Genomic DNA, 57,671 nt, shown 5'->3' with positions numbered 1-57,671 from the left:
AAAGAAAATAATACCTTCGGAATCAAGCTTTAAATTAATATTAGCTAGTATTTTTTTATTCTTATATCGCTTTTCTAAATTGATAATTTCTAGCATTTTATCACCCCACTAATCAATTTTTTTTAAAAGTAATGCAGTTGCAAATTTAGGAATACACATTGCAAGTGCATTACATAATCGAGTCCTAACATCTCTATTTCAGATAACCAGAACCGTTAGATTTCACTCTATATTGATCTGTTTTATCAAATGCGCTGAAGGCAACGTCTCCCCATGGGCTTGGTGTTCCAATTTTATATGTTTTTGTACCTCTATAATCTCTGTATCCTGTACCAGTGGCAATGAGTTTGATTCCTTTTTTTGAAATAATATTGGGAAAAAGATAGCCAGTTTCTTGCCACTTACTATTTTCCGCCACTGTAGTTCCATTATATCTATAACTTATATTATCTCTACACCACGCTGCAAAGCCACCTCGCTTATAAGAATAGGTCTTATTTTTATAAGCTGCTGCTTTAAGCAATCGAATATTTGAGGTGCTTGGCGCATCTTCACTTACAACTTTTTCTACTCCTACACTATCAATTTCAGAAATTGCTTGGGAAGCATCCACATCAAATTGATTTGTTTCTACTGATGACGTTACATCTTCTAAACTTTCTTCTGCATAGACATTTAAAGCTGGTGATGCTACTGTAAATGCAAAAGAACATGACATTGCTACTGCTAACATTCTTACCTTCTTTTTGCTCAATGCTTTCAACATAACATATTCTCCTTTTGTTCTATATTTCATATTTTTGAGTATATAACGATTTTAGTTATATGTCAAATGTTATATAAAGCTGGTAAATAGATCTTTTTGGACATTACAGGTGGGGCGCCCCTTGCCTTCATCACTTCCACATCTCGGTTGTACCTCCACGAGTTAATCCCTGAGAGTCGCACGCGATCCGCTTTTGTTTGTAAAATTGTGTATTGTCTACCATTAGTAAAAGCTAAAATAGCATGTCCAATAGCGCACGTTTTAGCACTTGGCAAGACCTTTACTTTTGCACTACTTGGCACATTTGGTTTTGGTGTTTCTGTCACTGGAGGACATTTTTGGTATAATAAACAGCCGCATCCAACCAATTTCCATACGCTTTTGTAACCCCCCATTTAAGGACGCGTGGCAAATATTTTTCATTTCGTTCATTTTCTGCCTATTTTAGCGTAAAAAACAAGTTTCATTTCAATTTGATGTTCAAAACTCGATTAAAGTACAAAAAAAACGCTTGAAGCACATTGTATATCAATGCTTCAAGCGTTTCTCCATGTAATGGAGACGGTGGGAGTCGAACCCACGTCCAGAAATAACGGCACTTAGACTTCTACGAGCGTAGTCATCGTATTGGGGTTTCGCATATGCAGCGGCCCGACAACAGGCTTTCGCAAAGCTAGTCTGATTATGCTCTTCTTCTAAGCCCCAGACGGAGACTTAAAATCGTATCCCACTTCATTTGAGACCCTTACCGTAGCACATGGGCGATGCACGGAGGATCAGCTATCGACTGTTCTTAGGCAGCGAAAGCTAGGTTGTTATTAGTTTTGCCAGTTATTATTGGCTTTGACGTTTGTAACGAGGCCGATCCCCCCGACTCGCAATCCAAGCTCGAACTATCCCTGTCGAATCCGTAACGTCCCCTCGAGGCTCGTGTACAGCAAATTATATTATACACGAACTGCTCTCAAATGGCAAGTTAAAGCCAATTATCGGGTGGTTTCAATATTACAATGAGTCTTCCCAATCTAAATCACTCAGTATTTCTTCGTATCTTGCTTGATCCTCGTCATCCTCACTCCAATCCGCGCCATACATGTAGACCAAATTTTTATCTTCAAATTGCGCGATGAGTGGCTCTCCGTCATTGTCATCAGTCATTTTGAGGTACTGGTAGTCGCTATCGTCTATGAAAACGAAATTCGTGCTGGCGATAAATTGGTTTTTCACTGCATCGTCATTCATCATATCTGTGAAGGTATCTTGGAAATCCTCGCCAACCATTGTAAGTGCTACCTTATGATCGCTATCGTTTGACGCAAAACTGGCTTGGATAAGCTTCATATGCGCTTCTTCTAAAACGCCGTCGCTTATACCTTGCTCTTCATCAAATGCTTGTAATAACTCGGTATAGCGGGCTTTCCCAGCTTCTGTGTCATCCCAGCCAGTGCCGTAGATGTCGTGCAGTTTATAGTCTTTAAATTCGGTTAGGAATTGTAAATCTCCAGAATCATCCTCGATTTTAAGATATTGCAACTCGCCATCATCAAGATATTCTCCTGTTGTGTAGGAACCGCGGAACTGTTCTTTCAATTTAGGCTGACTCATTAGTTTTTTGAAAGCTGGATAGAAGCTTTCGTCAATGACATCACCTTGCGCGATGTCTTCTTCGTTTTCGAGACTATTTCGGATCGTAAAAAAGTTATCTGCTTCTTCGGAACCGCCTGCCATGTCATCGTACGAATACGAATCGTAGTCATCGGCAGAATTGTCTTCCATTAAGCCAAAACCAATGACTGCCAAAATAATCGCTGGAACAATAAAGATTTTAAGATTGATTTTAGCTGGTTGCATTGCTTTCTTACCTAGCGGCGGGTTTATTTCCCGATTTTGTTCCCGCTTTATTGGTTTTGACGGCTGAATTTCTGCTACTTTTTTAGCTGGTGGCGCTTTTATTACTGGCTTTGCGACTTGCTTTACTTGCGCTTTCGGAGATTCTACGTCTAGTGTTAGTTTTGCGCGTATGGCCTTGCTGATTAGGCTCGTCACCACACCTAGAGCTAACACGGTCGTAACGCCAATCATTCCCACTAAATTGTTGATGAAAAATAGCGGTATGCACAGAATCCAGAGGCCTAAAACGAAGCCCAGCATCATTTTTGCAGTTGTTTTGCGTCCTTTGAATGGAGCTATAAAAATAAGACCGATTCGCAGAACCGTTGCCACAAGCCAATTACTAGTTGGAACGGCTTGGTGAACTAATCGTGCCGACTCTGTATCATGCTTCGTTTGTAACGCCCGTTCGGATAAATCTCGTGCTATTTTAAAATGACCATCTTCAAAGCTCCATTGTGCAAAATTCTGCACATTCTCCGCGTGAGTCGGTTCTAAATTAAGCGCACGCTGCATGTAGTCACGCGCTACTTTCTTCTTGCCGAGCTGATACATCACATTGCTGTACTTCCCAGCATACAACGCATTGCGCGCATCCAACCCAGCTGCTTTTTCAAAATAAGGGGCGGCTTCTTTCAAATTTCGAGATTCCAGCAAAGTCCCCATTCGATACGGATAAAACGCCTCCCGCGATGCGTAGCGCAGGCCCTGTTCAATATAATATTTCTCTTTAGCGGCGTTGTCACTACCCATCCAAATCATCACGCCAAGTCGCATCGCTTCTTCACAGCGTGGATCATGTCGCAACGTTTCTTCCACATAAGCCTCTGCGGCAACTTTATCTTCATCTCCCGCAAACGCCACATACGCCAAACACAAATACCCTACAAAATTTCGTGGTTGCGCTTCCACATAACTTTGCGCGATTTCCCTTGCCTGTTCCAACTCCCCATTGTCCACAAGTTTCATCAACGCTTCAAACTTCATCACCCTCGTTGAAATCATTACCTACACTCCCATTTTCTGTTGCTAGAAAAAGCCAAATAAATATGCACTTCCCACACATACCTATTTGGCCTTCCCGCTCTTAACGCTGTCTTTCTTTAAACGCTCGCTCCACATCACGCTTCGCTTCTTTGCGTTTCAAATCTTCACGTTTGTCATATTTCTTTTTACCTTTTGCCACACCGATTAGCACCTTTGCATAGCCGTCTTTAATGTACATTTTCAGCGGTACAATGGAGTACCCTGCCTCTTTTGTCTCGCCGATAAGCTTGCTGATCTGTTTCTTGTGTAACAATAACTTGCGTGTTCTAAGCGGATCATGATTGTAGCGGTTGCCCTGCTCATATGGACTAATGTGCATATTATGCAGAAAAACTTCGCCACGATCCACTCTGGCATATGCATCTTTCAAGTTTACGCGCGCATTACGAACCGATTTAATCTCCGTTCCTTGGAGCACAATTCCTGCTTCAAACGTTTCTTCAATCGCATAGTCATGACGCGCTTTCTTATTTTGTGCTACTAAACGTCCTTCACCTTTAGGCATCGTACATCCTCCCTTCTAACGGCGCGGCTTCTTCGATTTCGTACCTTTTGCCACACCTTGGTAAAATGGTTTTTTCTTTTTCTTCTTCGGTTTTGCGTACCATTCGCCTTCGTCTTTTTCTTTCTTGCGCGACGGTCCGTCATTTCGTTTCTTATCGCCGCCACCCGGACGACCTTTATTTTTCTTAAATGATTTGGAGACTTCCACGGTTTTCTTGTTCCGTTTAAAGCCTGGCGATTCTTTCCCAAGACTGCGCAAAGCAAAATCAATTTCGCGATGGTCCACATCGACCTTCGTTACTTCGACTTCGACTTCATCACCAATCCGGTAAACCTGCCCTGTTCGCTCCCCAATCATCGCTAACTGGTTCTGATGGAACTGGAAGTAGTCACCTTTCATTGTGCTCACGTGTACAAGCCCTTCGATTGTATTTGGCAGTTCAATAAACAAACCAAAATTCGTCACCGAACTAATAATACCTTTGAAAATTTCACCCACATGTTGCACCATGTATTCCGTTTTCTTCAGTTCATCCGTTTCACGTTCTGCCTCCACAGCTCGACGCTCCATTTTTGATGTATGCTCGGCGATTTCAGGAAGACGTTCGCCCCATTTCGCAAGCGTCGCATCATCAATGTTGCCATGTATCAAATATTCACGAATTAAACGATGCACAATCAAATCCGGATAGCGACGAATCGGAGACGTGAAATGTGTATAATACTCCGTTGACAAGCCAAAGTGACCCATGTTCGCCGTATCATATTTCGCTTGCTGCATCGAACGCAACATAATCGTTGACACAACCATCTCTTCCGGTTTACCTTTTACCTCATCCAAAACTTGCTGCAAAGCCCGCGGATGCACATCATTCGCCGTCCCCTTCACAATTAAACCGAAATTCGTAATAAACTCAAAGAAACGCTGCAACTTCTCTTCACGCGGATTTTCATGGATACGGTAAATAAACGGCACTTGCATCCAATAAAAATGCTCCGCAACGCTCTCATTGGCCGCCAACATGAACTCTTCAATCAAGCGCTCACCAGCAGACCGTTCCCGCGTCACAACGCCCGTCGGATGCCCATCATCATCAACCACAATACGCGCTTCTTTAAAATCAAAATCAATAGCCCCACGCGCGTCCCGTTTCTTATGCAAAATCCGCGACAACGCATGCATTTCCTCTAGCATCGGTACAATGGTCGCATATTTCTCACGCAATTCCGCATCTTCATGCACTAAAATATCATTAACATCCGAATACGTCATACGCTCCGTTGTTTTAATCACACTTTCAAAAATCTCATGCGAAACAACTGTACCCGTCTCATCAATTTCCATTTCACAAGACATCGTAAAGCGGTCCACATGCGGATTTAACGAACAAATCCCGTTCGACAAACGATGCGGAATCATCGGAATAACCCGATCCACTAAATACACACTCGTGCCACGCTCAAATGCCTCACGATCCAGCGCCGAGCCCTCCGTCACATACGAACTTACATCCGCAATATGCACGCCAAGCTTATAATTACCATTGGGCAATTTCGTCACCGTTACCGCATCATCCAAATCTTTCGCATCCGCGCCATCAATCGTAATGATCACTTCATCACGCAGGTCGCGGCGCTCACCTATTTCGCTTTCCGCAATCTCCGCTGGAACCGCATTCGCCTGCTCCATCACATCGTCTGGAAAAGCAATCGGAATCCCATGTTTATGAATAATAGATAAAATATCAACACCCGGATCATTCCGATGCCCAATAATCATTTTCACAATACCACGCGCACGGCTATGATTCTTCGGATAGTCCGTCAATTCAACGATAACCTTATGACCATCCACCGGTTTCAAACCATTATCAAGATCAATTTCCACCTCACCAAATGTCCGTTTATCATCAGGAATCACAATCGGTTCCCCAATCAGATCCTCCATATACGTACCAACAATTTGCGACGTTTTGCGTTCCACAATTTTGTGAATCGTTCCTTCTGCTAAATTATCACCCTTCATCTTCGTGATATTCGCAAAAACAACGTCCCCGTTCATCGCATTATTCACTTGCGTCGGCGGAATGAAAATATCATCCATCTCCTGCTCTTCCGGAAGAACAAATCCAAATCCCTTCTCATGCGCCCGGAAAGTCCCCTTCACAAAATCTAGTTCCTTCGGTAACGCATAGCGATTCTTCTTCGTCCGAATCACATCCCCACGATCCTCCATCGCAACAAGCGACTTCACCATCGCCTTAAAATCGTCCGCATCTTGCAGCGCCATTTCCGTTTCTAAATCATCTAATGAAAATGTCGTTTTCGGCGATTCCTTCATAAAATCTAATAATCTCTCTTCAATTTTTTTCATTGTTTCCCTCCTCTCTCTTTCAAAAACTTAAACATGCCAATCGAGCGTATTTAAAAAGGCTAAAATATCATCTTGCAACTGCGCCTTTTCCTTATCAATCGTAATTACATGTCCAGAATTCTCGTACCAATTCAGTTCCTTTTGTTCTGACTCTACCTTATTATAAATCAATTCCGCACCATTTACATCTACCATCTGATCTTTTTTTCCTTGAGCAACCATAATCGGCGCATAAATCAGATCAATTTGCGGAATAACCTCATTAATCTCATCTTTTAGCTTCGCAATCGTGTCCATCGGTGCATCCGCATAAGCAAGCATTTCCGCATCAATCTGCTCTGGCGTTTTGCCTTCATACTTCTTATAATTCCGCACATAGTCCAAGAATCCTTGAATAATCGGCGAAGAACTATCCATCCGCGTCGGCGTACTCATCGCCACAATCCCTTTGAGCGGCCGATTATATCCCAGTTTCAGCGAGAACAACCCACCAAGCGAAAGCCCAGCCACCGCAATCTCCTCATAACCAAGCGATTTCAAATGGTCGTACGCATCAAGCACATCCTGCCACCAATCAGCCGGCCCCGTCGTCAACAAAACATCAGGCGAAACACCATGACCCTTATACTGCGGCGCGTAGCACGTATAATGATTATCCTGCAAAAACCGTCCTAACATCCGCACATCCGCCGAACTTCCCGTAAACCCGTGCAGTAGCAATACCGCCCGTTTCCCTGTCTCAAATAAAAATGGCTGTGGCGCCTTCATCTTCATATCAAAAATCCCCTTCGTTCTATAAAATATCATTGTTACTAGTGTACCTTCTATATACCCAAATTTCAAAAAGAAGGGATTGAAGTTCACCTGACCATACTAGAATAAGCGCTTATTTCCAAATAAAAACTCCACCTAAAAAATCAGGTGGAGTCATCACGTTTATAATTACAAGAAAAATCCTAAAGCAATTAAGATTGCAAAGAATATTACTGCTAAAACAATCGTTGTGCGATGCAAGATACGTTCTAAACCTCTTGCTTTTTGTTTACCAAATAGCTCTTCTGCTCCACCAGAGATTGCTCCGGATAACCCGTTACTCTTACCTGGCTGAAGAACAACTACGATGATTAACAATATAGATACAATAACAAGTAAAACTGTTAACGCTGTATTCATGCTCTTTCCTCCTAAAACCGTCCTCTTTTTGACTACCTTTTATGATAGCATATTTCCTAGTAAAGGTAAAGAGTAAAAAAGCGACTTTTAGTAGGCTGTCGATGCTTTCGGCCATTCTTCTGGCACTGGAACAACGACTGATGGGACAGAGACGTCTCCAGAAATTCGACGCAAAAATTGGCGTGTTCGTTCTTGCTTCGGTGCACCAAATAGCTCAATCGGGCTTCCTTCTTCTACCACAACACCATCCGCCATAAACAACACATGATCCGACACTTCTTTTGCAAATTGCATTTCATGTGTCACAACAACCATCGTCATTCCTTCCTCCGCAATCGCTTTAATAACCGCCAAAACCTCACCGACAAGCTCCGGATCAAGCGCCGAAGTAGGCTCATCAAAAAGAATAACCTCTGGATTCAAAACTAACGCACGAGCAATACCAACACGTTGCTGCTGCCCACCAGAGAGCTGACTCGGATAAAAACCTAATTTATCACCAAGTCCGACTTTTGTCAAAATGGCTTCACTTCTAGCTCTAGCCTCTGCTTTTTTCACTTTTTGAGCGACGATTAAGCCCTCCATCACGTTTTGGATGACCGTTTTATGGGCGAATAAATTATAATGTTGGAATACCATCGCTGTTTGTTTCCGTAGCGCAATAATGTCTTTTTTAGTCGCTTTTTCGGTGGCTACCGTCACATGACCGATTTCGATTGTGCCGCCGTTTGGTTTTTCTAAGTAGTTGAGGCAGCGAAGTAAGGTCGTTTTGCCGGAGCCACTAGGGCCTAGAATTGTGATTACCTCGCCTTTGTTTATCGTTAAATCAATGCCTTTTAGCACTTCTTGTTTTCCGAACTGTTTTTTTATTCCTTGTAAGCGGATCATCCAATCCCTCCTCGATTATAGGCCGTGGCTTTACGGTCAATCAATGACGCGACGAGCTCGATGATGATGGTGACGCCCCAATAAAGCAAGCCTGCCGCGATAAATGCTTCGAGAAACTTCAGATTGCTAGAAGCCACGATTTGCGCCGTTCCCGTAATTTCTTTGACCGAAACGAGAAAAGCAATCGACGAAGCTTGCAAAAAGCCAACCACGATATTCGTCAAATTCGGAATCGACTGCGCTAGCGCCTGCGGTAAAATAATTCGCGTCATCACTTGGAATTTCGTCATCCCGACGGAATAACCCGCCTCCATTTGACCACTCGGTACCGCAACAATGCCCGAACGGATAATTTCAGAAAGATAAGCTCCTGCGCTAAGCGACAACGCAATCAGTACAAAAATAGTGATTGGCACACTGTTAATATTGAATGTCCAGTCGTACCGTTTTGAAAGCGTATCAAGCAAAAGCGGCAAGCCAAAATATATCAGCATAATATGCATTACAATCGGCGTCCCCCGAACAAAGGACACATAGCCATTCGCCACATGATACACGCCCGGCGTACGGTAAATTCGCGCCAAAGCGACGCCAAGCCCAATGAGAAAACCGACAACTAACGGCACAAATGTGAGTAATAACGTGAGCGGTAACGCCGCCAAAATCTCTTTAAAAGCCTCCCAAATAAACGGAAAATCCAGTTGCATCGCGTACTTCGCCTCCTTTTCTCTTAATCTAGCGCAACAACTGGCGCCTTATGACGGTTGGCACGTTTTTCAAATACTTTTGCCAGTTGTTCCAGGATGAGAACAACCGCGTAGTAAATAATCGACATCGCGATATAAACTTCCAGCGCATGAGCTGTAGCCGCAATCAGCGCTTCCCCGCGCCCCATCATATCCATAATCCCAATCGTAAACGCAAGCGACGTGTCTTTCAATGAACTAATGATCGAGTTCGCCACATTCGGAAAAGCAATACTCGCACTTTGCGGCAACACAATCCGGAAAAAGCCCTGCGCCTGACTCATGCCAACCGACATTGCAGCTTCTGTTTGCCCATAATCCACGCCCTTAATCGCACTTCGGAAAATCTCTGAAAAAATCGCGCCATCTCGCAACGCATACGTAATAATCACGAAATACGCCGGTGCCATCCGCGAAATATCGACACCAAACACAAGTAACAACGCTGGTAAACCGTAAAATACTAGAAATAACTGAATCAACATCGGTGTTCCGCGAATAAACGAAAGGAACACAACGACGAGCTGGCTAAGCACAGGCACCCGAAACAATCGAATGACCGCCAAAATCATGCCCAAAATCAACCCAATCACCGTCGCATACACCAACACTTGCAACGTTACCATCAAATATTCCAACAATGTCGGAATGAAATCAAAAATCAAATGCCAATCAAACGCCTTCCCCATTCGCGCCTCACCTCACTTTAAAAATCAACCGAATAATCCGCACCAAGCCATTTCTTGCTCAGCTTACTCACCACGCCTTCTTTTTTCAACTCTTTGAGTGCCCCGTCCAAATCATCCGATAACTGCGACTCATTTTTGCGCAATAAGAAATATACTTTCGAATTCAGCACAGGTTCCCCGACTACTTTTTGCTGGGCATCTGCTTGCTCATTCAGCAATTTCACCGCGAACGGTGTTGTAATCGTAGCATCCGCGCGACCAGTTCTAATTTGATTCGTCGCATCATTGTTTCCAGTTCCCGAATACACGATATTAATTTTGTCGCCATGTTCCTTGTTGTACTTCTCCAAATACACCGCTGAATTACTCGTAGCACTCACAATCGCCGTTTTACCAGCCAAATCCGCGACCGATTTTATGTCCGTATTCTTCTCGTTTACCGCCACTTGCAACGGAAAAACATTATACGGCTCCTTATTAAATAAAAACTTCTCCTTCCGCTCATCGTTCACTTCCATCTGATGCGCCACGAAGTCGATTTTATTCGTTTGCAAACTCAGTAATAAATTAGAAAAATCCATTGTTTTAAACTCAAACTTATACTGCGGCAGCTTCTTATCCAGCGCCTTTACAAGCTCCACATCATATCCCGTCAAATTCCCCTTATCATCAATAAAGCAGATATTCGGAAATTGCGTTCCCGTCCCAACAACAATCGTCTTAACGTCCTTGCCATCCTTCGTAAGCGCATCACTAGACGCCCCAGTATCCGTTCCGAGTCCACAACCCGCGAGCAACACACCACTCGCCACAACTAACAAAGCCCCAAAAACCCATTTTTCATCAAATCTCCCCTTATTCTTGATTTACAAGCACTTCCACATTTCCCAACTCCGCAAAAAGCTCCTCATTCAAAACCTTGCGCAAAAAGACAATATTGTCGCCCTCATATTCATGCTCATAAAAGCCAACATACCCGCGATGTTCATAAATCGAAACGAGCCAAGGATGCCGCGTCGCCGTAGCCAAGTAAACCGCTGGCGCCTTGATCTGATCCACCAACACACGTTGCTCCACATAATCCAAAAGCGCCGTCCCAATCCCTTGTCGCTTAAATTCTGGGTCCACCGCGAACCACCAAATAAATGGATACGGCTGAATCGAACGCTCACCAAGCGCCCACGGAAAAGCCACCGTTACCGTCGCAATAATCCGACCATCTCGCTCCAACACATAATTCGCATTCCGACGAATATTTTCCTCCACCGTCGCCAAGTCTGCCGTTGCCCCAACAAACTTAATATCCATATCCTTCAGCGGTTTATATCCTCTAATCGACACATCATGCACAACCGTCGCATCATCCAACGTAGCTAACCGAATAACATCCCCCACAAAAACTCCTCCTTAATTTTGCGCCTCCACTTTATTCGCATAACGACTCACTTTAAACGGCAAATCCAAGTTTCCACGTAACGTCTCACTCGCATATTCCCGCTCATAATAACCACGTTCCTCCAAAATTGGCAGCACTTCCGTAACAAAATCATCCAGCCCCTCTGCCAAAACCGGCGTTGCAAAAATAAAACCGTCCGCCGCCTGTCCATCAAACCAAGCAATCAACTCATCCGCAATCTTATCCGGCGTTCCCACAAAATCCGATTTTGGTGTCGTCACTCGCAAAGCCGTCTCACGCAGCGTCCAATTCTCACGTTTCGCATCCTCCTTAATTTTGCGCGTCGTCGCCCGAAAACTATTCTCACCAACCGTCCCAATATCCGGAAATGGCTCATCTAATGGAAATTTCCCGAACTCAAAATGATCAAAGAACCGTCCCAAATACGCGAGCGCCTCCTCATCCGAAACCAATTTCTTAATCTTCTCATATTTCGCATCCGCCTCATCCTGCGTCTTTCCAACAATCGGCGACACCCCAGGGAAAATCTTAATCTCATCCGCGCTACGACCATTAGCCACCGTCCGCGCCTTCACATCCCGATAAAACGCCTGTGCCTCCTCAAGCGAACCACCATTCGTAAACACCGCATCCGCTTCCTTCGCCGCCAAGTCCTTCCCTGGTTCCGAAGACCCCGCCTGAAACACCAAAGGCTGCCCCTGCTTCGAACGCCCAATATTCAGCGGACCTTCCACCGCAAAGAACTGCCCCTTATGATTCAAGCGATGCACTTTTTCCTCATCAAAAAACTGTCCCGTTTCCCGATTTCGCACAAACGCATCATCATCCCACGAGTCCCAAAGCCCCTTCACGACTTCCAAATGCTCCTCGGCAATCTCATAGCGCAACGCATGCGGCGGGTGTGTCTTCTTACTATAATTATTCGCCGAACGCTCCAACGGCGAAGTCACCGCATTCCAGCCAGCACGACCACCACTAATAAAATCCAGCGATGCAAACTGACGCGCCACCGTAAAAGGCTCACTATACGACGTCGAAAGCGTTCCAACCAAACCAATTCGCGATGTCACAGCCGCAAGCCCCGAAAGCACCGTCAACGGCTCAAACCGATTCAAGAAATGCGGAATCGACTTTTCATTAATAAACAACCCATCCGCCACAAACGCAAAAGTAAAACCAGCCTGCTCCGCCTTCAACGTCTGCTCCTTATAAAAATCAAAATTCACACTCGCATCCACTGGCACACTCTCATGTTTCCAAGCATTCATATGCCCTCCAGGACCGTGTAACATCAGACCAAATTTAATTTTTTCCATTTCCACATTCCCCTTTCTTATCTCGCCACATCCGCCGTCAAAACCGCCTCACTAATCAACTGCACCGAACGAAATCTCGCATCCTGCCTCGCAATCGGTGTATGAATCACAAACTCATCCACATCAAACGTCGCCCGTAACCGTACCAGCTCTGCCTTCACCTGCTGCTGCGTCCCCGCAATAATATTCGCCTCACGCTCCTCAATCGTGAAATCCGTCTCACCAGCCTGCCGCGCAAATTCCTCCGCCTGCGCCACCGTCTGCACCGTCACCGATACCCCCGTCGCAAGCGTCACCCGCACGACCTTCTGCTCCCCAGCCAAGCGCTGCGCCTCACTTTCCGTATCCGCCGCCAAAACCGGAATCGCAATAATAAACTCCCCGTCCCGATTGTCCCTCCGAAACGCCGTCACAGCCTCCCGCAAAACCGTCTCATCACTCGTAATAAACTTCGCAAAACAGAAATTCACACCAAGTTTCCCAGCCAATTCCGCACTCGCCGCACTCGCTCCCAGCAAGAAAATATCAGGTTTCGTCGGTGGTTCAGGGTCCACATGCACCCCCGCCAGCACATGATCCGCCGGAACCGAATCGTCCACAAACTGTTTCAACAACGTCAACTGCTCCGCAAAATCCACCATCCCAGCACCGCGCCCAAACTGCAACGCCTTTGTCGACAACGGCAAACCACCCGGCGCCTTCCCAACACCTAAATCCACTCGATTTGGCGCTAACGAGGCTAACAATTGAAAGTTTTCCGCGACCTTGTATGCACTATAATGCTGCAGCATCACGCCACCCGAACCAACCCGAATCCGCTCCGTTCGCGCCAACAAATGCGAAACCAATACCTCAGGCGAAACACCAGCAAGCAACTTCGTATCATGATGCTCCGATACCCAAAACCTGTGATATCCCCACTCCTCCGCTTTTTCCGCGAGCGCAACCGTTTGCTGCAACGCCTCATAGCCACTTTTTCCATCCGCAATCGGACTTTGATCTAAAATACTGAGTCTAAATCCCATTTTTGCGCCTCCTCCAAAGCTTTTTTAAGCGCCGGCAAGCCCAATTCCGTTACCCCTTTGTATGTATGCCCGCGACCAATCTCAACTACTGGAACATAACGAACCCCATACTTCGCCTGCAAAATCTCGCGCTGCTCATCATGATCCGTCACATCCACTTCCTTAAAATCAAATCCCTGCTCCCCCAAATATGCCTTCACTTCCGCACAATACTGGCACCCCTGCTTCGTCCAAACAACCACTGATAATGATTCCGCCATCCTTCAAAATCCCCCTTTAATTAAATCGTTTGCCGTACTCGAGCAATCGCCCCAACAAGCTCATCCACCTGACTCACCAAGCGCCGCTCCAACGCCACATCCACAATCGGCACCTCCGCCTCCTTGTCAACCTGCGCATCCACCACATAAACCCCTTGCAAAACCTCACCCTTCAAAACACCAAGCAACGGCTTCAACGCAAAATCAATCGCCAACACATGGCTACTACTACCACCAGACATAATCGGCAGAACAGCCTTACTTTTCAAAATATTTTCAGGCAACAAATCAAGCACCGACTTCAAAACGCCCGTATACGAAGCCTTATAAACCGGTGAACCAACAATCACGCCGTCCGCTTCTTCAATATCCCGAATTAACCTCTTAATCCTTACATTTTGAAAATCCGCTTTAACTAACGTCTCCGCCTCAAAATCCCGCACCGAGTGGAAAACAATATCGCTTCCCCGCTCCTGTAAAAGCTTCCCCACATAGCCCAGCACCTTATCCGTCCCCGAATTCACCGACGGACTACCAGACAAAATCACGATTTTTCCCATCTCATCCCTGCTTTCTTTTCAAATCATATATATCCGATGCAATTACTAAGAATTAAAACAAAAAAAGAACCTCCTTCCCATCTTGGAAAAGAGATTCCTCTTCTCCCTATCTGCCAGGCCAAAAACGCTCGCCTGCTGGAATGAGCACCTTTCTATCACTAGAGGTTGCTGTGGGATCTAAGGACCAGGTTCCTCCCCCAACTCTGAATAAGGACTGTATAATTTTTATGATTGGATGTATCTTACCATCTTCAAAATCAGATGTCAACAAATATTTTGTTTTTTTAGAATCATTGACTTTTTCACAAGACAACACGAGTATATTGTAATCGCTTAAATTTCTTCCACAACCGAACTCCCTGTATCGCGTTCTAAACCGTTCCACTGCCACGTCTCATGCATACGCAATTTCCCATTTGGCAAAAGCTCAGGTACCGAGTGACACATACCACTACGAACATGTTTGTGAATACTAACATGATTATAACGAAAATCCAAAGAACCATCGTTATTCACAACCCCAATAAGTGTGCCATTCTCGATTTCCCCACCTGAGTAGGTTCCCGAAATAACATCGTCATCTTGAAAATAATTAAAAAATCGTATTCTCAGACACCTCGCCATTATGCGAATTTTCGACAACCTTGAATTTCTTGCCATGATAATTGACCATCAAAATTCCTCCCCGTTTACGAATTCACCGTACAACAAAGTAGTAATTTAAGTGTACCACAAAATAACAAAAATGCCCTAGCGATTAACTAAAACTAGGACACAACTTTTGCTTATTCATCTAAATTCTTGACCCATTCACTCAATGAACGGCGTGACTTTGCATCTGGAACTTCGCTCACCTTTGTCATTTGTAAACAGCCAACGATTTGCTGCCCATCCAGCCCAAGATCCGTCACAAGATCAGGATCGAAAATAAAATTATTCGTCCGCCAAAGCACACCAATACCAACTTCCCACGCCAAAAGTTGGATGTTCTGAATAAAAGCACTCGTCGCTGCAATCGCTTCAAAATCTTTCTTGCCACTGCCAATAATATCCGTTGTCACAATCAACGTATAAGGCGGCGCAACAATTTTCCGTTCATTCCCAGAACGAATCTGATCGCGGCGTTCCCGCGTTAACGGCTCACCTTGCATTCGTTCCATCGAAGCCACAATCGCCTCAACTAACCGTCTTTTCTCCGCTTCCGTCGACAATACCGCAACATGCCACGGTTCAATTTTACTATGAAAAGGCGCATAAGCCGCTTTCTCCAGAATCTCATTAATAACTTCACGCGCGATTGGTGTCTCATCTACTTGCTTGATACTACGGCGTTCCACGATAATTTCAGATATATTTTTACTCATTATACGTCCCCCTAGTGATAATCATTCTCACTAAGTATAGCATGACATTCCGAGCATTGCCTACTATCTGCTTTCAGGAATCACGAGCGACACATCATTCTTATTCCGGTTCTTCACAATCGTATCAATATATTTCGTCAAAAACTCGCCATCAGCCTTCTGCCAAAGCGCATAACCAGGCGACTTCTCAATATCTTTCAAAAAGCCTTTATCCCCCGTGAAATAAGCAAAATTGGCCGTCTCCATCGTTTTTGCCATTTGCTCCACATCATCTGGGTCATATTTCCCTTTTTGGAATAATTCACTGAGCGACTTCGTATAACTAAATTGCCCAAAATAGTCCTTCGAATACTGCTGAAAATGCAGCAAATTCGGGTCTTTCGAGTTCGTATCACGCGCGTATTTCTCAACATCCACACGCGCCGTTTTATAAGACAAACCTTGATTCGGCGTATACTGAATCACACCATATTGTTGCGGATACATCGCCATCGAACTCGTCGCCACATCAAAAATCGTTTTACCGTCCACCGTTTTCTTCTGAATATCTTGAATATGCACATGCCCACTCAAATTCAGCGCCACATCATTCTTCGCAAAAAGCGACACAGCCTCCTTATTTTGCACAATGGTAAAACCGTGATTTAAAAGCTCACTATGATCCATCAAATTGTGATGCGTCACCGTAATAAGCTGCGCGTCATGTTTTTTCGCCAAATCCATACATTTCTGAATCCAAGCAAAAGTTTGCGTACTAATATAGCCATTCGTTTCAGGCGCGCCGAACTGTTTGTTATTGTCGTATTCCGCCGTGTCCAGCATTAACAGCCACATGTCCGCAGAAGGCGTCGCAAGGTAACTAAGTGTGGAATCATCGCGCATGACCGCCTCATCGTAGCCAGACTGATGATAAATTTCAGCGAATTCTTCGGCGGTAATGTCTTTTGCTTTCAGTTGCTCGTCACCTTTGAATTTCCGCGCGTACGGGTTTAGGACGTCATGATTACCAGGAACAACGTAGGTTTGCACACCAGCCTTCTCGATTTTCGCTAGTTTTTCGGCCATTTCTTCATGGCTTACCTTCTCGCCGTTGTTCGTAATATCGCCGCTCAAGACTAGTACATCTGGTTTTTTCTGGATGACGTCTTGTACGAAAGCATCGGTAATTTCGGTGATGTAGTTCTGTTGCTTGCCATCGCCCGTTGCGAGGTAGGTTTGGAAAGCTTTTTTGCCGTCGGTGAGAGTATTGGAGAGGTAGTGGATGTCGGTGGTTTGGTAGATTGTTAGAGGTTGATTTGTTGGTATTTTAGGATCTATCGTTGGTTCGGAAGATTGGGCATTTGGCTGTGCGCATGCTGTTAAAGCTAATGTTAGCAATGCGAGACATGCGAGTGCGGCTTTTTTCATTTTGCGAGGCTCCTTTGTTTATATATTCACATAGTTTAGTATAACATGGAATTTAGGTTTTAGGGGTGGAGAAATTGTGACATAACTATTAGTTCCCTCTAATTCCGGTAATATTTCCTAAAAACAAACTTTATAAAAGCTCTATTTGAGGGCTAAATTTTTTAATAAGCATACAAAAAACTGTATAAATAACAAAACTAACGTTCGCTATTTACACAGTTTTTATATTCATTCTAAGTATATTTACTCTTTAATACTGACTTAAATAACCAGACTATGATTTAGATATACGCTCATATTTATCTATCAACTCGTCCCAACAAGATGCCTGTTTAGCCCATTGTGTAACATTACGTCCACTATCTATTACCGAGGTCAAGTATTTAGAGACTTGATCAGCCATTTCCCCAATATCTTCATCAAACTCATTTCCTATACTTTGCCTATTCCAAATATCTTGTAAATCTATTTTCTCCTTATATTTCAAACTAAACCAAGAAGTAGTATAGTAAATAATATTCGCTCTATAGCCCAAGAATTTTTTTTCTTTTAATTATATCTTCAATATGCCTATAAATAATTGTCTTTGCAATACTTTCTTTATAAAAAAGATCTGTAACTTCTATATCACGATTTATTTCCATGTATTTCTTAAAAGCTGCCTCTCCACCTTTAGATACAACATATGGATACTGCTCCCACACCAAATTATGCTTCGCTAAATCAATTTTAGGAATTAATTTTTCTTTAGGATACCTTCTTTTAAAATCATTTTGAGCTTTTCCTTTCTTTTTTTGCCCAATATCCACCAAATATTGGCCTCTAGCCCTTTCAAAATACCACATATTATCTGATTTTCTCTCATCTTGAGAGGGTATCCAAGTTTTCCTTGATAAAATTTCTAGCTCAACTAGTAATCGCCCATTCGCTTCTAAATCAGAAGGGTTTATTTTATTTTGGGTGTTAGCATACCTCGAGATATTAGCAATCATTTCATCCTCTAAATCTTGACGCGCGCTCTCTTCCGAATCCGAGAAATTTAAAATTGTTAATTTCATCTGTAAATATACTCCAGAAATATCTACGTTTCTTCTATGTGCTTCATAGATGGAAGCAGTTGTTTGCCCACCATTAACAATCTGTAAGCCAGTAAGATTTTCAATGCTATATAAATTGCTTTTATCATCTTTTATACTCATTTGCGCTGATTTAGCAATACAAGAAATTCCATTATTGTACGCGACAAATTTTTCTTTTTCTTCTTCATTTTCTAAGGTCTTCTTTATCCCTTTATTAGTAGCTGCCCTAGCTTGTAAAAAAGACCTCACATTTCTTTCTACAAGTTTAGAGCCATGTCTGTGATATGCTTTTGCCAGCCCTTCAGCAGATATGTATCCCGTGAAACACTCATAATCCTGCTCCACATTGGATGGGACTTTTAAAAGATTAAGATTGCCTCCGAATTCATTTTCGCATATTATTTCTATATCCTCTGCTTTAATTTCCTGTGACACATGCTGGTAGACTCTTTCTATATCTATGACCGTAACACTTGTCTCATCAGCTTGTTTCAGTGTAAAATCAATAGATTTATTGCTCTCATAGTATCTATTGGTTAACACGAAAATATTAATTACTGCAAAATCTTTTTGATCATATATAAGCTTTGCCAATTCATAAGCTGGATCGGATGGGCTTATAAATTTGTAGAGTTCTTCTTTTAAGCATTGACTGATAAATCTTTTTATTTTTGTAGTATATTCTTTTAGTTCCGTCTTAGATATTTTTTTTCCAACCTGAAACAGCCTGCTCTTGGTCAAAATAAACTATATATAAATTTAAAACATTATCCTCCTCTCCATAGAAATAGCCATTAATTTTTACATTCTGTTTTGCTTTGCTCCAATATGCATATATAATATCTTTTTCTGAATCTATATATGACATCATCTCATATAGAAAAGGCTCTTCCCAGCCTTCCGTAATATCATTTTCTCTCTTAATACTATCCTTTAACTCTCCGTAGAACTGCTTTAATTCATGTAAATCATTCATCATAGTATACCCCCTCTAATAGATTGAATACATCATTACTATCAATCCTATATGACGTACAGTAGTTCAAGTCAATGGTATATTTTATACTTACTATTCCTTTTTCAAGTTCTGTTATTTTCGGAAAACTACTATCTATTCTATAGCCCTCACCTGAATTAACAAAATAATTTGGATAGGAATACATTCCGGCTTCATATCTAGCATCTAACAATTTATTCTCCAGTAGAGTTAAAGTTTCTGGATATTGACTTAATCGCAATTTCAATTTATTAATCAAGCTATCCAAAGTATCACCATCGTCAGAATCTAATTGGGATAAATTAAAAACCATTAAAAATAGACTTTCGAGTCCTTTAGTGACTTTTAATTGAGATTCATTTGAAATTGCGACAGTATTGGTTTGTAAAACTGTTGTTTTTACTTCTATACCAATATTTTTTTGTAGAAAATCAAAACGATAGCCATTTGGGCCTTTCCAATTATGGATGAGTATTGGAGGAGAATCCTTAAATTTATCCATCCATTTTGTGATAAAATAAAGCTCACCAAATAATCCTTGTTGTTGTTGGGGTGTAAGCTTTTTATCATTTCTTTTTCCAAAGAAATACCGCCATCTCTCTAAAACAGAATGTATAGCTTGTGAAAACGATAGCTCCATCAAAAGAATATTATCCACTAAGTTTTGAACAAAAGATATAAAAATTTCTTGATCTTGATCCTTCTCTTGTGAAAACATTAAAGTGTATTCTTTTTCAATTGGTCCTAAGCTGTTGAAATATTCTTTACCTATCCTAAGTCCTCTTAACTTAGGTAGTGTTTCAAATTTCAACTCCTCAGCTTCTCCCCCTCTAAACTCTAAGATCAAATTTAAATGTTGTGTTTCCAGATCAATTCCAATAAAAATGTACCTTTCTGATATATTTAACATTTTAACATGTGAACTATTACTGTCTTTTCTTTCTGCATTTATTAAATCGTTGTATTTTTCCTTGATATCTATCTTCATAATCTCACCTCATCATGTTGTGTTTTTATGCTTTTATTATATAGATAAAGATGCTCACCCATATTTTTCTTTGAGAAGGGAAAGGATACGGCAATTCCAATTGGAACCAGCTTGCTAGTGAACTCCACATCAATTCCTTTAAAAGTTGGGACATTTGGATTAAGTGGGTAAATCAATAATAATCCATCTGTTTCAGATCTTCGGCCCCGATTAGTAGCTCTACTTGCATCAGCTAGATTATTTTTATTGAGAGTAAGATCTAAAAACTCTTCATTATTTCCAGATACTAGAGCTTTAATATCTGGGTGCCCATCTCCGTAGTTATTAAATTCATTTTTTCTACGATATATAGCATTTTTAATTGAAATATTAGGTAGCTCCACCTTGTATCCACCTTCATATCCTTCCACAACTATAACACTCCATTTTTCCAATTCGTTTATAGAATTAGCATATTCTATATATTTTTTCATTAACTTAGAATCTGCCCTATAACTATTGATTGTCTCGTAACTTTCCAGAAAATCTTTGATGGCACTAGCCCTCACTTCTGAAAACAAATGATAGCTCAATTTTTTCCCATCCCCAGAAATAACCATCTTTTTTTCTAAAGGAGCCAGCAGTGAACTAGTCGCTTTCATATTATTCTCAAAAAATTTCTTCTTATTACCAAAATTACGAGTTTGTACCAGCTTTCCTTCATAATTCACCATGCCAAACCTAGCATTCTGCATTTTTAACTTACTGGTTAAAATCATTGTAGGGTGGCTTTTCATTTTTATTGCAAATTCAGAAGGAGTTTTCCCGTTTTTATCCATTTCTTCTAGCTCAATACGAATTTCTATCATTGCATTTGCAATGTCTGAGAATTGTTCAGCCAATTCTTTAGTTATATATACTCTACATAAATCAATATAACTTTCTCTATATCCAAACCATCTAGCCATTTGCATTAACGTATCCATTATTTTTGTTGGTCTAGCATAGTAGGAAACAATTAACCCTTCCAAGGTTAGGCCTCTAGATATCTTATTACCACCAATCACAATAACATGCTTACCTACTTCGTTGTAACTTGGATAATCTAGTGTATCCTCACTCTCTCCATTGAGCATGATTATCTCAACTTTACCTAAATTATTCTTTATAGACTCCAATACCTTTTCCCACGTATTTACACTTGAACGTCTATCATTCCACTTATCAGAATGAAGCATGATTTCATTATATTCTTTCTTTAAAAGGTTCAAAATAACGCTATCATTATTTAAAATTTTAGTTTTTAATACTTTAAAATACTGATCCACTAATTTGAATAAACCTTTATGACCTTTAGTAAGCTGTGATACATGAATCAACATACTATTATGATTCTTTTTTTGTTCTCTTTCCTCCCTGATACTGGCCACTAACAGAAAATGTCTTACTGCTTCAGTTAGACCACCTGGATTTACAAACCCATTATCTGATACCTTAGCTAATTCAGCACTTTCATTATAATCAATAAGCCGAATTGGTGTTCTTTCTTCTGATATATCTTCAAAATATTCTTCGGGGCCGTAGTATCCTCTAGGTTTAGGCAAATTAATCACGAAATCTTTTGGAAATATATCTCTTTTTAAATTTTGGATGTTCCTCTTCTACATCAATCAAAAGATTAGCAAAGGGAGTAGCTGTGTATCCTACATAGCTTTTTCTATCAAACAATTCTAATATTTGTCGAATTAACTTATTAATGGTTTTGGGTTCCTCTCCCCTAGCAAGTACAGCAGTATTTACTGAAGCCTGATCGGCCTCATCATCAACAATTAGGACATTCGAGTCCCCAAAACTTCCCTCACTTTCTGCTAAATATCTAATCAAATCTTTTAATACTGATGAATTCTTTTTTACGACACAGATACTCTTCTTATTAAGGTCCAATGCACTCGTCATATACCTATATTTAAATTCATTCATCTCATTAGTGAGTGTTCGAACATAGTTGTTATCATCTGCCTCCAAACTAGAGCTTCCACTTAGCACCTCTCGGTTCACTCTTTCTTGAGTTTGTGTTCTTAGGGCATCACTCATCCCGGCTAAAACTATTATTAAATTATAATTTCTATCAAAAGCCTTGTTAATAACACCAATGAAATTAGCAGTTTTACCTGATTGAACATAGCCTAAAACTAGCCCTCTCTTATCAAAAAAACCCTCTTCTCTAGGTGGTGTGATATGACTCATTATCCTTTCGGTGTATTTATCTATTTCATTAATAGCTACACTATCTCTATCTTTCTCTAAGCTACTCCTATAACGCTCCCAGAAAAACGTCTCCTTTGGATAGTTACCCTCATTTACTCTCTTTTCATCCTGGTTTGAGACGCCGCAAGGTATTTCTATATTTATCTCACTCCAAATCTTAGCAGTCCATTCTCGAAATTCATCCTCACTTATGTCTATTCCCTGATTTAAAATCGCAACCTTCGCCTCAGTGATACTCTCTCTCATTGCATCTTCATAAGACATCTCTGAGAACTTCTTTTTTCTCATATAAATAAAATTGCAATTATCATAAAATTTTTGTCTGTATGTATCCATTTTACATACCCCCCTCAACTAAAATTGCAAATATAGTGCTCTTATTAAAGTGCCTAGTCCCCGGTAAATCAAAAAAAACATCTACAAATTCTTCTTTACTATCAATGCGTTTACTACTTATAAAAGCTCTGGCTATATTACATATAACTCGAACATCATCTTTGGAGAAAGTAAGCAATACATCCTCTTCTATTTTTTCAGATACAATAACATTACTTGGGGAAGTTACCGCAATTAACTGCAAATAAAGATTCAAATCATTTTTCGCCTTCTCAGTCATAGTCTTTTCAATTTCTTTCCTAAGTGGATGAAGCCCACGAATACCATAGAAAGCTTCCTTATTTAGTTTTTTTTCATCCCAAGGTGTATCAAATATCCTATTTCCTTGTTCAGCATCTTGCGAAATTGATTTGAAGTAAACAGAAGACTTAGATTCTCTTGCAGCTTTTTCAAGTATTGGCTTTATCATCTCTTTTAGCTCTTTTGGAAATTTTATTTTTTGTTTTTTTTTATATCTAAATGAAAAATGTCATCTAAATTATTATCAATATCAATTCTTACTCTAGAAAGTTGATAAGCCATGTCCTTTTTTAAAATACCCATCCAATCCCCATAGCGAATAAGTCTTTTAGCTCTGTACAGGTATATACCTTGATAATCATAAAGCCTCATTTTGCTCATTCTTCCAGCTTGTTTATCATCTATGACTTTAGAATAATCCGGATTAGGTATTATATAGGGAGATATAGCTATTTTGCTTTTCTCAAAATCTATATTAATAGACTCTAATTCTTTAGTAGCAACATTATCCATCAGAAACGGATCCCATGCATCAAGCTCATATTCATTAATAATAATTTTCAATTCATCATCTTCTAGTACTCTATGGTAAATCAAGCTAATTTTATCTCTCATCTCATCTATAGCTAAATTAAACCTTTTATCATTAGTTTGTTTCTTTTATTGCTTCTTCAAAAAATTTATCAACCTTATCTATAATAACCATAGTTCCATGACTTCCCTCTAATTCAGTCCTCAATGGATATAGCTCATCTGATAATGAAGTGAATAATTCCCATTCATCATTTTTATATACATGATCTAAATCCCAAGAACGCTGGCTGTCTCGTCCATCTCTTCTTGACAGAACACTGAGACGCTTACCTAAAAAAAAAGGAAGCCGTTTTCAAGCCCATCCCAAATCGTCCTAGCTCCCCGGTCTCTCTCTCATCAGACGGATCTTTAGAGCCAATAATCATAGCCTTTTGAAGCTCTTTCTCGCACATTCCAACACCATTATCTTTTATAATAATTTGGACACCTGCACTATCCTCTCTAAGAAAATAGATATCTATCTTAGTAGCTTTCGCATCAATCGAATTATCAATTAAATCTGTTATTGCTGTTATTGCATCATACCCAATCGCCCGTAATGATTGAATCATATTTTTAGCCGCAGGAATACTTATTTCAACATCTCTACCCATCATAGATTCCCCCCATAAAAATAACCCGTAATCAATTCTCATCTATAATTTTCTTTACATAACTCCCTATTTCTTTAGCAACCATAGGCGGTACAGCATTTCCAACCTGCTGATACTGCGAATCCTTAGTCCCATAAAACACAAAGCTGTCAGGAAAAGATTGCAACCGTGCTGCTTCTCGTATGCTAAGAGCCCTGTCCAAAGTAGGATGAATCCACATCGATTTGCGAACATTGACTACTGTTCCAGATGGACTGTCGTATTTAAGTCGCAAGTATATAGTATTCTGTGTTCTCTTAGAATCATAGTATGTGGTCTTCATACTTTCATCTAAATCATGAAAATTTTGACCTTCTTCCAATCTTCGGAATCTATCTAAAGCAATTTGTGTTGATTTAGTATTTATATGATTATATATTTTTTCATTGTCCCTTAATTGCATTGCGTACTCAGATAGATTCATTATCTCGATTCGTTTTTGTGCGCCTGCATCTACGTCGTGTGAAGTTGTTACTTTTTCTAAATCTAGAATAGCATCCCTAACTGTATAGATTTTCTTCTTATGATGAGAAAAAGATTCAAAAATAAACTCAGGCTTTATTATATTCGATTTAACACCTATTATAATATGACGCTTTCTGGTCTGCGGCACGCCAAAGTCTAATGAATTAAAGATTTGGCCTTTTTGAACATAATCATCCTTCAATATTTTATTGATATAATCAATTACCGAATAAGATTGAACTTCTGCTATAACCTCTTCTGATTCATTGATTTTAAATTTTTTAATAAGTTGATTATCCTCAATCTCCTTTAGTATACGTAAAGATTGCTGATATTTAACTAAAAACGTAATTCCTTCCAAAACCTCATTACTAAAAGAGAAACTATCTATTTTTGTCATATTGTACAATTGAGTAGCAACATTACTGGTATCTTCATTTATTTCATCCATATATTTTGTAATCAAATTTATTAGCCTTAATCTATTCTTTTCAAAAAATTTTTTTTTGTTTCAACGTATCTTTCTTCTTCACAAGAGTATTTAATAAATTAAATATATTATTTGGAAGAAGTTCCAGCTCTATTTTATTTATTGCCCCACCTTCCAAAAAGGGTTGTAGCTATAGCCTCCCCCCATTTTTTTGCCTATCAATATTTCTGAGGTGGACATATCCAAACCTAAGCTACTCACTTCTATATGATCCTTATACGAATCATAAAATCTATGAGTCTCCGAGGTTAGCATCTTCACATTTTCCATAACAAAAGCTTTCGGCGACAATTCTCTTACTGCTTTAAAATAATCTTTAACTAATGAATTATTTAAACTAATAACATGATTTTTTTGTCTGTTGGCATTTGAAAATCCTTGACAAGGTGGGCCTCCGATAATAACATCTATATCACCAAATTCTTTTCTCATATCCCCAAAGTTAACATCTCTAACATCTTCATACAGTATGGTATCCTTACCATGATTGTTTTTATAGGTCATTCTTGCGTTTTTATTATTTTCAACTGCAGCAACAATTTTGTAACCGCCTGATTGTAAGAATCCCAAGCTGAGTCCCCCAGCGCCTGCAAATAAGTCTATTACTTTCAACAAATTACTTCTTCCTTTCTCTTTTAAGTATGTCTTGTAGAGGTCAGCTTTATAAAATTCTTACATTCTCAAAGTAATTTTCGCTGTTTTTACTGCAACACTTGTTCTAACTAAGAATATATATTCAGGTCTTAAATTAAAACAATAATATGTATCTACTCAAAAATTGAATTTCAATCCAAAAACATTCTATATACAGCTATCTATTTCTAAGTTTTCATAACTATTATACAGGAATATATTAGGATTTGTAAACTGTATATAGGTGGTTATTTATATACAGTTTACAAATCCTAATATATTTCCTACTCCTTTTAATTTCACCTTGAACTGATGGAATCATATCTAACTTCACAGTACACTAAAATATCAAAGCCCTGTCAGTTTTCCCATCGTGAAATCCATATAAATTTTATTTAAAAAAAGTGTTGCTATTCCAGTTTTATTTTTATCTCTTGTTTTTATCTCTTGTTTTTATAAAAATTCCTTCATTGGCTGGAAAGACCCTAAATTTATACACAATATTCTCTCCAATTCCTATTGATACTAATATGTTATGTGAATGAGTAAAAAATCAAGCCTTAACATATAGTACATTTTTTAGACCATGTATTATTTCAATGCTCCAAACCCACTAGTCCCCTAATAAATTTCTTATCAATCATAATACATTTCTTTTTTATTAATTGATTGCTGATTGGAAGCTTAATAATCACACTTTCTCCACTGCCTTTTGGTCTTATCTGAAATGGGAAGAAATCTCCTTTTTTCGGTAAATTATCAGTCCATTTATCATGATTAGACTTATTTTCATTATAGACTTCAACTTCATTATTTCGAACCATCCATTTAATGTGATTGTATAGTTTCTCAATTTGCTGTAAAAACGCATTATCTGGATTCCAAAAAATATATTTGCTAAATCTATATTGATCTTTTTCAAATTCCTCCCATACCGCCAAAACATAAGTCGTCTCTGCGAAGTAACCATACCAGGTCGAATCTTCAAATTCGTCATTATAAATCTCTGTAAAATCTATATTTGGAAAAGACATGTCTTGGTTTTTAGCTTTATCGAGTCTATTAGTAACAGTCTTTATACAATATCCTTCTTTAATAAATTCTTGTGTCCTGTTTACATTAGAACCATTTGTCTCAAACATTGCGCTAATAAGATTAAATAACTGGCTTTTAGATTTGCCCACACTTGTATAGTTTGTTTCTTTTTTAATTTCCTCAGATGTTTTACCGATATATTTATTTAAACTCTCTTGCAAAACCTGAAGGAAACTCTTTTCCTCGGGTATGGCTAAATGTTCTAATTTCTGAAGAGCCATAATACTTCTAAAATATGCAGACATATAGCCTACCTTATAAGAATATGCTCGTGATTTAGCTTTTTCATCAGAAAAAGGCTGTTTTACCCAATCTTTACCCTTTCCTCGCCCTTTTGTACAGGCGCCTAAAAAAACTTGTTGTTTTTCACTTATCTCATGCGCTTCACCACATTTTATCTTATTGACAATACTCTCATAATCTTGCCTTACCTGCTGCTCATCGTCTTTTTTCAACTGAAAAGGTATCGTTTTTATTATTTTAAACTCCGATACAGGTGTATTTTCTTCGTGTAGATAAAAAACTAATAGCATGTTTTGCGCCTTTTTATTAACAATACTACTCTCAAAAGGTATCTTATAATCTTCTCCGTAATTAATCATTCCTAAAACTAGTCGCTCTTTAGAACTGTATCCCATTTTTTTTATTTTTAAGTACAGGAGTAACTTTCAATTCTATGTCATGGTGGACAAAATCAGACCCTTTTATCGAATTTGCTGGAATGCCAAAAAAATCAGACTGAATCATGTTACCAATCCGACCTTTATCTGCCCTTTTTTCAAGCCAGTTTGTTTTATCAATTTCGCCTAATTTTTTCCCTACAAGTTCATTCGCAGCATCAAATATTTGTTCTTTCGTCCAGTCTTTAGAATATACATATGTCATTTTAATCCCCCGCAATACATTCTTTTGACTATAATTATACCCATATCTTGCCTGGAAATCCAATTAATTTTATATTTTCGGCAAACTCCTTGATCAAAATTGAAATATAGGTTATAATGAATCATACGAAAATTTGTTCTGTTAAGGAGAGTAAAGAATGAAGATTTTTTCAATGTTTGATGGAGTCGGGGGATTTATTGTAGGATTGAACAATTCTGACTCAGACTTCTTTAACACTACCTATTCAAATCAGTTTGAACCGTCACGCAAAACTCAAGATGCTTTTGAAGTTGGTGTATATCGCTTTCCTGGTATGGAACATATAAATACTGATGTGGGATTAATACCCAATGAAAAGTTTGATGAAATGCGAGAAAACGGCGTAGATATGATTGTCGGAGGATTTCCCTGCCAAGATTATTCAGTTGCTAGAAGTAAGAAGCATGAACTTGGGATTCAAGGAAAAAAAGGAACTCTATTTTGGGAAATTATAAGGGCCGTCACTCATATCAGACCTAAATATTTAGTCCTTGAAAATGTAGATAGGCTTCTTAAATCACCTTCTAACCAACGTGGTCGTGATTTTGCAATTATGCTAGCTGCCTTTAATAATTTAGATTACTCCGTAGAATGGCGTGTTATTAATGCTGCTGATTACGGGCGTAGCCAGCGCAGAAGACGGGTATTTTTTTATGTATATCGAAATGACTTAAATTGGGCTAAACATATCGATAATTTATTTGAGAAAGACGGTAATCAGAGTTTGGATTTATTTGTAGATGATATTGATGGTCACGCATACGACGATTATATTTTTCAAAAGGGACTTTTCGCTCGGCAATTCCCTGTTAAACAAGAGGCCAATAAAAATCGGCATACTTTTGGCGTGCTCTCAAATGATGTTGTTGATGTCTCCGATAACTTCACTGGGCAAATTTGGAACTCTGGTGTTATGCGTCACGGAAGATATTACTCTATTGATACTGAACCTACCATGGAAGAAACGCCTATTACATTAAAAGAAATCCTACAACCTGAACATGAAGTAGATGAAAAATACTATATTACTGGAGATAAACTTGAAAAATTCACTTACTTAAGAGGCCCTAAAAAAAATAGAAAGAACATCAGAAACTGGACATACTTATATTTATGCCGAGGGTGGCATGAGCCCTCATGATTCTTTAGATTTACCAGGGCGAACAATGCTAACATCAGAAGGAACTATTAATAGATCGACACATCTAATAAAAATTAATGATAGATATCGCCTTTTAACACCGATTGAGACTGAAAGGCTTCAAGATTTTCCCGATAATTGGACAAAATTCAAGCAACTTTCTTCTGGAGAAATTGTTGAGGTATCCGATAGAATGCGATGGTTCTTTATGGGAAATGCTTTAGTCACAGGTATTGTGAAACGTATTGGTGATGAGCTTAAAAAGATAGATACCGAATATTAAATTTTACAGGTGTTATCCTAAAGGAGGCTCCACATGCCAACAACACTCCACGTCGTCGCAGCTATTATTCAAAACGAAAATAAAATACTCTGTGTTCAACGTCTCGATTCGGCGATTAATGGATCAGATTGGGAATTTCCTGGTGGCAAAATAGAGCCTGGCGAAACACCCGAAAATGCGCTTATTCGTGAGGTTCAGGAGGAAATTGGCTGTCTTATTTCTGTTAGGAAAGAATTTAGCCAAACCACCTATGCGTATGATTTTGCCAATGTGCACCTCACTTGTTTTCTTTGTGATTTAGTTCATGGCACACCTGCGCTACATGTTCATCAAGCAATGAAATGGCTGCTACTTGGTGAATTGTCTGACCTAACTTGGTCCCCAGCGAACCTCCCAGCCGTTCACAAACTTCAAAAAAAGATGCCTAATCGCGCTGACTAGGCATCTTTTTGTTATCTTCTCGCCTTACTCACCTTCAATTTCTTCCCCTTCACCGTCGTCTCCTGCATCGCCTTCAACACAAGCGTACCTTTCCCGTTCAAAATCTCCACAAACGACACATTATCCTCAATTGTAATAATCCCAATATCATCTGCGCTCACGCCATCTAATTTCGCAATTGTTCCCACGAAATCCACAGCACGTAATTTCTTCTTTTTCCCACCATTAAAATACAATTTCATAATATCTTTACTAAGCGCCGCGCTCTTGTCCTTCTTCACGACTGGCGCCTCATCCATTTTTTCATCAAACGCGGGTTTTCGTGCGGCAACAATCGCCTCGCTCGGCAGATCAACTTGCGGGATTTCAAAACCAATATAGGCCTCGATTTCGGCTATAAAACGGTCTTCATTCGGCGTCACAAACGTAATCGCCTTGCCACTGCGCCCAGCTCTTCCCGTCCGCCCAGTCCGGTGCACGTAGCTCTCTTTTTCCAATGGCACATCGTAATTTACCACGAGCGAAATATTTTCAATATCAATCCCGCGCGCCGCCACATCTGTTGCTACTAAGAAGCGGAATTGTCCGCGTTTAAAATCATTCATCACTCCAAAACGATCTTCTTGCGTCAAGCCACCGTGGATTTTCTCAGCTGGATAGCCCATTCTGCGCAATTGTGTATACGCATCGTCCACACGTTCTTGTGTTCTACAAAAAATAATCGCACTATCAGGATTTTGCACAATCAATGTATTGCGTAACGCTAACATTTTTGCGTCTTCTTTGACAGTTACTTTTTCGTGCGAAATGTCCGCCGTAGTTAAGCCAGTTGCCGCGATTTCAACGTGTTGCGGTGTTTTCATATATTTTTCACTAAGTACGGCAATGTCTGTCGGTAATGTCGCTGAGAACAGCATCGTCACGCGGTTTTTCGGTAAGGCTTGAATAATTGCTTCCACTTGTTCGATAAAGCCCATGTTCAGCATTTCGTCTGCCTCATCAATGACCAAATACCGCACTTTTTCAAGGCTCAGCGTTCCTTTTTCGATATGATCGAGCGTCCGCCCAGGCGTGCCCACAACCACGTGGCTTTTCTGCTTCAGTTCCAACTTCTGTTTCGCAAAAGGAGACTTCCCGAAAATCGCCGTAGCCTTAATCCGCTTAAAACGCCCAATATTCGTAAAATCAGCCTTCACCTGCGCCGCCAATTCCCGCGTTGGCTCCAAAACCAAAGCTTGCGGCTTATTCTCGCCCCACGCCACAAGCTCACAAATCGGAATCGCAAATGACGCCGTCTTCCCGCTCCCAGTCTGCGCCTTCACGACCACATCCCGTTCCTCCAAAACCAGCGGCACAACCTCCCGCTGCACCTCCGTCGCTTCCTTATACCCCAACCCAGCCAACGCCTTCTCAATATCCGAACTAATATTACCAAATTTCATAACTCAACCTCATAACTATTGTTTTTTTTAAGTATACCACGAAAAAAGGAAGGCAGTCTCATTTCATTCGACTGCACATGGAGGTTCTAACTCATTAAAAGCCCCTCCCTCAACACTCCTTGTAGTCACACATCCCATTTTATACTATAATGTAACTATCATTTATTCCATATTTAAACTAGGAAAGAAGGAACCCGAATTTGAAAGAGCTATTTCAACTACTTAAAGAAGGTAACAAATCCGCACTCACCGCGGCAATCGTGAACGTTCTCGTTTCTGTCATTAAAGGAGTAACCTATATTTTTACTGGAAACGTCGCGATGTTTGCCGAAACGCTACACAGTCTAGGTGATGCTGCCAACCAATTTTTCGTTTTTGTTGGTTCGGCACTTAGTAAAAAACGCCCGACAAAGCGCTTTCCGAATGGTTTTGGACGTGTTGTGAATCTTGTGCTTCTCGGTGCTGTTCTGGTCGTCGGTATCATGGCTTTTGAGACGATTAAGGAAGGTATTTCACACATTTTCCACCCGACGGAATCTACTGGTTTTGTGATTAACTTAGTTGTACTCGCTGTCTGTACAACTCTGGAAAGCTTCGTCCTTGTCAAAGCAATGCGCGAAATCACACATGATGCTGGTCTTGAATCACATGGGATGAATCTTTTTAAAGATAGTATCGCGAATTTCGGTAAAGCAAAAGCCGCAACTCGCCTCGTTTTCCTCGAAGATTCGGTGGCTACAGGTGGCGGATTGTTAGCAATGATTGCGATTATTATTTCGCATTATACGCCATATCACCAAGCAGAAGGTATTGCCTCGGCGCTTATCGGGATTATGATGTTTATCGTCGTTGGAAAAGTATTTCTTGATAATGCGGCCGGCGCGATTGGCGAATCCGACGAAGGCATGCAAGTTCAGATTGGTCAGCTTGTGATGAGTGATTCTGATGTGCAAGATATTCAAGTCATTAAAGTTTTAAAAGAAGGCGATTTTTACCATGTCGATGTGGAGGTCGAGCTTAACCCAGCGCTCACACTTGCCGAAGTCGATGATATTAAGGATCGTCTCGAAGAAAGGATTCTCCAAGTCCCTCATGTTGTTGATGTTCTTGTTTCATTTGACGAAGATGATGCGATTCGTAATTGGGAATATGGCGATGGTCGTTAAAATTAGGAATGCGGTTTCAAATTTCTCTTCATTTGGCCGCATTTCTTTATTTTTCAATACCATTAAAAAAAATTTTTTCATTTTGTAAAGTTTTTTATTTGACTCTTCCTTCCATTTGCCATATAATCAAATAGTTAATTAAGTTAACTAATTACTCGAAGCAAAAGGAGATTAAACACATGACACAAACGACACATGCGGAAAAGCCGGTGGATATTCACGGTAAGCCGTACAACCGAATGCTACTAATGACAGTGATGCTTGTGGGGGCATTCGTCGCTATCTTAAACCAAACAATTTTATCAACAGCTTTGCCTCACATCATGAAAGATCTGGATATTACAGCATCAACAGGGCAGTGGTTAACAACTGCATTCCTACTTATGAACGGGATTATGATCCCAATCACGGCCATGCTTATTGGCAAAATTAACTCGAAAACATTATTCTTAACCGCAATGATTGTTTTTACAATCGGTACTGCTATTGCAGCTTTTTCTGACAGCTTTACCTGGTTACTTATTGGGCGTATTGTCCAAGCCGCTGGGGCCGGAATTTTGATGCCTCTTATGCAAACCATTTTCTTACTTATCTTCCCACCAGATCGTCGTGGCGCGGCAATGGGGATGGTCGGACTTGTTATCGCTTTTGCGCCAGCTATCGGGCCAACTTTATCAGGATGGATTGTTGATAGCTATGATTGGCACATGCTTTTCATTATTTTGCTTCCAATCGCCGTTATTGATATTCTCTTCGCTCTTTTCGCAATGAGAAAAGTAGTCGAACTGACGAATCCAAAAATCGATATTCTTTCTATCGCACTTTCGACAATCGGCTTTGGTGCCTTGCTTTACGGCTTTAGTAGCGCGGGTACAGATGGTTGGACGGACAGCGTTGTGCTTACCATGTTTGCAGTCGGAGTTGTCGGCTTGATTCTATTCATTTGGCGCCAACTTAAAATGGAAAAACCAATGCTCGAACTTCGCGTTTTCAAATCACCAGTTTTCACACTTTCTACTATTATTAGTGCCATTGTTATGATGTCGATGATTGGTGCAGAAATCGTGTTACCTCTTTACATTCAAAATATTCTCGGCGATACGGCGCTACACTCTGGTCTATTACTACTGCCAGGCGCCATCGTAATGGGTGTTATGAGTCCAATTACCGGTATTATTTTTGATAGAATTGGTCCGAAATTACTGGCAATTGTAGGTATGTCCTTACTTGTAGCGGGTACAATTCCGTTCATGTTCTTAACGAAGGACACGTCGACAATGTACATTATCGTATTCTATGCTGTGCGTTTCTTTGGTATTTCAATGGTAATGATGCCAATGTCTACAGCGGGTATGAACTCGTTGCCACTGAACATGATGAGTCACGGTACTGCGGTCAATAACACGATTCGCCAGGTTGCCGGTTCGATTGGTACAGCGATTCTAATTACAGTACTAAGTAATGTAACGAAAAATAACATGCCCGAAAAAGCTTTGGCAATGACTGATCCACAAGCATTCCAAAGTCAAGCGCTAACAGCAAACCTTGATGGTATGAAAGCTGCGTTCATCGTTGCTGTTGCTTTCGCGGTTGTCGGCTTGATTCTAAGTCTATTCGTGAAAGATATTCGACCTAAAGGTAAGAAAACATTAGCAAAATAAGAATCAAGCAACACATCCGGTGCAAACTTGCGGTGTGTTGCTTTTAGTTTTATGCTAAGATAAGATTGGGTACAAGTCGAAATAGAGCAATACCACCGAATTATCTTTTCTGGGTAAGACGGAAAATTTCGCTTTACACCAGTCGAGTGCTTGTTGTTGATTTATCATTGGGGTTATATCCCAGACTCATAGAAAAGAGGGCTTTATATGGAGTTTGTTTTGATTTTGTTGCCGATTTTCGGCATTTTTGCGATTGGATTTATTGGGCAGAAAACGCTGAAATTCGATATTCCAAATTTGTCGAAGTTAACGCTTTACTTAATGTCACCGTTTTTGGCGTTTAACACGTTTTATACGAATGCGTTGACGGTAGACTATTTATACTTGTTTATTTTTGTAATCGGGCTTTGTTTGTCGATTATTGCGATTGTTTATGTGATTGCGAAAGTGATGAATTATGATATTCAAGATGCCTGCGCGATGATTCTAGCTTCTGCTTTTATGAATAATGGGAATTATGGGACACCTGTAGTACTACTGATTTTTGGTGCGGCTGGTCTTGATATTGCGGTTATTTTAATGGTGTTACAGCAACTCGCGATGAGCACCATTGGGGTCTTTTTTGCAGCTCGGGGAAGTGCGCAGAATGCGAGTATGAAAATGGTATGGCGGCGTGTTGTACGAATGCCTGTTGCCTACGGGGCATTGCTTGGTATTTTGCTACAGCTTGTACATATGCCAATTCCAGCTGGCGTGATGACTTGTGTGAAACTCGTTGGGGATGCAGCGATTCCTACGATTATGATCGTGCTTGGAATGCAGCTCGCAGTCATCTCATTTCGCCGAATTGATATCCCGAAAGTTTCGATGTCACTCATTTTAAGACTGGCGATTTCACCTCTTATTGCACTATTGTTTACATTAATTCTTCCGGTCGATACCATGACAAAACAAATTATGATTCTGCTTGCGGCCATGCCAACTGCTGCGAATACAACACTTTTGGCGGTTCAATTCAATACAAAACCGGATCTTGTTTCTAGCGCGACATTCATTAGTACCGTTCTGAGTATTATTACATTACCGATTGTCTTATTGTGCATTTTTTAATTAGAATTTAATGACAAAAACATATTTTTGTGTTATAGTTTACAAAGTTAAATTTTTTTACATCTTGATAGCGCCGAACCTGCAATAGGTAGGGCGTTATTTTGTATCACTAAATGTTGTCCCTGTGCCCTTTTTAAATAAATAGTTAGGAGCGTACCCGTATGAAAAATTTAATTGTCGCATCGGAGTATCGCAAACTAAGATTACTACACACATTATTCAAAACCGACCAAAACTATCAGAAGAAAGAGCTCGCAAACCTACTTCAATGCTCTACAAGAACGTTAGAAACTGATATTATGTCACTTCAAGAGCTGTTTAATAAGGAAGTTGCCTATGTTTATGAGGATGATGCTAAAAATATCTGCCTTGATGTTGGTGAGCACGTAAACTTTACTTACCTTTATGCGATTGTCTTAAGTAATTCCTATCTTTATTCGCTAGCAACAGATGCTTTTGAGGAAAAAGCCATACATTTAGCTGAATGGGCGAAAGAACATTTTGTTAGCCTCCCTACCATTTATCGTCGCGTTCGCAAAATTGATGCCTATCTGGCTGAAAGTAATCTTGTATTAGAAACGACGCCTCTAGCCATCAAAGGACCAGAAGTCAATATACGCTTTTTCTATTACCAGATTTACAGCAAATCTTATCCTTATACGGAATGGCCTTTCCCAAACATACCTTACGAAATCATTGATGCTTTCATTTCACAAGCTGAAGCCTTCTACCATGTGCATTTCTCGTTATCATCCAGAATTAAGTATGCCATTTCCATTGCCGTCTCATTGACTCGCGTTAAGCAAGCGCATGCGTTCACATTGCCCGCAAAAGACATCGCTATTTGGACGGAAATTCTCCATTCTCAGCCAGAAGGACGTACACTTGATTACAGTATTTTGGAAAATATTTTTGGTAACAAGTTGAGTTCCTGTGAGCGTTACTTTATTGCTATTACAATGTTTTGGAGTCATTTTACGCATACGAATGAGTGGTTTTTAACTATCCGCGCTAAGACTAATCCTAAAGCTTTTCTGCCAAAGTACAAACTTGCCCAAGAGTTAGTAGAGCTTTTAAGCGATTATTATCCTGTTGACAAGCCTGATCTTGCTGTTAGAGAGACTATTGATTTCCTCGCCCGCTTTTCATTCATTGATAAAGCTAATATTTTACCCGAAATTCCTCCTCCAAAAATGTCCGCAGAAGAAATTGCCCTGCGTGACCATATTCGCAACACTTTAACCAAATATGAAAATCATCCTGACTATCGATTTATTCGCCCAAACAGGCCATTAATTGTGAATCGACTTGTTGAAATTTATAAGCTCTTTATTATTCAAAAAAGCGATTTTGATGCACTTCACGTTAAAATTATTTCCGAAAACGGCTATTTATGGGAGGAATACTTGCGTGGCGAAATCCGCAAGAAATATTCACAGGACCAGCTCGTTATTTGCGATGAAACAGAAGTACACGTTCCAAGCCCACATATTGATTTAATTATTAGCGATTTTCCATTCTATGAGCAAAAAAATATTGAAGCAGATGGTTTACTTTGGAATATCCCACCTTCATCGACCGATTTTGCTCAACTAGATATGATTTTAGATCGCCGAGCATAACAAAAGCGAGTACAAACCGACAAATGGATTTGTACTCGCTTTTTCTTATGGTATTAGCAATATTTTTCCAGTACTTTTTCTGCTTTCTAGTAGATCATGTGCTTCTTTTCCTTTAGACAACGGGAATTTGCGTGGTTGGTTAACAGTAATTTTGCCTGCGATAATCATGTCGAATAAGGCTTTGGAACGTTTTATGCGTTCTTCTTTGCTTGTTAGGAAGCTCCATAAATCCCCGCCTGTCAACGTTTTGGAAGTGTCCATTAGCATGCGTGGATCTACTGACACTGGATCGCCACCTGACATGCCGTAAAAGACAACAGCGCCTTTATCGCGAACGGTTTGAAAACTGTCCATCAATGTGGAGCCAACCGATTCATAAGCTACATCGATTTTTCCAGCTAGTTTTTCAGCCCAATTGTCACTGTATAGCAAAACTTCCTCTGCGCCGAGCTTCCGTGCTACTTCGGCTTTTTCTTCTGTAGATGTGAGACCGATGACAGTTCCGCCAAGTGACGTAATAATTTGCGTCAACATTTGACCGACGCCACCAGCAACGGCATGAACTAGCGCTACATCGCCATAACGAATCGCGTAGCTATCTTTTGCCAAATAGCTCGCCGTCAGTCCTTGTAAAAGAACCGAAGCCGCAATCTCGTCATGAATGCCATCTGGAATCGGAATCGCCTTGTTCACAGGAACCGCCACAAGCTCAGCATTCGCAAGCGGTACATCCACAAACGCAACACGCTCACCAAGTGCAAAATCCGTCACGCCATCACCAAGCCCAACAACGACTCCCGCACCTTCATATCCAAGTACATACGGCGCGTCCCCCACTAAATGATAGTTTCCTTTCCGTCGATAAATATCCGCAAAATTAAGTCCAATTGCCGTCGTACTAAGTAAAATTTCTCCTGGTCCTGCAACAGCATCCGCAATTTCTGTATACTGTAATACATCTGAACTGCCAAACTCATTAAAAATCAATGCCTTCATTATTTTCGACCCCTCACCTATGTAGAAAAAGTCCGCAATCAGATGCGAACCCTTTCCTTATTTCACTCTCACTCAGCGGCTGCTTGTTTTGCTTCTGCTTCCGCTTTTTCACGCATTCTTTCACGAACGCCTTTTTTCTTGATTTGTTTACTACGTAATTGGCCACACGCTGCATCGATATCTGTTCCATGTTCACGACGTACCACACAGTTAATGCCTTTACGCTTTAATGTTTCGTAGAACGCATCAATTACCGCTGTGTCGCTACGCTGGTATTGGTCATGCTCATCTACTGGATTATACGGAATCAAGTTCACCCATGCAAGATGGCGTTTCTCACCAATTAAAGCCGCCAACTCCAACGCTTCTTGTTTGTGATCGTTGACGTCTTTTAGCATGATGTACTCATAGGTGATACGACGATTCGTTTTCTCCAAATAATATTCGACCGCTTCCATCAACTTCTCAAGCGGATATGTCTTGTTAATGCGCATGATGCGTGTACGTAAATCATTATTCGGCGCATGTAATGATACCGCCAAATTGACGCGAATATCCTCGTTTGCAAAATCAATAATGCGCGGTGCAAGACCACTTGTTGAAACTGTAATATGACGCGCACCAATGGCTAGACCTTTCTGATCATTCACCACATGAAGAAAATCAATCACATTATCATAGTTATCAAACGGTTCGCCGATTCCCATCACCACAATATGACTTACACGATCGCCATTTCCTTTCGAATCTAAATGATGCTGCACGTTCATAATTTGCTCGACAATTTCGCCAGCATTCAAATCACGTTGCTTTTTCAAAAGCCCACTCGCACAAAAAGTACAGCCGATGTTGCAGCCGACCTGTGTCGTTACACAAACACTAAGTCCATAAGAATGCGTCATCATAACTGTTTCAATTAAGTTACCATCCGAAAGTTGGAATAAATATTTCGTCGTTCCGTCTTTCGATTCTTGTTTAATTTGTTCATTCAATGTGTGCATCGTGAAATGTTCATCCAGCATATCCACACATGCTTTGTTTAAATTCGTCATTTGCGAAAATTCAGTGACGCGCTTCACGTAGAGCCAGTCCCACACTTGCGTTGCGCGGAATTTCTTCTCGCCCTTGTCTTCAAACCAATCACCAAGCTGCGCCAACGTCAACCCGTAAATCGAGCTTTTGTCCATTCTTCAAAAACCTCTTTTCAAAATTTCATTACGTCTTATCCAAATTATAGCTGTTTTCGCGTGTATTCGCAAGGTTAGGTTTCGTATAGCAACGCATTAAAAAACGACCATAAATGATCGTTTAATAAATAAAGTTAGCGATAATCGCATCTACTGCTGTATTTTCATGTAAATCGCTATGTTGCGCATTGCTTCCCGTCACAATTTTTTCACTATAGGATGCCACTTGATTTGCAAAAATAAGTCGTGAGGACAAGGCGCTCTGTACAGGAACGACACCGTCTGAAACCTGATTATCATCCAAGTCACCCGCAATCGAAAGGACTTGCAATTTGGAATCTAACTTTCCGTTGTTGGCAATGTAATCTTGCAATGCTTCCGTCCGATTCGCCACATCAATAAAATCAGCCGTCGCCGCGTTATCTTCCTCATCCAAATCATTAAACGGCGTCCCAATCACGACTAATTTTTCCATCACTGGCGCTGCGTCATCCGCTAATTTTTCCGCATAGGTTGTGAGTGCCAAACCACCGTTGGAATGACCAATCGCATCGAACTGCGTCACGTTGTATTTATTCTGAATGTCCTTAATCACCGCATCGACCCATTTTGCCTCTTGATCTATCGGTGCATCATTGTTTTCAAATACGACTTGGATAAATGGATTCTTAGATTTATCGCTCAACGTCCCATCGTATACTAGCGTGCCGTCTTTTTTGACAGTAATAATAACTTTGTCAGAAGAATGGCCATATGTGGCAATCATTCGTGAAATCATGCCGTTAAACGAATTTTCCGTACCATGCGTCCCGTGTACTAGCAAAATCGGTGTCGTTTTCGACAAGTCCGCATCTTTGACCTTCGCGGAATAGGCCTTAATAGATCCAAATACCGCAACTGCTAAAAATAAACATCCTCCAAATAAAGCAATTCTCCGCCACATAACCCATAACCTCTTTTCCCGAACTGATATCTTATAGACTTACTTTACCCCTAAAAGATGAATAAACTATTACCAAAATATTAGAGTTTTAAGAAGTTTTGTGACATGGGGAGGAATTTACTGGGTCTTGTTGATTTTCATTTTGTGCTTGAAATGCTTGCTGGATTCTGTGCTGACTTTCGTGGAGTTAAAGGATTAACCCATCGCTGGCGCTCACGCTTATGTTGGGAGCGTAACTCACTGCGTTCTCACTGGTTTTTGGTTCTCTATTCTGTGTCTACAGTGCTTTCTCATTCTGTGCTGACTTTCGTGGAGTTAGAGGATTAACCCATCGCTGGCGCTCACGCTTATGTTGGGAGCGTAACTCACTGCGTTCGTAACGCTCCCAACAATTACTTTGACACATAGAGTAATCCGTGTTATTATTACTCTATCAGATAGAACACTGTGCGCGCAGTTACATTTTGAATATTTTGGAGGTTTTGAAAATGATAACTATAAAAAAACATATCGACCAACTTTTTAATGATATTCCGGTCACTGAAGAAAGTTTGCTTATGAAAGAAGAAATTTTGCAGAGCTTGGAAGATAAGGTCGATGTACTGATGGTGCAAGGGAAATCCGAAGAGGATGCTATCAATAAGGCTATCGTCGAACTTGGTGATTTAACGGATTTGCGTGAGGAATTGGCGGAATACCGAGTGAAGATACCGAAATCTTATCTTGCTTGGACGCATTTCCAGTTTTCTCTCATTGGCGCAGCGCTCATCATCGGACTGTTGCTTTTTATCAATATTTATTACACACCACACGTGCTTTGGGTCATCTTCCCTGCGTTTGGTATCGTTTGGTGGCCGCTCGCTATGTACTTTAGATGCCTTCGCCTGCAAGGGAGGGCTTTGAATTGAGAGGTTTAGTCAGTTTTTCAGTCGTCGGGAGCGCCATCTGCATGTTTTTCTTAGTGGCACTCAATTTCTTTTTAACGCCAACGCTTGACTGGTGCATTTATCCTTGTATTGCCCTGTTATTATGGCCATTATCTATGTATTTCGTATACCGCCAAAATTTGAAACAATTCGCATGGTTTACAAGCCTTGTTTTGCTTATTTTGCTCACGGTTATTAATTTGCGAGAAACGCCTGATGTACTTTGGGTGCTTTATGCGGCGTATCCGCTCGTATTCTGGCCTGTCTTCACGATGCTTGAAAAAAGGGCGTATACGATGACGGCTGCTATTATTGGTGCTGTTGTGACAAGTCTTTATTATGCCTTGCTAAATATTGCTTTTTCACCGGATGCACCGTGGGTTATCGCGATTATTTTTGCGGTTGGTTGGTGGCCTTTGTCGCTGTATCATGCGCGTAAAGGAAGCTTTTTTGCCTACTCTGTTCAAGCTAGCATTTGGATTAGTACTTTTATGATTGGCATGAACTGGTCGTTTTCACCGAGTGTGATTTGGGCGATTTATCCGATTTTCGCGGTGGTTTGGTGGCCTTTATCAATGTACTTTTTTAGTGCAAAACGTCACATGCATTCTTTATAAATTTATGTTACATTTATAGAAGCAAATCTTTTTTGAAGGAGCATCTATAAATATGGAAAATCAACTGGATGAAAAAGTAGTCTATAAGCAACTCTCAAATCCGCGTTGGATGACGCTAACAATCGCCATTGTCTGCGCACTATATGCATTGTTGACATTACTCGGCGTATTCTATCTGTTCACATTATCGACAAAAGGACTCTCGGACAGTGCTGCCCAAGCAATGCTCACTACCAAAATCGTTGCGTTCGCGTTCTTCATATTGTACGCAATCTTCTCATTGTTATTATTTAACAACTATGCAAAATTACGCAAAAATATTGTCGTACCTAAAATGCTGTACTTCGCGCTAAGTGTTTTCATGCTCTTATCCGCAGCAAACAGCCTTGCTACTAGCAATATATCTGGCGTATTCTTACCACTCATTATTCTATTATTTGCAATCAAAATAATCATGGACCTCGGTAAAGTAAAGTAGCTTCAATAACTCAGAACGCTAAAAGTTTTTTTATGTAAAATAATATTTTTCTAAAGAAGATGAAATACCGCATTAAATTGCGATATTTCATCTTTTTTTGCCCTAAAATAGACCATTTTTACTATAATGTGTCGTTTTTCACACGTTTTTTTCGGAAATATGTATAATAAAGTACTAAAAAACACTTAAATGTGTCTAAAATATGAAGATTGAGGTGTGAAAATCATGAAAAAATATCTGGTTGCTCTGTTGCTGTCCTTCTTGCTTGTGATTATTAGTCTGGATAATGTATCTGCGCAAACTGCCGTCGAGCGAAACACGTCCATTAATAATTGGAAAACAGCGCTAACTGGAAAAGCTTTTCCAAAATCAAATACCGCTTTAAAACTGACACTTGCCGAAAAAGAACGCGATTTACAACAAAATGTCCTTAGTAGGCTGAATACAAACCCCAGTAAAAACTACCTTTTCTCCAATATTACCTCTTGGAAAACAAATTCTACTCAACTAACAATAACAGCGCTCAATATCGAAAAAATGGCAACCTTATATCAAACCCCTAATTCCGTATACTATCATAATCCTGCTATGAAAAAAAATATTTTGTACGCATTGAATTGGTTTTACACTAAGGCCTACAATGAAAGAACCGTAGACACTTATGGAAACTGGTATGACATGCAAATTGCCACTCCGGGCTCTTTAGTCAATACGCTAACTTTGATGAAGGCGGATCTGACTAATACCCAGCTGCAAACTTATTTAAAAGGTGTGAATAAAGCCAATCCAGCAAAAGTTGCTACAGATCGTTATTTAGGAACTGGTGCCAACCGAGTGAATAAAGCCTTTGTCATTATTATGAGCGGCGTCTTAGGCAATAACCAAAGCAAAATCACGCTCGGTAATGATATCTTGAAAAGAGTCTATATGCCTGTTACGAGCGGCGATGGTTTTTATGAAGATGGTACCTTTATTCAGCATACAAATACACCGTACACGACTGGTTACGGCGCTGATGTTCTTGCTAGAAGTGCCGATTTTTATCAAATCTTTAGCGGCACATCAACATTAGGAACATTTCGTTCCCTCCCAATGATGTTTAAATATCTTGATACAACCTACTCGCCAGTGCTTTATAAAAACGAACCATTAGATATGACTCGCGGGCGGGGCGTTACCTTAAAAGCCGTTACCAGCGAACAAATTGGCAACAACCTCCTCTACGATATGTTTACTGTCAGCCAAAAAAATGGGAATCTAGCCTATCGTAAAAAATATGCCATCTTGACAAAATCATCCATTGTCCATGCCTCATTGCGCACCGATTTCTATAAATCACTAACCTTAGCACAAGCTCAGTCCTTCCAAAGCTTACTGCAAAATAGAAGCATTAGTGGCGTATACCCAAGTCGTACGCAAAATAAGATGATGAGTTATGCGAGCCAAATGGTTGATACAAAACCAAACTATGTAGCCGGAATTAGCATGTTCTCGAAAAAAGTCTCCGCCTTTGAAAGCATCACTGGGGCAAATAAACTAGGATTTTACACTGGAACTGGCGCTCTTTATTTGTACAACGGTGACAATGCGTTTAAAGGAGAATACTATGGAACTGTTGATATGACAAGTCTTGCTGGCACAACAACGGACCATAAAACAAGACCTATTACTGTAGATAATGCTAAATATCTCAATCCACAAGCTTGGTCTGGTGGTGTTTCTGATGGCACAAATGGCGCGGCAACAATGCACTACAATATGAAGAACGTCACAGGAAGCAGTTTAGAAGCCCGAAAATCATGGTTTTTCCTAAATAATAGAATTGTCGCATTAGGAGCTGGCATTACTTCTAAAGAAAATCTAAACACCGAGACTATCGTCGAAAATCGGCAACTATCAAATACAGCCTATAATACTTTCACTGTCAATGGACAGGCCTTAAATCTTGGCCAAACAAAAACAATTGGAAACACAAAATGGGCGCATTTAAAAGGCATCACGCTTGCACAAAATATTGGTTATGTATTCCCTACTGCCACAACTACAACTGTCTATAAAAAGACCCGAACTGGAAATTGGAACACCCTCAATACGCGGAACAGATCAGCATTAACAAGCTCTAACTATTTTGGCATCACCATTTCCCACGGCAAAAAGCCAACAAATAAAAGCTACAGCTATATCATACTACCAGGTCGAAACCAAAGAGCGACAGAAGCATACAGCAAGAAGATTGACATCGAAATTCGTGCTAACAACCTAAACCAGCAAGCCGTCTTCGATAAAACCCAAAACCTCTGGATTGGCACATTCCGTAACCCTGGCACGGTCAACGGCTATGTCGGTCAAACTCGCGGCGCCATGATGGTTCGCAAAACCTCCACAACAGAAAAAGTGACCTTATCCGACCCCACAATGGAACAAAAAAGCATTGTCTTCCTCGTTCCAAAACTCGCTGGTCATAAACTAAAAAGCAAGTCCGCTGAAGCTACCGTCACAACATACGGCAAGAACTGGAGAATTCAAGTGAACACCTCCGCTAAAAACGGTAAATCCTTCGCTGTCCTGTTCGGCAAATAACAAAATTTAAGGCTTGAAAAGCAAAGTGTTCCTTTACTTTTCAAGCCTTTTTATGTTTTTAGAAAAAATAATCTCACTTCTCAATACATGCAATAAAAGACGCATAGTCTTCGATGCCAAGAACCATTTCTTCCTCATGCTCATTCAATACATAATACAAGTAGCTAAAAACTTTCAGTTCCGTGCTAACATTTGGATTCACGCATGCTACTAAAACGTTCTGCACCAACGTTCCATCGACTTCCACAGGGTGAATCAAATGCACAAATACCGCAAAAAATGCTTGGTTTCGTTGGGTCGTACAATGCGGAACAGCGAGGTGATTAATGACAAGATTATCACCTTTTTGCTCCCGTTCTTTAATTTTGACTGTCTCCTCTTCACTCAGCGTCCCGTTCGCCTCAAGCTGTTTGCAAATCCCTGCGATGACAGCATCCCAATTATCGCTCAACTTATTTCGGTAATTCATCGCCAGTGCTTCCGGGAAATACGTTTTAATATTTTTATGCACATCTATTTTTTCTAGCGTGTCTTGAATCGTTTGGAGTTCAGCCTTTGTAATCACTTGCTTGATTGAGATTTGCGTGACATCGCTATTCACTTCTTGAAATGGCGCGTTGTTTAGGATAAGCTTGATGTCCTGTTGTTCTAACACGGAATTTAATTCTTGGCGATGCATGACTAAAATAAGTTCGATTGCCGGCAGCTCTTTTTCAATCATCTGCTTGTTGATACTAGCCACCGCGTACTGATCAGAGAAAAGAAGCACTTTCGAAGCTGGCTGTTTCATCCGTTCCATCGCACACGAAAAATAAAGTCCAATCAAGTCAATATCATAAAGTTCCATTCCAAATTGTTCGTTGGCACGGGCTACAAAAGCAATACTCAAATCAAAAGCTAGTGGGTAAACTGCTTTAATGTTCGCGATATTATGCAATTTCCGGTCGTGTAGAAGAATTGGGTATGCGATGCTTCGCTTCAAATGTGCGGTCAATTGCTCCACTAATTCTAAATCGTACACAGAAGTATTATATTGTTCTGCCAAACGCTGTAGCATTTGCTGCACCTGTTCTACCGTCACACGCGAACTTCTTTGTTTTTGCGTGGAAGTGAATGACGTCAATAAGGTACAAGCCGCCTCGCCAATATCGAATGCATAGAAAAAGGACGCAACCTCTCCTGCTTCATCCCCCAACACTTGCGCAGCTAAAAGTAAGCTCACAAAATGCGCCGAATGAATATTAGGATAGTAATCGCTAATCTCAATTGTTCGCACAGTCTGTAAAAGCCCATTGTAGTCATCCATCGAAATACCCAAGCGGTTGCAAAAGAAGGCGGGGTTTTTATCAATTAAGTTTGCTAACAAAATTAATTTTCGTGTGATTGTTTCGTCTAAATAGTGACCATAGTTCGGCTTGGATTTAATCGCCAGACGATTGGCATAGTGACTACGTAAAAACACGATTTTTTCAGATAATGTTGGTTTGGATACGTATAAAGTGGTTGCCAAATCATCAAGTGTTCTGAAATCATGACATAATAGCTCAAGCAAAATAAGTTCGTCATCATACATAGACTGGTGCAACAAATTCATATAGGCTTGCTTGTCGCGAATATGAAGCTGATAGCCGCCTACTGGATTCGATATCACCTCACCCGTTTCACCAAGAAGGTAATTTATTTGAGAAATATCGCGCAAAACGGTTCTTTTAGAGGTTCCCGTGATTTTTGCGAGCTCCAAACCACTTGCTTTGCTATGTTCTAAATGTTCCATGATTTGTACTTGTCGCTGATTTAGCATCGCTTTACCTCCTCAATGTTTGAATTGCTTTGTCCATCCGTTCTAAACCATCCATAAGTTTCGTTCGTGAACAGGCGATATTTAAACGTAAAAATCCTTTACCGCCGTATGTTTCACCTGGCATCACCGCTACTTTTCCGACATGTATCAGGGCTTCTTGCAAGGCCTCTTTGCTCACGTCGAGTGCCGAGATATCAAGCCATGCCAAGTATGTTCCTTCTGGTATGCAGAACTTAATTTCAGGAATTTTTTCGTCAAAATAGGTTTTGATGTAGTGCATATTTCCTTCTAAATGGGCTACGAGTTCGTCGACATAATCCGCGCTTTCGTTGTAGCCTGCCATTGTCGCGTACATTCCTAATATACTGACAGAAGATAGAGCGTCGCGCTGTTTCAATTGTTTCAAAAATGCCGTTCGCAACGCTGCATCAGGAACAAGCAAATACGAGCCAATGAGTCCCGGCGTATTCATCGTCTTACTCGCAGAACTGCAAATGCACATGTTTTGCGGATTTGTCGCAACATCCAGAATCGGTAAATATTTCGCATCACCATATACAATATCCATATGAATATCGTCCGAAATTAGAAAAACATGATACTGCGAACAAATCGCAATAATACGCTCCAATTCCCATTTTTTAAAGACCCGTCCCGTCGGATTATGCGGATTTGTTAATAAGAAAATGCTTGCATCCCGCAGTTGCTCCTCCAAGCGTTCAAAATCAATGCAATACTCCCCATTATCCCATAAAAGTTCATTTTCTACTAGCTCTCGGTTATTTTCCCGAATTAAGTCATAAAAAGCATCATACATCGGTGAAAAAACAACAACCTTATCCTGTTCGGCACTTTTCAGACGCAATAATACCGAAATCGAATAGCAAACCGTCGGACTATAAAGCACCCACTCCGAATCAAAATCTGCTTGAAAACGTTTGGCGTACCAGTTCGTGACGCTACTTTTAAAAGCATCATGGTTCCAGCGCGAATAGCCAAAAACACCATGCGCTACTCGTTCTTGAACTGCCGTAAGAACTGGCGTCGGCACTTGGAACTCCGTATCTGAAATCGAGAACGGCAACAAATCAGCCACACCGAAACGGTCTTGAATATAGTCCCACTGCGTACAATATGTATTTTTGCGATCGATTACTTTGTTAAAATCATAATTTCCCATCCTGTGCACCCTCTTCTTGAAAAAGCCCAGCGCGTCCGCCGAGCCTTCCATTAGATATATTTACAAATCATTTCGTGCTTCTGTGCATTATATTCCGTCAAAAACTGCCCAATCAATGTTACCAAACTATCATAATCTGCTTTGGAAATCATCGAAGAATTGGCGTGTAAATACCGTGTCGGTAAGCAAAACGCCACAACCGGGCGCCCGCCTCCCATCACATTATATCGGCCGCCATCCGTGGCCCCCGTCTTCATCGTACAAAACTGAAGCGGTTCGCCAATCGATTTTGCCGTATCCATCAGACTTTGTTTTAACTTTTGATGCGGAATGTAGCGTTTGTCAAAGATGGCAAGCGCCGCGCCAGCACCGAGTTTTAGCGGAAATTTTATCGTATCAAATCCCGGCGTATCCCCAGCTACCATCGTATCGACAACAATCGCGATATCCGGTTTAATTGCCTCGGCTGATGTTTGCGCACCGCGAAGTCCAACTTCCTCCTGCACAGTAGCCACAGCGTATAGCGTAATCTCGTCATTGTCACAGCGTTTGAACAGCTCCGCAACAAGCGCACAGCCCACACGATTATCCAGAGCCTTGCCTAGAATACGATTTGGCGTCAAATTCGTGAAATTCGGCTCTGGACAAACAAAGTCACCGACCGCAACTCCCATCTCCGCTACCATTTCCGCAGAGTCCGCGCCAATATCTATAAACATCGCATCATGTTCCATCGGACGCGCCTTATCCGCTTCACTCAATGCATGAGGCGCAATCGAGCCGATAATACCAGCCACTTTCCCTGTCTGTGTCCTAATTTCCACGCGATGGTTCAACATGCTCTGATTCCACCACGAACCGACCGTATCAAATGAAATAAAGCCATCTTGCGAAATATGCTTCACAATAAAACCAACCTCATCCATATGTCCAATAATCGCGACTTTCGGGCCACGCGAACCTTTACGCGCAATAAAACTGCCCAAACCATCGAACGTAATTTCATCCGCATGACTTACTAATTCTTTATATAAGATTTCGCGGATTTCTTGCTCGTCACCACTAGTCCCCGATGCCATCACCAGTTGTTTCAGTAAATTCATTTCCATTTTTTTGTTTCGCCTCTTTCCGTTTCATCCACCAAGTTTTCAAAACGATAATCAAGAAAATATTAAGCGCTAAACCAAATGCCAATACAAGATAGAACCAGTACCACGGCGACATTAGACCAATCAACGGGTCAAAAATACCAATTCCTGGTGCTAGTCGCTGCACGCCAAACATAATTGTCAACATCCCTGCGATACCACCACTAAGCGTATTCGCCGTAATCATTGGTAATGGTGCAGCAAGCGCGTATGGAATCGCGGGCTCTGTTGCTACTGTGGAACCAACGATAATCGAACTTATTGCCGCGCCTTTTTCTTGTTTTGTAAATAATTTTGGAGCAATAAATGTCGAAATTCCCGCTGCCATTGGAGGCATTAACGCCACAACCCCAACAATCGCGTACCAATCATAAATTCCTTTGTCAAGCAGTGAGAAACAGAAGAACCAGGCCGTTTTATTCACTGGTCCACCCATGTCAAATGCCAACATCGCGCCAACTAAGAACGCAGCTGCTAATTTCATTTCTGTTGGAATCGTGTTCAAGAAATGCAACATGCCGTCCATCATGCCGCCCATCACAGGACCAAGCACGTAATATGTCAAAATACCAAACACAAACAACGTCACAAACGGAATCAGCATTGAACCAAGTAATGGTTGCAACGCCTTGCCCAGCTTGACTTTTCGGAAGTATTTCACGAAATAACCGATTGCTAAACCAAGTACGACAGCGCCTAGGAAACCAGCGCCCGACTCTGTGCCGAGCATCGTGTTATCATTCGCTAAATATGTCACTAGGAAGGCTGGAGCAAATGCAGGCTTATCCCCGATTGAACTCGCAATATAGGCACCCATAATTGGAATCATAAACTTGAATCCTAAATAACCGATTGTTTCCACAACCCACGTGAATGAAGGGTCACCATTCGCCATATCGACATATGGCATGCCGAACTGTACTAACATATTCGCGATAGCAACGAGCAAACCACCACCAATAACGAATGGCAATGCTGCAGAAACTCCAGCCATCAAATGACTCATGACGCTACCAGTAGGTACTTCTTGTTTTCCCATTTTAATATTTTTTTCTGCTGTAAAGACAGTCGCTTTTCCTTCTAAATCATCATAAATCGTTTCAATTTGCTTCAAAGCCTCTGAAACCTTAAGTTCCACCACTTTTTTATTGGCAAAACGGAACCGATCTTCCTCACTAATTGTCCGTCCTAACGCTAAAATAACGTAATCTGCCGCTTTAATTTCTGCTGGTGTTAAATGATTTTCAACACCACTCGCGCCTTGTGTTTCTACTTTAATCGTGTATCCAAGCGAAACTGCTTTTCGTTCTAGTGCTTCTGCAACCATATACGTGTGGGCAATCCCCGCTGGACAGTTTGTAATTGCAACAATATTTAAACCTGCCAATTCTATTCGCTCCCTTTTTTATGAAATAACGCCTTGAACTAATGTTAAAATGTCTTGCTCTGATCCCTCTTTTAATTTCGCAACGAACTCTGGGTCCATCAACTTACGACTTAATTGTGATAACAAACGCAAATGTTCTTGTCCACCAGTTTCAGGCACAAGCAAGCAAATCCAGCAGTGCACCGGCGCACCATCTAACGCGTCCCACTCCACTTCGTTCTCTCCACGTCCCACAAAAACACCAACTTCATTTACAAAAGCCGATTTCGCGTGTGGAATCGCAATACCGCCGCCAAAGCCTGTTGTTGATTCCTCTTCCCGCAAACAAAGATCTTGATAAAAACCAGCAGCATCCGACACCTTTCCATTGGCAAATGCCATATCTGCAAACTCTCGCAAAACCTCTGATTTTGTTGTTCCTTTTACATTCACATTAATACTATTCATCGTCATAATTTCCATTCTATTCACTCCAAGCTCTATTTTCTTAGCGCTAACCTTTTCCTGTACAAGTTCCATTATAAATGAGAACGCTTTCTATAAAAACAAATGAAATGTCACAGGAGCGATGACATATTCGATGGGAATCAAAACAAATTATCAATTATAACTCTTTTGAAGGTGTTCGAATTCAATCCCGTATAAAAAAGTCAAAATGTGAAATATTTATGAATCTTTTGCTCTAAATTGCATGATAGATTGCACCCGTTTTGCTCATTCTCGAAATTGAAGAAGTGAAAGGAAGTATTATCATTTCTCACAAAATTATCTGTTAAATTAACAACAAACGTTTTATCTTTAACAATCTGCCTATTTATAAACTAATTTAACATAAAAAGTAACAAAAAATACTCTTCACTCAAAATTCATATGTAATAATTCAAAAAAAGGCCGCTTTTCTAACCCCCATTGCCTTTTATCAGGCGTACCTATAGACTAATTGTATAACTTAATAAAAGGGGGAAATACAATGACACGCTTTTTTAGCAAGCAAATCGCTGTTTTTGCGATGATTTTTGCAATTCTTTTCGCATCTTTCGCGCCAGCAGCAAACGCAAGTATTCTAAATCCAGCTATTTATACGATTTCTGGAACAATTTACGCAGACACAAACGGTAACGGCATCATGGAATTACGCAACCTAGATTTACCACTTAACAACATGACAGTCACACTTCACAAAACATTAGCTGATGCACAATCAGGCACAAACATTGTCGCAACCGCAAAAACAAATGCAGCAGGTGTTTACAATTTCACGAAACTAGTCAAAGGGGACTACTTCCTGAAATATGGAACAGAAACAACAACTAAACCAGTCATCCAAGCTAACTCTGCGAAAGATGCAGCAGGAAAACAAATTCCTGGAATTGTCGCAGTTTCTATTAATACTATAAACATCGTCACTTGGGCTGACTTAGCAACAAAGAAAACAACGAACCTAACGATGACAACTTTTGAAGATTTGAATGGTAATGGCGTTAAAGACAGCAACGAGTCCATCGTAAATGGCAAAACAATGATTTTCATCAACTTAGAGAAAACACAAGATTTAATTTCGAGCGGTCGTCTGGCTAATCTTGATTTAAATTCTAAGATTCTTAGCGCACTTGGCGGAAGTTTAGATATTGAAGATGCTATTTTGTTTAGAACAAGTGCTAGTAACGCAGCGATTATGATGCCTAATGTTGATCCAGGTTTATATGTTATGGTTCGCTCACCATTTAACCTAACAGTTGGTGACTTACTTGGTAACTTAAATAAAGTAACTGCGCTTATTGACATCATCTCTGGCGGTGACATCCAAGGAATTTTAGATAATCCAGAATTGCTAAACACTGGCGATATTTCTACAACACCTAATAACGACTACATTAAAGCATTAGCAGCATTCCTACCCAAAGCAATTAACGCGATAGAACAAGTAGATGTAGACAAATATCTGGGCGAAGAAACTGGAACTTCCGTGAATACCGCGCTAGGACAAGCAAAGTCAATCGTTAACGTACTAAATAATATCCCCTCTATGCGCTTTGCAAAAGTAGACATCTGGGGTAATTCCTATGACTTAACAGCTTTGAAATTCACAAAAACAAATGACTTTCCATTCGGCATCCGCAAACTTCCAGTAATTACTGGGGACTTGTTTGTAGATAAGAACAAGAATGGAAAGAAAGACCTATTAGAGTTCGGTAAAGCAACAACTGTTACAGCATATGACCCCTTTGGTAACGTCATTCAATCGGTAACAACATCTTCATTAACTACTAAATTTACATTAGATAAGTTAGCATTTGATAAAACAATTTACATTGGCATCGATGGAAAAAATGGATACAGCCCAGTATATACAGGAGTTGTTCCACCAGCACTACAAGGACTTCGCTTAGTCGGCGCGTACACTTTCGACTCTAACAGTCCCATCCAACAAATCACGCAAAACATTCCATTACTACCATAATAAATAATAGAAGCCGCTATTTGATTGTTATATCAGCTAGCGGCTCTTTTTAACCCCTTAATCGTTCTTTTTAAACGATATTAGACTTTTTTGTGAAATATATACATATAGATGAGCATATACGAAGCACTGACATTAGCAATTTCTTTTGCAATGCTAGTTCTTTATATTGATCGAGACAAAGACAAAAAGAGATAACCGTTCCTACTTTAGCCCAAAGTAACGGTTATCTCTTAACTTGTTATTATTCAGCTACCATCCCAGACGGCTCTGACTGGAAGGTTGTGTTGACGCACAACCTTCTTTTCGTATTCATTATGGCAAATAATTAGTTGGATTAGTTGGATTTCAACTTCACTATATACTTCATTTATTTAAATAATTTACGTTTCAATAGTAGATAGGTTCCTGCAATAATCGCTCCTAATCCTGCAGTCACTGGAACGATAGGCGCCTTATCTCCTGTTTTCGGCAAATCTTTTTGACTAGTTGATTGGCTAGCTTTTGGTTTGTCTGTCGATGTCTTAACTGAAACGCTTGGTTTATCTACTGACGCCTTATTAGTATTGGTACCTGACACACTTGGTTTTTCTGGAGTTGGTGCTATTTTAACTTCACCTAACGTAATTTTATTCGCTGTAGCCCAGTCACTTAGCGGCACAATCGTGTATACAACGTCGGCATTAATCTCGCCACTTACAAGGTCAAAAATGCCTGTCGCGCCTTGACGTGAAGAATAACGATATTGGGCTGTAAGTTTCGTCCCATCTGAACCTTGAAGTTCAACTTGACGCCCAGCAAACAAGTCCATTGTCGGATCGGCATCTAATGTTAACTCGAAAGATTTCGCGTCTATTGGTGTTGCCTTAGAAATGACTAAAGGAGCTATTTCTTTGGCCGTAAAACTAGCATTGGCAACAGTTGCCCAATCAGATGTTACAGTATATGTTACGCCAGATTTTAGTTTTTTGCCCACAGGGAGGCGGAATTTCGGTGCTTGGCGACGGTCGGAAGCTTGTGTGAATGGCACATAATTTGCCTTGATGACATCGCCGTTGCTACCTGTCAGTGTCACACTACGATCGCGTAAGGAAGAAATAACTTGATATTGTTTCCCATTAACATCGCGATTCTCATCATCAACAATGAAAGCCTGATCCCCGCGCCCGCCAGCATAAGCCGCAATAATATTCGCATAATCTACTACGCCATCTGCTTGGAACGACTCTAGTTCAAATGTATCGTTCGTCACTTGCTTAGAATCACGAATATTGATTTTCTTATCGCTACCCACAAATGTTTCAGCGTTTGCTCCTTTATAACTTAGCGTATACGTCTGCCCAGGTTGTTGCACCGTCACAGGCACAATATACGTGCTCTTAGAACCCGATTTCAAACGAGGCACATTCACGATACTCAAACCGTTGCTAAAAACAAAATTAGATTTAATGGTATCCAAATTACTATCTGCAACTTCATCAGCAGGCAACGCTTCAGGGAACGTAATTTGTAATGTCATCGCGTTTAATGATTCAATTTTGTATGCTGCTTGTTTCGCATCACCAAGCGTCACGCTCGTCGGTTTCGCCCAACTATTTTGCGGTAAAATCTCATAAGAAATGTTCTCATTCAAACTGCCAACAGCAACATCAAACGTTCCCGTCGCACCTTGGCGTGAAGAATAACGATAATTCGCCGTCAACTCACTGCCATCCGATCCTTTCAAAACAACACTGCGTCCAGCCAACAAGTCCATCCCAGGATCAGCATCTAGCGTTAATTTAAATGACTTCGCATCCACAAATTCCGCCGAAGCAATGTTCAAACGCTCCATCGCACGCGCCGTAAAAGTGGCATTTCGAATATCCGTCCAATTCGACGACACTGAATACGCCACACCCGGAACTAGCACCTTTCCAGCAGGCAATCGGAATTTTGGCGCTTGACGACGATCTGATGCTTGCGTAAATGGCACATAATTCGCCGTAAACGTTTCCCCATTACTCCCCGTCACCGTCACGCTCCGATCCCGCAATGACGAAATCACTTGAAACTGCGTCCCATTCACATCACGATTCTCATCATCCACCACAAACGCCTGATCTCCGCGTCCACCAGCATAAGCCGCAATAATATTCGCATAATCCACCACGCCATCCGCTTGGAACGACTCTAATTCAAACGTATCCGCCTCAACCTGTCTCGTATCACGAATCGCTAACCTTTCTCCACTACCAGTAAAATTTTGCGCCGCGCCGCCTTTATAACGCATCGTGTAAGCCGCCCCTGGCGTTTGCACCGTCACAGGCACAATATACGTATCCGTCGAACCCGACTTCAAACGTGGCACATTCACAATTTGCAATCCATTACTAAACTGAAAATGTCCCTTAATCGTATCCAAATTCGCATCCGCAACATCCGCTGCCGGCAATGTCCCACCGAACTTAATTTGTAAAGTCATCGCGTTCAAAGCCCGCACTTCCATAATTTCTGCCACGGCGTTCACACCTTGTTCCGTAGCCACTACACCGACCGGCGCAACCTGTGGAGCCACCCCTGCAATAATCGTCGTCGCAATTAACAAAGTAGATAAAGCTTTTTTTGATTGTCTCATTTTAAAATCTCCTTTTTATTCGAAATTGTTACTAACTCAATCATATCTCCTAGATATAAATTCCAAATAAGCTGGCTATTAAAAAATTCTTAACACCTATTAAATCTCACAATCATTATTTTCCATCCAGAAAAATTTTATGATGATATTCACAGTTCTGTGATACCTTCCTAAATAAAAAAAGATTCCCCGTCGCTATCAGGAAATCTTTTTTACTTAACAAATATGTGCTTTTAAAAATTCATAAATTCCTTCTTCTTCATTCGAAGCTGTAACATAAGACGCATGGTCTTTCACAAAATCAGCAGCGTTTCCCATTGCAACTCCCATCCCCGCATAACGAAGCATTTGCAAATCATTTTCGCCGTCTCCAAATGCAATGACATGCTCAAGCTTCACATCCAAATGTTGCCGTAACCGCTCTACAGCATGCTCTTTATCCACACCTGTTGGCAAAATTTCAATATTGTTGAAATGAGAAGACAATGTTCTAACGCCTTCCACCTCTTGAAGCGCCTTCCGAACCGTTTCCAACTTCTCTGGAGCTTCCTCTTCAATCGTAATCGCGTTAATAATAGCATCTTGGTGACGTACCACATCTTCTTTAGACTTTAAATGAACTAATGTCGTGCCGTTCACTCGTCCCTGCTCCGCCTCATCTGCAATATAGGCAGGTGGTCGCATCGTATAAAAAACGGTATTCTCCGAGAAAAAGAACAATGGCATTTTATGAGACACACATATCTCAAACACAGCAAGAATGCTAACTGGACTCAAACCATCTCGAAACAGAACCTCCCCCTCCACATTCACAATCGACCCATTCGAACAAATGACACTACCTTTTTCATCGACCATTTTTGCGAATTTATTAGCGCTTTGAAACATTCTTCCTGTAGAAACGGCAAAGTGATGTCCTTGTGAAATAAGCTTTTGCAACAATGCCAACGTTTTTGGAGGTACTTGTTGGTCTTTCGTTATTAGCGTGCCGTCTATATCTGTGCAAATCAAGTATTTTTCCACTATCATAAACTCCTCTTTTAATTAGTAGCACCGCAAGATTCTCGGACAATAAGTTCAGGCTGATGCTTGATAACAGTTTGTTCGTAATCTCCGTTCATCGCAGTAATTAACTGCAGGACTGCAATTTTACCCAAGTATTCATTATGCTGATCAATCGTCGTTAACCGTGGAATTTGAAAATCACTATTTAAAAACTGGTCACAACTCACAATCGCGATATCTTCTGGGCAGCGAATCCCTTTGTCTTTCATCGCCCGAATCGCGCCAATCGCAACACTATCATTAATCGCAACCAGCGCTGTCGGCAAATCTTCTGATGAGCGCTCGACAAGCCGCATCAATGCTTCATAACCCGCAGGCACATAATAATCCGTCAACTCAATCCACTCTTTTCGAACTGGGTGCGAAAAATGATTTAACGCACTGCGAAAAGCGTCCACACGTGATGTTGTAATTTTGACCCCCCGCTCTCCGCCGATAAAGCCAATATTGTGATGTCCTAACGCTGTCAAATGCGTAACCAGTGTCGTGACACCCTTTTTTAAATCACGTTCTACAAAAAGACAGTCCAGTTCTTCCCGTTTGCTCCCGATAACGAGCACAGGAACTTGTTTATGCAGTTGGTTCAAAGCGGTAACGTAAGACTCGGACAAAACTTCCTTATCAATCTCACCACCAAGAACAAGAACACCGTCTACCTGCTTCTCTAAAACAATCCGCAAATAATCCTCTTCCGTCAAATGATGTTTCGTCTTATCACTTTCTGGCCCTGCAAGTAACGTGTTAAAAACAATCGTAGAATAAAATTGCTCCAAGGCACATTTTTGAATTTCCGCAACTAATGATACGAAATATGGATTCGAAATATCTGGTAAAATAACGCCAATATTTTTAGTTTGTCGATGAATCATACCACGCGCAAACACACTAGGCGTATACTGGTGCTGGTCAATCACATCTTGAATACGTTTCCTTTTTTTCTTTTAGAAACAGATGGACTATTGTTTAGTACTCGTGATACCGTAGAAACAGAGACCCCGCTAAGCTTTGCAATTTCTTGAATTGTTATTTTTCTCTTTCATAAATCTCCATCCTTTTGGATTGATAACTCTAGTCTACATTATTTCGATACACGATACAAGTTTTTGGTAACGTTACCAAAAAAAAAATGTTGACTTTTTTTATTTAATGGGATAGTCTATTGTTGAAAGCGATAACAAGCTAGAAATAAATTTGGTAACGTTACCAAATTAAG

General features: G+C 40.6%; 53 protein-coding genes, 1 other RNA gene, 2 pseudogenes and 1 riboswitch (1 of these 57 running past the window's edge). Of the genes and pseudogenes, 11 read left to right on the top strand and 45 right to left on the bottom strand.

Translation table 11 applies throughout. The features are described from left to right. The 33 genes from PRIP_RS17340 to PRIP_RS17965 form a co-directional block, all read right to left on the bottom strand. A protein-coding gene (locus tag PRIP_RS17340) for a P-loop NTPase family protein (protein ID WP_149023798.1) crosses the window boundary here: on the bottom strand, positions 1-96 show its 5' portion. Its footprint begins 39 nt before the window's first position; the window shows 96 of its 135 coding nt (coding positions 1-96); its start codon is at positions 94-96; the stop codon falls past the left edge of the window. A gap of 97 nt (positions 97-193) precedes the next feature. Beyond that, a complete protein-coding gene (locus PRIP_RS16290; protein WP_052008836.1) occupies positions 194-766 on the bottom strand; it encodes a hypothetical protein in 573 nt (190 codons plus the stop codon). 553 nt (positions 767-1,319) lie between these two features. Then, positions 1,320-1,687: a transfer-messenger RNA gene (ssrA, locus tag PRIP_RS16760) on the bottom strand. Positions 1,688-1,771: 84 nt separating this feature from the next. Next, positions 1,772-3,661, bottom strand: a complete 1,890-nt coding sequence (locus tag PRIP_RS08785; protein WP_036100857.1) for a tetratricopeptide repeat protein — start codon at positions 3,659-3,661, stop codon at positions 1,772-1,774. Positions 3,662-3,743: 82 nt separating this feature from the next. Then, entirely contained in the window at positions 3,744-4,208 is a 465-nt protein-coding gene (gene smpB / locus PRIP_RS08780; protein ID WP_036087213.1) for an SsrA-binding protein SmpB, read from the bottom strand. A gap of 15 nt (positions 4,209-4,223) precedes the next feature. Then, a complete protein-coding gene (gene rnr, locus PRIP_RS08775; RefSeq protein ID WP_036100856.1) occupies positions 4,224-6,581 on the bottom strand; it encodes a ribonuclease R in 2,358 nt (785 codons plus the stop codon). A gap of 27 nt (positions 6,582-6,608) precedes the next feature. Then, positions 6,609-7,355 carry an alpha/beta hydrolase gene (locus PRIP_RS08770; RefSeq protein ID WP_036100855.1) on the bottom strand — a complete coding sequence of 249 codons (747 nt, stop codon included), beginning with the start codon at positions 7,353-7,355 and terminating at the stop codon, positions 6,609-6,611. Positions 7,356-7,523: 168 nt separating this feature from the next. Further along, complete coding sequence (secG, locus tag PRIP_RS08765; RefSeq protein ID WP_036087216.1) at positions 7,524-7,754, bottom strand: preprotein translocase subunit SecG; 231 nt, start codon at positions 7,752-7,754, stop codon at positions 7,524-7,526. Positions 7,755-7,841: 87 nt separating this feature from the next. After that, positions 7,842-8,642, bottom strand: coding sequence for an amino acid ABC transporter ATP-binding protein (locus PRIP_RS08760; RefSeq protein ID WP_052008835.1), 801 nt, complete (start codon positions 8,640-8,642; stop codon positions 7,842-7,844). Beyond that, positions 8,639-9,349: an amino acid ABC transporter permease gene (locus PRIP_RS08755; RefSeq protein WP_036100854.1), complete on the bottom strand. Its 711-nt coding sequence runs from the start codon at positions 9,347-9,349 to the stop codon at positions 8,639-8,641. Before PRIP_RS08755 ends, PRIP_RS08760 begins: the two co-directional genes overlap by 4 nt. 23 nt (positions 9,350-9,372) lie before the next feature. Then, positions 9,373-10,077 (bottom strand): amino acid ABC transporter permease, encoded by a 705-nt coding sequence (locus PRIP_RS08750; protein WP_036100853.1) that lies wholly within the window; start codon positions 10,075-10,077, stop codon positions 9,373-9,375. Between the two features lie 17 nt (positions 10,078-10,094). Continuing rightward, complete coding sequence (locus PRIP_RS08745; RefSeq protein WP_420912114.1) at positions 10,095-10,874, bottom strand: amino acid ABC transporter substrate-binding protein; 780 nt, start codon at positions 10,872-10,874, stop codon at positions 10,095-10,097. A 58-nt stretch (positions 10,875-10,932) separates the two neighbouring features. Then, positions 10,933-11,472: a GNAT family N-acetyltransferase gene (locus PRIP_RS08740; protein WP_036100851.1), complete on the bottom strand. Its 540-nt coding sequence runs from the start codon at positions 11,470-11,472 to the stop codon at positions 10,933-10,935. Between the two features lie 12 nt (positions 11,473-11,484). Further along, positions 11,485-12,810: an LLM class flavin-dependent oxidoreductase gene (locus PRIP_RS08735; RefSeq protein WP_036100850.1), complete on the bottom strand. Its 1,326-nt coding sequence runs from the start codon at positions 12,808-12,810 to the stop codon at positions 11,485-11,487. A 17-nt stretch (positions 12,811-12,827) separates the two neighbouring features. Next, positions 12,828-13,835: an LLM class flavin-dependent oxidoreductase gene (locus PRIP_RS08730; RefSeq protein ID WP_036100849.1), complete on the bottom strand. Its 1,008-nt coding sequence runs from the start codon at positions 13,833-13,835 to the stop codon at positions 12,828-12,830. Continuing rightward, complete coding sequence (locus tag PRIP_RS08725) at positions 13,811-14,095, bottom strand: glutaredoxin family protein (RefSeq protein ID WP_036087223.1); 285 nt, start codon at positions 14,093-14,095, stop codon at positions 13,811-13,813. The genes PRIP_RS08730 and PRIP_RS08725 overlap by 25 nt, the downstream gene beginning before the upstream one ends. A gap of 20 nt (positions 14,096-14,115) precedes the next feature. Continuing rightward, the gene (gene ssuE / locus PRIP_RS08720; RefSeq protein ID WP_036100848.1) at positions 14,116-14,655 is read right to left on the bottom strand and encodes an NADPH-dependent FMN reductase; all 540 of its coding nucleotides are present in this window, start codon (positions 14,653-14,655) and stop codon (positions 14,116-14,118) included. 103 nt (positions 14,656-14,758) lie between these two features. Continuing rightward, a riboswitch (SAM riboswitch) is annotated at positions 14,759-14,869 on the bottom strand. A 119-nt stretch (positions 14,870-14,988) separates the two neighbouring features. Beyond that, entirely contained in the window at positions 14,989-15,315 is a 327-nt protein-coding gene (locus tag PRIP_RS08715; protein WP_241434138.1) for an avidin-fold protein, read from the bottom strand. Between the two features lie 125 nt (positions 15,316-15,440). Next, on the bottom strand, positions 15,441-16,019 hold the full coding sequence (locus PRIP_RS08710) for a nitroreductase family protein (protein WP_036100847.1): 579 nt from the start codon (positions 16,017-16,019) through the stop codon (positions 15,441-15,443). Between the two features lie 63 nt (positions 16,020-16,082). Further along, the gene (locus tag PRIP_RS08705) at positions 16,083-17,426 is read right to left on the bottom strand and encodes a metallophosphoesterase (protein ID WP_052008833.1); all 1,344 of its coding nucleotides are present in this window, start codon (positions 17,424-17,426) and stop codon (positions 16,083-16,085) included. 274 nt (positions 17,427-17,700) lie between these two features. Next, positions 17,701-17,961 carry an AIPR family protein gene (locus PRIP_RS17975; RefSeq protein ID WP_052008832.1) on the bottom strand — a complete coding sequence of 87 codons (261 nt, stop codon included), beginning with the start codon at positions 17,959-17,961 and terminating at the stop codon, positions 17,701-17,703. Next, positions 17,951-19,246 carry an AIPR family protein gene (locus tag PRIP_RS17970; protein ID WP_052008831.1) on the bottom strand — a complete coding sequence of 432 codons (1,296 nt, stop codon included), beginning with the start codon at positions 19,244-19,246 and terminating at the stop codon, positions 17,951-17,953. The genes PRIP_RS17975 and PRIP_RS17970 overlap by 11 nt, the downstream gene beginning before the upstream one ends. Further along, complete coding sequence (locus PRIP_RS16280) at positions 19,203-19,484, bottom strand: hypothetical protein (protein ID WP_149023797.1); 282 nt, start codon at positions 19,482-19,484, stop codon at positions 19,203-19,205. Before PRIP_RS16280 ends, PRIP_RS17970 begins: the two co-directional genes overlap by 44 nt. Then, entirely contained in the window at positions 19,474-20,490 is a 1,017-nt protein-coding gene (locus PRIP_RS08695) for a PD-(D/E)XK motif protein (RefSeq protein ID WP_036100846.1), read from the bottom strand. The genes PRIP_RS16280 and PRIP_RS08695 overlap by 11 nt, the downstream gene beginning before the upstream one ends. After that, the gene (locus PRIP_RS16275) at positions 20,487-22,073 is read right to left on the bottom strand and encodes a Z1 domain-containing protein (protein ID WP_159101532.1); all 1,587 of its coding nucleotides are present in this window, start codon (positions 22,071-22,073) and stop codon (positions 20,487-20,489) included. The genes PRIP_RS08695 and PRIP_RS16275 overlap by 4 nt, the downstream gene beginning before the upstream one ends. A gap of 1 nt (position 22,074) precedes the next feature. Further along, positions 22,075-23,073 (bottom strand): hypothetical protein, encoded by a 999-nt coding sequence (locus PRIP_RS16270; protein WP_052008828.1) that lies wholly within the window; start codon positions 23,071-23,073, stop codon positions 22,075-22,077. Position 23,074: 1 nt separating this feature from the next. Continuing rightward, positions 23,075-23,542, bottom strand: a complete 468-nt coding sequence (locus PRIP_RS08685) for a hypothetical protein (protein WP_036100845.1) — start codon at positions 23,540-23,542, stop codon at positions 23,075-23,077. 23 nt (positions 23,543-23,565) lie between these two features. Next, complete coding sequence (locus PRIP_RS08680) at positions 23,566-23,937, bottom strand: hypothetical protein (protein ID WP_149023796.1); 372 nt, start codon at positions 23,935-23,937, stop codon at positions 23,566-23,568. 296 nt (positions 23,938-24,233) lie between these two features. After that, positions 24,234-24,563: an ATP-binding protein gene (locus PRIP_RS08675; RefSeq protein ID WP_159101531.1), complete on the bottom strand. Its 330-nt coding sequence runs from the start codon at positions 24,561-24,563 to the stop codon at positions 24,234-24,236. Positions 24,564-24,591: 28 nt separating this feature from the next. Then, on the bottom strand, positions 24,592-25,530 hold the full coding sequence (locus PRIP_RS17405; RefSeq protein ID WP_052008827.1) for a DNA cytosine methyltransferase: 939 nt from the start codon (positions 25,528-25,530) through the stop codon (positions 24,592-24,594). Positions 25,531-25,653: 123 nt separating this feature from the next. Next, positions 25,654-26,166, bottom strand: a complete 513-nt coding sequence (locus PRIP_RS17400) for a DNA cytosine methyltransferase (protein ID WP_206538197.1) — start codon at positions 26,164-26,166, stop codon at positions 25,654-25,656. Between the two features lie 617 nt (positions 26,167-26,783). Beyond that, positions 26,784-27,884, bottom strand: a complete 1,101-nt coding sequence (locus tag PRIP_RS08665; RefSeq protein WP_277620089.1) for a MutH/Sau3AI family endonuclease — start codon at positions 27,882-27,884, stop codon at positions 26,784-26,786. A gap of 19 nt (positions 27,885-27,903) precedes the next feature. After that, entirely contained in the window at positions 27,904-28,167 is a 264-nt protein-coding gene (locus PRIP_RS17965) for a MutH/Sau3AI family endonuclease (RefSeq protein WP_277620088.1), read from the bottom strand. A gap of 157 nt (positions 28,168-28,324) precedes the next feature. Here PRIP_RS17965 and dcm point away from each other — a divergent pair. Both dcm and PRIP_RS08655 read left to right on the top strand, forming a co-directional pair. After that, positions 28,325-29,630: pseudogene (dcm, locus tag PRIP_RS08660) on the top strand (DNA (cytosine-5-)-methyltransferase). Between the two features lie 33 nt (positions 29,631-29,663). Beyond that, entirely contained in the window at positions 29,664-30,071 is a 408-nt protein-coding gene (locus PRIP_RS08655) for a (deoxy)nucleoside triphosphate pyrophosphohydrolase (protein ID WP_036100842.1), read from the top strand. An 11-nt stretch (positions 30,072-30,082) separates the two neighbouring features. Here the strand turns inward: PRIP_RS08655 and PRIP_RS08650 are convergent, their stop codons facing one another. Beyond that, a complete protein-coding gene (locus tag PRIP_RS08650) occupies positions 30,083-31,513 on the bottom strand; it encodes a DEAD/DEAH box helicase (RefSeq protein ID WP_036100841.1) in 1,431 nt (476 codons plus the stop codon). 200 nt (positions 31,514-31,713) lie between these two features. Here PRIP_RS08650 and PRIP_RS08645 point away from each other — a divergent pair, with 200 nt between their 5' ends. From PRIP_RS08645 to PRIP_RS08630, 4 genes are all read left to right on the top strand, one after another. Then, complete coding sequence (locus tag PRIP_RS08645) at positions 31,714-32,679, top strand: cation diffusion facilitator family transporter (protein ID WP_036100840.1); 966 nt, start codon at positions 31,714-31,716, stop codon at positions 32,677-32,679. Between the two features lie 179 nt (positions 32,680-32,858). Beyond that, positions 32,859-34,340, top strand: a complete 1,482-nt coding sequence (locus PRIP_RS08640) for a DHA2 family efflux MFS transporter permease subunit (protein WP_036100839.1) — start codon at positions 32,859-32,861, stop codon at positions 34,338-34,340. 207 nt (positions 34,341-34,547) lie between these two features. Then, entirely contained in the window at positions 34,548-35,450 is a 903-nt protein-coding gene (locus PRIP_RS08635; RefSeq protein ID WP_036100838.1) for an AEC family transporter, read from the top strand. A gap of 161 nt (positions 35,451-35,611) precedes the next feature. Next, positions 35,612-37,072: an AcpB/EbpR/MafR family transcriptional regulator gene (locus PRIP_RS08630; protein ID WP_036100837.1), complete on the top strand. Its 1,461-nt coding sequence runs from the start codon at positions 35,612-35,614 to the stop codon at positions 37,070-37,072. Between the two features lie 45 nt (positions 37,073-37,117). Here PRIP_RS08630 and PRIP_RS08625 read toward each other — a convergent pair whose 3' ends face one another. From PRIP_RS08625 to PRIP_RS08615, 3 genes are all read right to left on the bottom strand, one after another. Further along, entirely contained in the window at positions 37,118-38,068 is a 951-nt protein-coding gene (locus tag PRIP_RS08625) for a quinone oxidoreductase family protein (RefSeq protein ID WP_036100836.1), read from the bottom strand. Between the two features lie 68 nt (positions 38,069-38,136). After that, positions 38,137-39,255: a dual-specificity RNA methyltransferase RlmN gene (gene rlmN / locus PRIP_RS08620; protein ID WP_036100835.1), complete on the bottom strand. Its 1,119-nt coding sequence runs from the start codon at positions 39,253-39,255 to the stop codon at positions 38,137-38,139. 121 nt (positions 39,256-39,376) lie between these two features. Beyond that, positions 39,377-40,198, bottom strand: coding sequence for an alpha/beta hydrolase (locus PRIP_RS08615; protein WP_052008825.1), 822 nt, complete (start codon positions 40,196-40,198; stop codon positions 39,377-39,379). Between the two features lie 488 nt (positions 40,199-40,686). Here PRIP_RS08615 and PRIP_RS08610 point away from each other — a divergent pair, with 488 nt between their 5' ends. From PRIP_RS08610 to PRIP_RS08595, 4 genes are all read left to right on the top strand, one after another. Next, on the top strand, positions 40,687-41,106 hold the full coding sequence (locus tag PRIP_RS08610) for a permease prefix domain 1-containing protein (RefSeq protein ID WP_036100834.1): 420 nt from the start codon (positions 40,687-40,689) through the stop codon (positions 41,104-41,106). Next, positions 41,103-41,741, top strand: coding sequence for a hypothetical protein (locus PRIP_RS08605; protein ID WP_036100833.1), 639 nt, complete (start codon positions 41,103-41,105; stop codon positions 41,739-41,741). The genes PRIP_RS08610 and PRIP_RS08605 overlap by 4 nt, the downstream gene beginning before the upstream one ends. A 52-nt stretch (positions 41,742-41,793) precedes the next feature. Beyond that, the gene (locus PRIP_RS08600) at positions 41,794-42,219 is read left to right on the top strand and encodes a hypothetical protein (RefSeq protein ID WP_036100832.1); all 426 of its coding nucleotides are present in this window, start codon (positions 41,794-41,796) and stop codon (positions 42,217-42,219) included. A gap of 225 nt (positions 42,220-42,444) precedes the next feature. Further along, positions 42,445-44,799 (top strand): polysaccharide lyase 8 family protein, encoded by a 2,355-nt coding sequence (locus tag PRIP_RS08595; protein WP_036100831.1) that lies wholly within the window; start codon positions 42,445-42,447, stop codon positions 44,797-44,799. Between the two features lie 73 nt (positions 44,800-44,872). On the opposite strand, the gene PRIP_RS08590 is transcribed toward PRIP_RS08595, so the two are convergent. The 5 genes from PRIP_RS08590 to PRIP_RS08570 are packed head-to-tail and all read right to left on the bottom strand — an operon-like array spanning position 44,873 to position 50,777. Next, on the bottom strand, positions 44,873-46,600 hold the full coding sequence (locus PRIP_RS08590; RefSeq protein ID WP_036100830.1) for a PTS sugar transporter subunit IIA: 1,728 nt from the start codon (positions 46,598-46,600) through the stop codon (positions 44,873-44,875). A gap of 4 nt (positions 46,601-46,604) precedes the next feature. After that, positions 46,605-47,780, bottom strand: coding sequence for a MalY/PatB family protein (locus PRIP_RS08585; protein ID WP_036100829.1), 1,176 nt, complete (start codon positions 47,778-47,780; stop codon positions 46,605-46,607). Between the two features lie 50 nt (positions 47,781-47,830). Beyond that, positions 47,831-48,889, bottom strand: coding sequence for a zinc-binding metallopeptidase family protein (locus PRIP_RS08580; RefSeq protein ID WP_036100828.1), 1,059 nt, complete (start codon positions 48,887-48,889; stop codon positions 47,831-47,833). Next, entirely contained in the window at positions 48,843-50,315 is a 1,473-nt protein-coding gene (locus PRIP_RS08575) for a PTS fructose-like transporter subunit IIBC (RefSeq protein WP_036100827.1), read from the bottom strand. Before PRIP_RS08575 ends, PRIP_RS08580 begins: the two co-directional genes overlap by 47 nt. An 18-nt stretch (positions 50,316-50,333) precedes the next feature. Beyond that, entirely contained in the window at positions 50,334-50,777 is a 444-nt protein-coding gene (locus tag PRIP_RS08570) for a PTS fructose transporter subunit IIA (RefSeq protein WP_036100826.1), read from the bottom strand. A 508-nt stretch (positions 50,778-51,285) separates the two neighbouring features. Between PRIP_RS08570 and PRIP_RS08565 the strand changes: the two genes are divergently transcribed. Then, a complete protein-coding gene (locus tag PRIP_RS08565; protein WP_036100825.1) occupies positions 51,286-52,776 on the top strand; it encodes an SdrD B-like domain-containing protein in 1,491 nt (496 codons plus the stop codon). Between the two features lie 370 nt (positions 52,777-53,146). Here the strand turns inward: PRIP_RS08565 and PRIP_RS16750 are convergent, their stop codons facing one another. The 3 genes and pseudogenes from PRIP_RS16750 to PRIP_RS08550 all read right to left on the bottom strand — a co-directional run bounded on the left by PRIP_RS16750 (position 53,147) and on the right by PRIP_RS08550 (position 57,485). Continuing rightward, positions 53,147-55,393 (bottom strand): LPXTG cell wall anchor domain-containing protein, encoded by a 2,247-nt coding sequence (locus PRIP_RS16750; RefSeq protein ID WP_077912962.1) that lies wholly within the window; start codon positions 55,391-55,393, stop codon positions 53,147-53,149. Between the two features lie 216 nt (positions 55,394-55,609). Continuing rightward, positions 55,610-56,416 carry a Cof-type HAD-IIB family hydrolase gene (locus PRIP_RS08555; RefSeq protein WP_036100824.1) on the bottom strand — a complete coding sequence of 269 codons (807 nt, stop codon included), beginning with the start codon at positions 56,414-56,416 and terminating at the stop codon, positions 55,610-55,612. Between the two features lie 17 nt (positions 56,417-56,433). Beyond that, positions 56,434-57,485: pseudogene (locus tag PRIP_RS08550) on the bottom strand (LacI family DNA-binding transcriptional regulator). Positions 57,486-57,671 lie beyond the last annotated feature (186 nt).

The sequence above is a fragment of the Paenilisteria riparia FSL S10-1204 genome (assembly GCF_000525995.1).
Classification (GTDB): Bacteria; Bacillota; Bacilli; order Lactobacillales; family Listeriaceae; genus Listeria_A; species Listeria_A riparia.
Note: the sequence above shows the minus strand (reverse complement) of the source record. Positions and strands in the feature narration are given on the sequence as shown.

Excerpts from the sequence above, each read along its gene's own strand:
- PRIP_RS16290 (WP_052008836.1), bottom strand. The coding sequence starts at position 766 with ATGTTGAAAGCATTGAGCAAAAAGAAGGTAAGAATGTTAGCAGTAGCA.
- smpB (WP_036087213.1), bottom strand. The coding sequence starts at position 4,208 with ATGCCTAAAGGTGAAGGACGTTTAGTAGCACAAAATAAGAAAGCGCGT.
- PRIP_RS08705 (WP_052008833.1), bottom strand. The coding sequence starts at position 17,426 with ATGAAAAAAGCCGCACTCGCATGTCTCGCATTGCTAACATTAGCTTTA.
- PRIP_RS08755 (WP_036100854.1), bottom strand. The coding sequence starts at position 9,349 with ATGCAACTGGATTTTCCGTTTATTTGGGAGGCTTTTAAAGAGATTTTG.
- PRIP_RS08630 (WP_036100837.1), top strand. The coding sequence starts at position 35,612 with ATGAAAAATTTAATTGTCGCATCGGAGTATCGCAAACTAAGATTACTA.
- PRIP_RS08590 (WP_036100830.1), bottom strand. The coding sequence starts at position 46,600 with ATGCTAAATCAGCGACAAGTACAAATCATGGAACATTTAGAACATAGC.
- PRIP_RS08595 (WP_036100831.1), top strand. The coding sequence starts at position 42,445 with ATGAAAAAATATCTGGTTGCTCTGTTGCTGTCCTTCTTGCTTGTGATT.
- PRIP_RS08695 (WP_036100846.1), bottom strand. The coding sequence starts at position 20,490 with ATGAAGATAGATATCAAGGAAAAATACAACGATTTAATAAATGCAGAA.
- PRIP_RS08600 (WP_036100832.1), top strand. The coding sequence starts at position 41,794 with ATGGAAAATCAACTGGATGAAAAAGTAGTCTATAAGCAACTCTCAAAT.
- PRIP_RS08625 (WP_036100836.1), bottom strand. The coding sequence starts at position 38,068 with ATGAAGGCATTGATTTTTAATGAGTTTGGCAGTTCAGATGTATTACAG.
- secG (WP_036087216.1), bottom strand. The coding sequence starts at position 7,754 with ATGAATACAGCGTTAACAGTTTTACTTGTTATTGTATCTATATTGTTA.
- PRIP_RS08585 (WP_036100829.1), bottom strand. The coding sequence starts at position 47,780 with ATGGGAAATTATGATTTTAACAAAGTAATCGATCGCAAAAATACATAT.
- PRIP_RS16750 (WP_077912962.1), bottom strand. The coding sequence starts at position 55,393 with ATGAGACAATCAAAAAAAGCTTTATCTACTTTGTTAATTGCGACGACG.
- PRIP_RS08710 (WP_036100847.1), bottom strand. The coding sequence starts at position 16,019 with ATGAGTAAAAATATATCTGAAATTATCGTGGAACGCCGTAGTATCAAG.
- PRIP_RS08785 (WP_036100857.1), bottom strand. The coding sequence starts at position 3,661 with ATGATTTCAACGAGGGTGATGAAGTTTGAAGCGTTGATGAAACTTGTG.
- PRIP_RS08760 (WP_052008835.1), bottom strand. The coding sequence starts at position 8,642 with ATGATCCGCTTACAAGGAATAAAAAAACAGTTCGGAAAACAAGAAGTG.
- PRIP_RS08615 (WP_052008825.1), bottom strand. The coding sequence starts at position 40,198 with ATGTGGCGGAGAATTGCTTTATTTGGAGGATGTTTATTTTTAGCAGTT.
- PRIP_RS08675 (WP_159101531.1), bottom strand. The coding sequence starts at position 24,563 with ATGATGGGTAGAGATGTTGAAATAAGTATTCCTGCGGCTAAAAATATG.
- PRIP_RS08610 (WP_036100834.1), top strand. The coding sequence starts at position 40,687 with ATGATAACTATAAAAAAACATATCGACCAACTTTTTAATGATATTCCG.
- PRIP_RS08685 (WP_036100845.1), bottom strand. The coding sequence starts at position 23,542 with ATGATAAAGCCAATACTTGAAAAAGCTGCAAGAGAATCTAAGTCTTCT.
- PRIP_RS08750 (WP_036100853.1), bottom strand. The coding sequence starts at position 10,077 with ATGGGGAAGGCGTTTGATTGGCATTTGATTTTTGATTTCATTCCGACA.
- PRIP_RS08580 (WP_036100828.1), bottom strand. The coding sequence starts at position 48,889 with ATGGAAATGAATTTACTGAAACAACTGGTGATGGCATCGGGGACTAGT.
- PRIP_RS08655 (WP_036100842.1), top strand. The coding sequence starts at position 29,664 with ATGCCAACAACACTCCACGTCGTCGCAGCTATTATTCAAAACGAAAAT.
- PRIP_RS16280 (WP_149023797.1), bottom strand. The coding sequence starts at position 19,484 with ATGATGAATGATTTACATGAATTAAAGCAGTTCTACGGAGAGTTAAAG.
- PRIP_RS08730 (WP_036100849.1), bottom strand. The coding sequence starts at position 13,835 with ATGGGATTTAGACTCAGTATTTTAGATCAAAGTCCGATTGCGGATGGA.
- PRIP_RS08715 (WP_241434138.1), bottom strand. The coding sequence starts at position 15,315 with ATGGCAAGAAATTCAAGGTTGTCGAAAATTCGCATAATGGCGAGGTGT.
- PRIP_RS08635 (WP_036100838.1), top strand. The coding sequence starts at position 34,548 with ATGGAGTTTGTTTTGATTTTGTTGCCGATTTTCGGCATTTTTGCGATT.
- PRIP_RS08770 (WP_036100855.1), bottom strand. The coding sequence starts at position 7,355 with ATGAAGATGAAGGCGCCACAGCCATTTTTATTTGAGACAGGGAAACGG.
- rlmN (WP_036100835.1), bottom strand. The coding sequence starts at position 39,255 with ATGGACAAAAGCTCGATTTACGGGTTGACGTTGGCGCAGCTTGGTGAT.
- PRIP_RS08640 (WP_036100839.1), top strand. The coding sequence starts at position 32,859 with ATGACACAAACGACACATGCGGAAAAGCCGGTGGATATTCACGGTAAG.
- PRIP_RS08725 (WP_036087223.1), bottom strand. The coding sequence starts at position 14,095 with ATGGCGGAATCATTATCAGTGGTTGTTTGGACGAAGCAGGGGTGCCAG.
- PRIP_RS08735 (WP_036100850.1), bottom strand. The coding sequence starts at position 12,810 with ATGGAAAAAATTAAATTTGGTCTGATGTTACACGGTCCTGGAGGGCAT.
- PRIP_RS08665 (WP_277620089.1), bottom strand. The coding sequence starts at position 27,884 with ATGATTAATTACGGAGAAGATTATAAGATACCTTTTGAGAGTAGTATT.
- PRIP_RS17965 (WP_277620088.1), bottom strand. The coding sequence starts at position 28,167 with ATGACATATGTATATTCTAAAGACTGGACGAAAGAACAAATATTTGAT.
- ssuE (WP_036100848.1), bottom strand. The coding sequence starts at position 14,655 with ATGGGAAAAATCGTGATTTTGTCTGGTAGTCCGTCGGTGAATTCGGGG.
- PRIP_RS08570 (WP_036100826.1), bottom strand. The coding sequence starts at position 50,777 with ATGGAAATTATGACGATGAATAGTATTAATGTGAATGTAAAAGGAACA.
- PRIP_RS08650 (WP_036100841.1), bottom strand. The coding sequence starts at position 31,513 with ATGAAATTTGGTAATATTAGTTCGGATATTGAGAAGGCGTTGGCTGGG.
- PRIP_RS08565 (WP_036100825.1), top strand. The coding sequence starts at position 51,286 with ATGACACGCTTTTTTAGCAAGCAAATCGCTGTTTTTGCGATGATTTTT.
- PRIP_RS16270 (WP_052008828.1), bottom strand. The coding sequence starts at position 23,073 with ATGGATACATACAGACAAAAATTTTATGATAATTGCAATTTTATTTAT.
- rnr (WP_036100856.1), bottom strand. The coding sequence starts at position 6,581 with ATGAAAAAAATTGAAGAGAGATTATTAGATTTTATGAAGGAATCGCCG.